This window comes from Brevibacterium sp. UCMA 11752 (assembly GCF_021532235.1).
GTDB classification, from domain to species: domain Bacteria; phylum Actinomycetota; class Actinomycetes; order Actinomycetales; family Brevibacteriaceae; genus Brevibacterium; species Brevibacterium antiquum.
In genome coordinates, this window is record NZ_JACBOS010000003.1 from 1381049 (window position 1) to 1438351 (window position 57303).

The following is a 57303-nucleotide window of genomic DNA, read 5'->3' on the forward strand; positions in this document are numbered from 1 at the left end:
TCCGACACCGCCGATACCGTCGACGGACTCCGCGACTTCATCGCCGAGGACTCTCAGGCCGGTGACCTCACGGACTCCGGAATGTCCCTTCTGGTCACCGGTGGTCCGGCGATCGGGGCCGACATCGCTTCGGCATTCGGGGGCGCGGACTTCACACTCCTCATCGTCACCATCGTCATCGTCGCACTCCTGCTCATCATCACCTACCGCTCGCCGATCCTGTGGCTGCTGCCGCTGATCGTCATCGGCACCGCCGACGGACTCGCCTCCACCGTGACCGCAGCAATCGGTGACGCACTCGATCTGCAGTTCGACACGGGCATCATCAGCGTCCTCGTCTTCGGCGCCGGTGCCAACTATGCGCTCCTATTCATCTCCCGGTACAGGGAAGAACTGAGCCGCGAAAGCGACCACCGTCTGGCACTCGGCTCCGCCTGGACCCACACCGCTTCGACGATCCTCGCCTCGAACCTGACCGTGGTCCTGTCACTGCTCAGCCTCGTCTTCGCCGTTATCCCGGGAACCCGCGGACTGGGCATCACCGCCGCAGTCGGACTCATCATCGCTGCTGCCGCCGTGCTCTTCGCCCTGCCACCGGTTCTCGCGATCTGCGGCAAAGGCGTCTTCTGGCCCTTCGTCCCCAAAGTGCAGGACGCCACCGACGCCAACCCCGTTGCCGACACGAAGCCTTCCATCTGGAGGACCATCGCGACTCGCGTGGTGAAGAAGCCGGGCATCCACCTCGGCGCCGGAATCATCATTCTCGGTGTCATGGCCACTGGCCTCATCGGTACCTCGGTGGGACTGGATCAGTCTGAGAAATTCCGCGTGCAGTCCGAATCAGCGCAGGGCCTCGACGTCCTGTCCGAGCACTTCCCTCCCGGCGAATCGCAGCCGATCTGGGTCGTGACCGACTCAGCCCACGCCGATCAGGTAGCGGACTCCGTGGCCGACATCGACGGCGTCGTGCGTGCCAACGTCACCGACGAAACGAGCACCGGCGCAGACTCGATCTCGAAGGTCATGGTCACCGGCGAATACGAACCCGACAGCCCTGCGGGCCTCGACCTGATCACTGACATCCGGTCAGACGTCGACGCGATCAACGGTGCGAACGCATACGTCGGCGGCGCGGCGGCAACCGAACTCGATGCCCGCGACGGCAACGCTCAGGACTTCCTGACCATTGCACCGCTGATCCTGGCCATCAGCTTCATCATTCTGCTCGGCATACTCCGTGCACCTCTCGTGGCGGGAACCCTGCTCGTGGTCAACGTCGCGTCCTCGGCCGCGGCGATCGGCCTCGGCGCATTCCTCAGCCGGACGATGTTCGGTCAGGGAGCACTCGATGCTCAGGTTCCGATCCTCGCGTTCCTGTTCCTCGTGGCATTGGGCATCGACTACTCGATCTTCCTGTCCCACCGGGCGAAGAAGGAATCGGTCGTCCACGGTGCCCGCCAGGGCATGATCGAAGCCGTCAGCCACACCGGCGGCGTGATCACCAGCGCCGGCATCGTCCTGGCCGGAGTGTTCGCAGCCCTGGGCATGCTGCCCCTGATGGTCCTGGGCCAACTGGGTCTCATCGTCGGGGTCGGCGTCCTCGTCGACACCGTGCTCGTGCGCACGGTCATCGTTCCAGCCATCTTCGGCTTGGCCGGCAACCGGATGTGGTGGCCGAACAAGGCGATCACGCACTCGGAGTACAAGTACGCCGATGCTGACGCCGCCGCGGCCGGTGACGAGGAGACTCGAAACCCCCAGCCAGCAGGCTCAGCCCAGTCCTCGCCGGGCAGTGGCATGGAGTCCGACGGCATGGAGTCCGGCGGGTCGGCGGAGGGGACCCGCCTCCTCGTCGAATCCGATCGGCACGAGGCCAGCGCCTCGGGAGGTCACAGCGGGCACTGACCCAAAGGTGCCGAGAGCTGGCACAGGCGACTCACGCAGCCAGCTCACGGGCGGGGCCCGGCCATCGAGACAACTCGGTGGCCGGGCCCCGTCGTCGCCTCAAGCGTCGACTGCCGAAAAACGCACGCACTCGCCGCAGATGTGATTGAGTTGGCAGGAATGACGACAAGCACGAAGAACGACTTGCAGGAAGGTGAAACCGTGGACACACGCGGGTGGACAGAGAGAACCATGGAGATCGGCCAGCACGCAATGGCCCTGGCTCTCACCGTGATCTCGTGCTTCCGCGCCATCGATGCCGGAGCGACACCCCTGGCCGCGATCGCCGTGAGCATCGTGTTCCTCGCCTGGTACGCCCTCGGCGCCGTCCGGGCCGCTCGCAGCGGTGCGATCGTACTGGCCAAATGGTGGCTGCTTGTCCTCGCCGGTGCATGGCTGTGCACCCTGCTGGTCTCCGCCGAGTTCATCTGGATCGCCTTCGTCCTCTGGCTGCTCGCCGGTCACCTGTTCTCGTTGCGCATCGCCGTCGTCTTCACCGCGCTGACCTACATCGCGACGGTCGTGGCACCCCTGGCCCATTACGGTGCGGTCGGCACCGCGAGCATCATCGGATCGCTCATCGGCGCGGTATTCGCACTCGGCCTCTCCCGCGGCTACATCGAACTCCTGCGGGAAGGGCGCAGGCGCGAAGAGCTGCTGCAGTCCCTGGAGCTGGCTCACCAGAATCTGCTGGACCTGCAGGACGAACTGGCCCTGACTCAGCGCCATGCCGGTGAGATCCAGGAACGCACCCGCGTCTCCCGCGACATCCACGACACGATCGCGCAGGAGATCTCCTCGATCCGTCTCATCGCCCACGCCGAGGTGGACAGGACCACCGATGAGCACGCGCAGCAGGTTCTGCGCCAAGTCGAGGAGCTCGCCGCGCAGAGTTCGCGCGACGTGCGCCGGATCATCGCAGCCCTCGCCCCGGCCGAACTCGAGGACGGGGCGCTGACCGCGGCCCTCCGACGCCTGCTCACCCGCCTGGAGGAGGACACCTCCATCCGCGGTCGCGTCGAGGTCGACGAGACCGTGCCCTCTCTGCCCGCCGAGGTGGAGGTGGCGCTGCTGCGGACCGCGCAGTCCGCGCTCGCCAACGTCAGACAGCACTCTCAAGCCTCGAGGGTCATGGTCAGCCTCATGGACCTCGACGGGTCGATCCGCATGGACATCGTCGATGACGGTGTCGGCATGGCCGACCCGGAGGCGCGAAAGCGCGAATCGGAATCCGGTTTCGGACTCGACTTCATCGGCTCACGGATGCGCGAGCTGGGAGGCGAACTCGTCATCGAGACGACGCCCGGTTCGGGTTTCGCAATCTCGGCCACGCTGCCTAACAATCCGACCCTGATCTCAGGGACCGCGGTCGACGGCAGACCTCAGGACCACCTCGGCGAGGCCGAGGACGCCGATGGACAACGCACGCAAGGAGACAGCGCATGAGCATTCGAGTGATTCTCGTCGACGACCATCCCGTGGTGCGGGCCGGCCTGCGGTCCGTCATCGACGCCCCCGACCATATCGCTGTCGTCGGTGAGGCCGGCAGCGGCGAGGAAGCACTGGAAGCAGTCGCTGAGCTCGCGCCCGACGTGGTGATGTGCGATCTGCGACTGGGCGAGGGCATCGACGGCATCGAGGTGACGAAGCGGCTCAACGCCTTGCCGCAGAAGCCTGCGGTCCTCATCCTCACGACCTTCGACAACGATTCGGAGATCGTCGCCGCACTCAACGCCGGAGCGTCCGGGTATCTGCTCAAAGACATCAACCCCGAGGACATTTCGACTGCGATCGAGAAGGCCTCCCGCGGGGAGACCTATCTGCCGCCCGAGATCTCATCGAAGGTCATCGCCGCGATGCGAAATCCCGGGCCGAAGCTGACCCGGCGGGAACGCGACGTGGTGAAGCTGCTGGCCACCGGTGCCTCGAACGCGCAGATCGCACAGGAGCTCTTCGTCACCGAGGCGACCGTGAAGAGTCACCTGGTCAACGTGTTCACGAAGCTGGGCGTGGACTCTCGTTCCCGCGCCATCCGTGTCGCGGAGGACCAGGGGCTGGTGTAGCAGCGGCCGTCGCGGAATCGGACTCCAGGAGGCTGGGCCCAAAAATTGTCCTGAAGTTCATCGATCTTCACCGGCGGATTGTTGTTGCGCATGAGGCGCCGAGGCCAGAATAGTGAGAATGGGCGAATCGACGACAGGCGTGCGGCAGGAACGCAGGCATCCCGGCACGATCGGGGAAGTGTTCTGGGCATTTCTGCGCCTCGGCGTGACCTCGTTCGGCGGGCCAGTCGCACACCTGGGATTCTTCCGGGCGACGTTTGTGGAGCGCCGGAAATGGCTCTCCGACGGCACCTACGCGGACCTTGTGGCGCTGTGTCAGTTCCTTCCCGGTCCCGCCTCGAGCCAGGTGGGCATGGCGATCGGACTGCAGCGAGCAGGCATCGGCGGTCTGCTCGCTGCCTGGTTCGCCTTCACCATGCCCTCGGCCATTGTGCTGGTCGCCTTCGCCTTCGGCATCGCCTCACTGGGTGATGACGCGAACATGGGATGGCTGTACGGGCTGAAGGCGGCAGCGGTCGCCGTAGTGGCTCAGGCGGTGCTGGGAATGGCGAAGAACCTCACCCCAGATGCCAAACGCGCCACCATCGCCGGCGCCGCAATGATCATCATCCTGCTGGTCCCGAACCCCTTCGTTCAGGTTGCGGCAATCGTGGTGGGCGCCGTCATCGGACTCGTCTGGCTGCGTGGAGAAGCCGCTGCGGTCACCGGCAGTCAGAGTCCGGATGCGGGTGCGCGGCCCGGTGGAGATGCAGTGCGACAGGAATTCGGGGCGCGACACGACTTCGGCGTGCGCATCTCCCGCAGGGTCGGTGCCGTCGCTCTGACTGCCTTCATGGTGCTGCTGGCGGCACTGCCGATCCTGACCGCAGTGACCGGAGACTCAAGTCTGCGCTTGGTCGACGTCTTCTACCGTGCCGGTGCTCTCGTCTTCGGCGGCGGTCACGTCGTGCTGCCTCTGCTCGAGACAGAGACTGTCTCGACGGGTCTGGTGGGACACGATTCATTTCTCGCCGGATACGGTGCCGCACAGGCGGTACCGGGTCCGCTGTTCACATTCGCAGCGTTCCTCGGGGCCTCTACGACGGCGGGGCCGACGGGACTGATCGGTGCCGGCATCGCCTTGGTGGCGATCTTCCTGCCGGCAGCGCTCCTGGTCATCGCCGCCCTGCCCTTCTGGGAGCGCCTGCGTCGTGCACCTACTGTGCGACGGGCACTGCTGGGAGTCAACGCAGCCGTGGTAGGCATCCTCGCAGCCGCCCTCTACGACCCGGTGTTCACCCAGGGCATCACCTCACCTGCCACTCTGGCACTGGCGGTCGCCGTCTTCATCGCCCAGGTGAAGTGGAAGCTGCCAGCATGGGCCGCCGTCATCGCTGCCGGCCTGATCGGGTTCGCGTTCCTCTGACTCCCATCCTCGGTGCTGACGTCCAGTTGGCATTCGCCGGGGGCTCGTGCGGAATCTCGACGTGTGTCCGAGTGCACACGAGTTTTGCAGCAGGAACTGCACGCCGAGACATATGATCAGTCCATGACCTGGAAAAACGACTGATGAAGTGGAAATCGGCACTTGCATTGATGACGACGCTGTTGCTGGCTCTCAGCGGGTGTAACGCTAAGCCGCCGCAGGAGAACGAGACACCGTCACCGAAGGCTACTCCGACACTTGCCGACCCGATCGAACTCGACTACCACGCAACCCTGGTCGTCGACGATGGAGCAGGTCATGCACTTGTCACCGACTGGTCGGCGGAGAAACTGCGCGCGATCGACCCTTCCGGAGACGAATTGTGGAGTATCGACGCACCGAATCTCAGTGATGAACCGGGAGGTGGAGTAGAGGCCTATTCGGTGGGCGATACCGTCGTCATCCACGATCAGTCGGGTAAGACCACGGCCCAGACCTGGGACGACGGCAGCGAAGCCTGGTCATTCCAGATCCCCGATGCACCGAACTCCTGTCACCCAGCCCAAGGCTTTTTCTCCCAGACGACGGGAACCACCCCCATCCTCGGCGAGGATGACCTGATCATCCTTTCGTACCAAGGAGTGCTCGAAGACGATGGCTGCGAGCCGAGTTCGGAGAACGGGAACACTTTTGTCCTCGCCCTCGATCCTGCAACTGGCGAAGAAGTATGGCCCTCTGTGTCGATGGGACCTGAAGCTAAGACCTTTGGCGGCACCCCGATCCATGTGTCACCGGATCGGCAATACGGGATTGTGTCTTGGCAGGACGGAGACGAATCGATGATCACTCGGATTGCGCTGGACACCGGACGGCACACGAGTGTTCCTATCACCTCGGCGCGCTCCATCGACGACACCGGAGTCGACTACTACGACGTGCTACCCACAACCGACCCGACCTCGCTGGTCTACGTCTACGGTTCGGAAGATCCGGATGATCCGTACAGCTCATCGGTGACCAGAGCGGCGAAGCTGACCCTTCCCGGCGGACTCCCCGAATCCGATGCGGCGACCTTCGACGGGATCGACGAACCAGAGGGCCTCAAAATGGAGGACACCTTCGACGCTGTCTGTGCAACCGACCTGGTCTTCAGCCCGAACGGCGAGCCCGCATGCATCCAACCCCAACTGTTCGCCTCGGCGGTCAAATACCAAGGCTCGGACGGATCTCCACAGGCATGGTACGCGGATGCCCCCGAAACGGCGCTGGAATCGATCGGTGCCTACGGGACTCCGCAGCATGTCCCGGTCGACTCCGAAAATGGAACCCTGCTGGTTGTGCCGGGGAGCGAATCGGGCATCGCGGCGTTGGACGCTCAGACCGGAGAGACCGTCTGGGAAGCGGGGGACTCTGCCGGCGATATGCCATGGGGAGGCCAAGGGGTACTTGCGGAGCTCGGGCTTGTCGTCGTCGCAGACAACAAGAAGACGAGTTTCTACGAATCAGCAACGGGCAAGTTCGTCGACGAGCACCCTGCGGGCGAATATGCGCGGCTGAGCTCTGGGAAGCGTGTTGCACTTGTGGCGGACGAAGCGTCGACAACGATGTGGTCTGTGGTCGAGGCCTGAAGGCCAATCGAGTACGTCTGTCCGCACCTGAGTCAGGCGGCGCCCTCTGGCCAGGGGACACACAGCTGTTCGAACGTGGCGCAGAGAGGCCAGAACTGCTCGGGTGGAAGCGGTGTTTCCGATAGTGAGGCTTCGAAGTAAGTGAGGTGGGTCAGCCATCCGCTCAGATATGAGTCGATGAGCGTTCCGAGGCCAGAGTGCTGGATGACCAGCGCCGATGGTGTGTTGTCACCGGTGTTGCTGGTGTCGTTATCGGGGTAGTCGGGATCGAAAGTACGTAGGCACAGCCGGCTTTGGGGCTCATCGGGAAACTCCCACGACACCTCCGCACTGCTGCCGTGAGACTGGCCGCCATCGTGAGTCAGGGACAGAACCTCGGAACGGCAGAGATATCCATCGCCATGATCGACGATGATCTCACCGCCGACCCGAGCATCGAACGTCGTGGGCTGACCCAGCCACTCGTGCAGCATCGCAGCCGCCGTGAGGTGCTCCCACACCGAGGGCTGATCGTGAGGGAGCGACCACTCGATGGTCAGGACGTCACCCGGGCGATCCACATGACAGCTCGTCAGCATTGTCGAATTCTCCTCGCTGAGAATGTTTGCGTGTTCCCAGAATAGAGGTGAGATCGTCAGACTGTAAGTTGAATAACTGATAAGTAACCGTTTGCGATGTCGCACCTGGTAGCAGGCCTGTCATTTCACGCGTTGAAGTTCGAAATGCGGCCTGGAGCCCGGACTCAACTGTGATGGTTCTTCCCCTCCAGGTAGGCTCTTCCATGCAGATCGGCAGTCCATGCCGGTCGAGACCGGTGGAGGCGAGCGATGGCAGATGGGGACAAGACACTGCCCGGTTCCCTCGACGAACCTGGCGTACGCCGCTTCGGAGCACTTTCGGGAAACACCAAAGGCATCAGTCCGCAGACGGAGCAGACCGGCGACAGCGCCGCCTCGACCGAACCTCCGTCAGAGCTTCCAGCCGAGCCGCCGCTGCCGCGCGCCGGCGAACTCACATCGGCGAGCGAAGACGCCATCGTCGATCCTTCCGAGGCGATCCTCGAACGCATCGATCTCGACTCCTGGAAGTGGCCCAAGTACTTCGCCTTTGCTCTGACGCGTATGGAGGAGATCTTCCCAACTGGGGGCATTCCGCGCGGGATCGGCCCGGTCCGCGAGCTTGTGACCGAAGAGAACGATTTCCGTCCCCTGCCCATCGACCGCGAGAAGTGGTCAGGTGCTGACGAGAGTTGGTCGACCGTCGGCGACGTTCTGGCCAACACATTCACCGACGCCTGGATGGTTTCCCGTGACGGCATCGCGCTGGAAGAGGAATACGCCTGGCCGATGAAGCCTGCGCGCCAGCACATGCTGTTCTCGATCAGCAAGTCCATCGTTTCCGCGGTCGTCGGCGCACTCACCGACGCGGGCCTCCTCTCCCCAGGCGACCTGGTCACCACCCGCGTGCCCGCACTGTCCGAGAGTGGATATGCCGGGGCGACCATCCGCGACCTCCTCGACATGCGATCGGGCATCAAGTTCTCCGAGGAATACCTCAAGGAAGGATCCGAGATCCGGGACCTGTTCGAGGCGGTCGACTTCGCGCCGCGGACAGCCACCTCGGCGAACGGAATCAAGGACTTCCTCAAGGGCCTGACCAGCGACCGCGAGCACGGCGGTGCCTACGTCTACCGCAGCTGCGAGACCGACGTCCTGGCCTGGATCTGCGAAGCCGTCGTCGGGCAGCCCTTCTCCGTCATCGCCAGCGAATACGTATGGTCGAAGATCGGTGCGGCCCACGCGGCTCAGGTCTGCCAGGACCGGTGGGGCGGGTCCATCGCCGACGGCGCCATCAGCACCACCCTGCGCGACCTGACAAGGTTTGGTGAGATGATTGCCCGCGGTGGAACCACGGCCGAGGGAGAACGTGTCCTCTCAGGCCAGTGGATCGACGACATCTTCACCGGAGCGGCCGATTCCGCCCAGGTATTCGCCGACTCCCCGTCGGGTCAGTCCTACCCTGGCGGAATGTACCGCAGCCAGTTCTGGGTGCCCTCGGCCAGCCGCGACGTGGTCATCGGCATCGGCATCCACGGCCAGATGCTCTACATCGACCGCGCCACCCAGACCGTGGGCGTCAAGCTCTCCAGCGACCCCCAACCGGTGAGCCTGGCCCACCAGCACGGCACCCTGGCCATGTTCGAGGCCATCGCCGAGGCGGTTCCCCCGAAGGCTGGATCCGCGACTGTATCGCCGGTGGCGTCCGCAGTCGACCCCTCGAGTGATCTCGGCAGTGCGGCTCCCGAAGCCCCAGCTCCGGACACTTCGGCCCCAGCACCGAACACTGCCGTGGCAGGTGCGCCCGCACCAGTTGCCCCAGCTCCGAACGCTGCAGCTGCGCCCGCCGCGGTTCCCCGCGCTGCAGCAGGCACCCTGATTCCGAACGTGGCCGCACCCGCCGCTGCCGCAAGCATCGCACCACAGCCGTTCGTGGCTCAGCCCGGCATCGTCTGACTCGCGTTCAAACGCTGCTGCCCGCCCGTGTATGACGAAAACGGATGCATCCGACTGCCGCTGGCTGTAGCGTGATGGATTGGAACGATTTCGATCCCAGGAGGTAGCGCACCATGACTGATTTCTTCGATCGCGAAGGCGACGGAAAGTACGACAAGGCCTACAAGGAGACCACCCCGGACATCCTCAAGGCCTTCGGTGATTTCAACAATGCCGTCTTCGCTGAGGACGGGCGTGAGATTCCGCTGAAGTACCGTGAGCTCATCGCCTATGCCGTCGGACTGACAACTCAGTGCGCTTACTGCATCGATGCGCACTCGAACGCCGCGGTCAAGGCCGGTGCTTCGGAGACTGAGCTGGCAGAGACAGCATGGACTGCCTCGGCGATTCGGGCCGGCGGCGCATTCGCCCACGGGCGCCTCGGCTTCAAGCTCACCGGAGCCCACGACCACTGAGTCCGACCGCTGGTCTGTTCCATGGCTGGTCTGAGCGGTCTGATTGCCTAGACTGAAGAGCAATCATGACTGAAGACTCCCGAACACCACTGCGCAGAACACCCCGTTCGCAGCCGCATCGAATTCTCGTGCTGGCTCTGAGCGGGGTGTCTGCCATTGACCTCGGCGTTCCTGTCCAGGTCTTCGGCCGCGGCTCCAATGCGGTCAGCCCCACCGCATCGGTCCACCCTAGCGGCATCCTTCCCGGCGGAACTTGGCCGTATTCGGTCGAAGTCTGTGGGGCCGCTCCCAGTCCGGTCGCCGGCGCAGACGGTTTGACCTACAGCGTCGACATCGGCCTCGATGCACTGGAAACGGCAGACACGATCATCATCCCCGGAGCCACCTCGGTGATCGACGATGAGCCATCGGCGGCCGTTGTCGGCGCTCTGCTCTCCGCGTTCGAACGCGGCGCTCGGATCGCCGCGATCTCAACCGGCACCTTCGTCCTCGCTCGCACCGGTCTGCTCGCCGGGCGGCGGGCAACGACCCACTGGTCGACTGCGAAGGAGCTGGCCCGACGCTATCCCTCGATCGAGGTCGACGAGAACGTCCTGTTCATCGATGAAGGACCGTTGCTGACCTCGGCAGGAGCAGCCTCGGCGATCGATCTCTGCCTCCACCTCATCCGCCGCGACCACGGTGTGGGGCTGTCGAACCAGGTCGCTCGCCGGTTGGTTGCGGCCGCCTACCGCAGTGCCGGGCAGGCCCAATATGTGCCGCGCAGCGTGCCGGACCCCCTTGGCGAGGTCTTCGCCGACACCAGGGAATGGGCCCTGCAGCACCTCGGCGAATCACTGACGCTCACTGACCTCGCGGCAAATGCGGGAGTCTCCGTACGCACCTTCTCGCGGCGCTTCGTCGACGATACCGGATACACGCCGATGCAGTGGGTGCTCAGAGCCCGCGTCGATCTGGCCAGGGAACTCCTCGAGAACAGCGACTTGGGGATCGAACAGATCGCTGACCAGGTGGGGCTCGGCACCGGAGCGAATCTGCGCATGCACTTCCAGCGCATCCTCTCGACCTCTCCCAACGAATACCGACACACGTTCTCCGGGTGATTCTGGGGAAGATTCGGCCGGCGGTCTCGCCCGTGAACCGGTGATGTCTCAGATGCATAGATGACTCACACACGTAGAGGTCTCACACGGTGGTGGGGAGAACGCCGCCTTCGGCACGAAGAGCGGCGCCATTGGTTGCCGACGACTTCGTGCTGGCCAGATAGGTCACCAGATTCGCTATCTCCTCGGGTTCGATGAAGCGTTGGATGAGCGAGGACTCGCGTACGAGTGTGGACTTCAACGCCTCAGGAGACAGCGACTGTGCGGAAGCGATCTGTTCGACCGTGTCTGCTACGCCGGTGGAATAGGTCGGACCGCCCAGTACGGTGTTGACCGTGACACCGGTGCCCCGGGTGAGTTTCGCGAGACCGTTGCTCAGCGCGAGCGCAGCAGCCTTGGTCGCCCCGTAGTGGATCATGTCACCGGGCACATCCACGGCGGACTCGGTGCCGACGAAGATGATTCGGCCCCACCCCTGCTTCAGCATCGGCTTGAGAAGATGACGCGAGAGGCGGACCCCACTCATCACATTGATCTCGAATAGCCGGGACCACTCCGCGTCCGAGATCTCCTCAAACGCAGACACCTCGAAGTGTCCCACATTGTTGACCAGCACATCCACGGGTTCGAGCGATTCGAGGAGTGCACTGACTTCCCCTGAGTCAGCCAAATCGGAGGCTATTCCCGAGGCATCGCAGCCGGGTACCAAGGAGCGAAGACTCTCAAGAGCTTCGGTCACTCGGTGCCCATCTCGACCGTTGATCACTACGGTGGCACCTTCTGCGGCCAGGCTCGCGGCCACCGCGAATCCGATGCCCTGGGTGGAGCCGCTGACGAACACCCTTTTGCCTGAGATCTCTGTGTCCATGGTGTACCTGTCCTTTCGCGCCGCTGTCCACGGCAGCGGTTACTTTCCTGGGTAAGTGAATCGTAGGTGCTTTAACTTTCCCAGGCAAGTAAAATGCTAGGCTGGTGCTCATGATCGATGACCAATCCGCTGATGCATTCAACCCCGATGAGCTTGAAGCATGGTCGGCAGTGGCGACGCTTCTTGAGTGGCTTCCCGCGGCGCTCGACGCGCAGATGCAAGGTGATTCGGGGATCAGTCACTTCGAGTTCGGTATCCTCTTCGCACTCTCGGAGGCTGAGGGGCAATCGCTTCGAATGAGTGAGCTTGCCGGCTACGCCAACAGCACCCTGTCCCGCCTGTCACGCGCAGTTGCACGACTGGAGCGGAAGCTGTGGGTTCGCCGGGCTCCAGATCCGAGCGACGGTCGCATCACGGTCGCGACGCTGACCGACGATGGGCAGGGGGCTGTGCGTGCGGCGGCGCCAGGGCATGTTGCTCTTGTGCGCAGGCTCGTCTTCGATTCGCTGACCCGCACTCAGGCTCGCCAGCTGCGCGACAGCAGTCGACGAATCACCACCGCCATTCGTGCAGACGGTGAATGGCATTCCGGTGAATCGACTTCTGGTGGGCGTGACTGATCGGCGCCTGGGCGGGTCAAATCAATGGTGGCCAGATACTTACGGCATCTGGCAATAGGTCTGGCTATAACCTTGCGCAGAATGTCTGGCTGGCCACTGTTGCCTTCTTCGGGAACACGAGACCATGGAGATGTACCCACAAGCAGTACCTCTGATAAGGAGTGACATTGACTCGCATCGCCATCAACGGTTTCGGTCGTATCGGACGCAGCACACTGCGCGCGCTGATTGAACGCGGCAGTGACCTGGAGGTCGTCGCCATCAATGACCTCGGCCCCGTCGAAGATTTGGCCAGGCTGCTCAAATTCGACACCACGCTGGGCCGTTTCGGATACCCGGTCGAAGTTTCCGGTGATGAGATCATCATCGACGGAAAGCCGATCACGATACTGGCCGAGAAGAACCCGGAGAACCTGCCCTGGTCTGAACTCGGCGTCGACGTCGTCCTCGAATCCACGGGACGCTTCACCAAGGCCGACAAGGCACGGGCGCATATCACCGCCGGTGCGAAGAAGGTCCTCGTCAGCGCCCCGTCCAAAGGAGCTGACGTGACGCTGGCCTATGGCGTGAACACCGAGGCCTACAAGCCCGAACACACGATCATCTCCAACGCCTCCTGCACGACGAACGCTCTGGCTCCACTGGCCAAGGTCCTCGACGACCTGGCTGGCATCGAACAGGGTTTTATGACCACGGTCCACGCCTACACCGGCGACCAGATGGTCCAGGACGGTCCGCACAAGGATCCCCGTCGTGCCCGGGCCGCGGCGGAGAACATCATCCCGACCTCGACAGGGGCCGCCAAAGCCATCGGCCTGGTGCTTCCGCAGCTCGACGGCAAGCTCAGCGGCGACGCCATGCGCGTGCCCGTGCCGGTCGGCTCCATCGTCGAGATCAACGCCATCGTGTCCCGTGACGTCACCCGCGACGAGGTGCTCGAGGCCTACCGCACGGCGGCCGACGTGGAGCTCAATGGCATCCTCGAGTACGAGACCGAGCCGGTCGTCTCCAGTGACATCGTCGGGCAGGCTGCATCCTCGATCTTCGACTCCGCCCTGACTCGCGTCGAGGGCAAGATGGTCAAGGTCGTCGCCTGGTACGACAACGAATGGGGCTTCTCGAACCGCGTCGTCGACAACCTGGAGCTCATCGCCGAAGGCTGAGAGTCCAGCGAGGCAAGCTGACCCTCCAGGTGGCTCCCCTGCTGACCCTCGAGCAAGACGAAAGCTGCCCCGATCGTGCACATCGCACGGTCGGGGCAGCTTCTTGTCTTACTCGGGTGGTCTCAGACGTCGTCTTCGGCGGGTGTTCCGCCCTCGTCTTCCCAGCGCTCGATGGCGCGAACCTTGGCACGGTTGAACTTCAGACGCACTCCGTAGCCGCCCTGGGCGTCATCGCGAACGAACCGGGCGCCGAACTCTTCGAGGGCCTCGAGGACGCGATGCTCCTGCAGTTCGGTGAGATCGTCGCGTCCCTTCTCGAAGTCCTTGAGTTCGGACTTCTTCACATCGGCTTTGGACGCCACGTCCTTGGCAGAGACGCGAATCAGGGCACGGGCTGCGCGAGCCAGCGGCCCATCAAAAATCTGTTCATTGCTCATGGTCTTACCCTGCCAGAAGAACCTGGAACCTGCCAGAAGACCTCACGTAAGGTGGTCGGCCGGCTACCCTGGCTACACAGACACCTGCGCGTTCTTCCGATGCTGTGTAGCCAGCCGAACGGGAGCATCGGGTGCACCGAATCCGAGGTAGTCGCCTCGGCGCTCGATCATCTCGAAGAAGACGGATCCGATCGTCGAGGTGTAGAAGTGCAGGAACTCACCGTGCTCGTCCCGATCGTAGAGAACATGATGGGCCTGCAGCCGCTGCAGGAACTCCGGGTCGAGATCGAAGCGGGAGTCGAGGTCTTCGTAGTAGTTCTGGGGTACGGGAAGGAAGTCCAATCCGCGTGAGAGCGCGGTGGCAGCGGCATCGAAGATGTCCTCGCAGGCCACGGCCACGTGCTCCGGGTAGGACTCGGCCACTGAGCCGATTCCACGGCCCGCGACGGCTTCGGCATTCGGCTGCGGCGAGACGTTGAGCGGCATTCGAACCGATCCGTCGGTGCTTGACATGACCTGCGACCTGACCAGCCCTGATGGGCTCGGCACGTCCTGTGAGGACTGGGCGTGCAGCGCCAGCAGTGAGGTGTAGAACAGGACAGCCTCGTCGTAGTGGTTCGACGGTTGGGCCAGGTTCACATGGTCGATATGCGAGGTCTGCTCGTCGTGATCGTGTCCGAATTCCTTGATCCACGCCGGTGTCGTCTCGTTGAATTGGTGGAAGAAGACCTCGGAGCCGTCGGGGGCGAAGACTCCGCGCAGCACCTCGTCGTCGTGCGTCTGATCGCGTGGCACTTCGTCGGCATGCAGCAGCGCGGCGCGTTCCATGGCCGACTTCGAATCGGTCACTTCGAATCCGATTCCGCGCAGGAACGTACCGTTCACCGGCGCCGAGGTGGTGCCCGCTTCCTCGGTCACCTCGCTGACGATGATGCGGGCCTTCCCCCGCAGCCACAGCTGCACGTGGGGTTTGCTGCGGTGATAGCCGATGAACTGGAACCCGAGTTGGTGCATCTGGCGAGTCAGAGCACCGAGGTCGTCGGTGCTCAGCTCGACATAGTTGATTCCGCGCGGTTCCTCTACCTCGGGCAGAGGCTGCAGATCAAGGCCTGGGCCCGGGGCCGCAGATGCATCGGCAATGCTGGCCTCGAGCCAGCGCAGCGAGCGCAGGCCGTCGACGGCGGTCCGGTTGGTATCGCCCTGCCGGAACGAGTCGTTGAAGACCTCAAGCGATACCGGCCCGGCGTAGCCTGTGGCGGCGACCCTGGTCAGGAAGTCGCTGAGATCCCAGGCGCCCTCACCGGGGAAGACACGGTGATGGCGGGACCAGCTGAGGACGTCCATGGTCAGTGCGGGCGCGTCGGCCAGTTGGAGGAAGAAGATCTTGTCTCCGGGAATCTCCGCAATGCGACTCAGATCCGTGCTGCGCGAGAGGATGTGGAAGCTGTCGAGGCAGGTCCCGATCCGAGGGTGGTCGGCGGCCTTCACGAGGTCCCAGGCGTGGTCGTATTCGGAGACGAACCGGCCCCAGGCCAAAGCTTCGTAGGCGATATTCACGCGATGGCTCTCGGCCAGATCGCCGAGGCGACGCAGCTGTTCCACGACCACGCCGTCATCGGCGATGGTGGCAGTCCCGACGTTCGAGCACAGCAGCATGGTGTCGATCCCGAGCCGGGCCATGAGCTGGAATTTCGTCTCCGCCCGCTTCAGGTTCTTCTGAAACTGCGCCTCGTCGACGCCTTCGAGATCCCGGAAGGGCTGGTACAGGTCGAGGCTGAGGCCAAGCTCGGCAGCCAACTTCGCGATGGCCTCGGGGGAGTCGGGGGAGACGACGAGGTCCTGTTCGAAGATCTCGACTCCGTCGAAGCCGGCCCGTGCCGCGGCCCGCAGCTTCTCTTCCAGCGTTCCTGACAGACAGACTGTTGCTATCGACGTTCGCATGGACGTCCTTCCTTGCTTCTCATCACCGGCAGTACTTCAACACCAGCACGCTTCTCAGTGTGAGCGTGCAGCGTGGACTGTGTCGATCTCTTCGAGGCTCAGTCCCTTGGTCTCCTTTGCCGTCATCGCGGCCAATGCCGTGAATACGCAGACTCCCGCGGTGAATCCGGCGACGGAGATCCAATTCTCTCCCGAGGCGCCGGCGACGGCCGAGGCCAGCACCGGGGCGAGTCCACCGGAGACGGCGAAGCCGATCTGCGTGCCCAGAGCCAGCCCGGTGACGCGAACGGTGGTGGGGAACATCTCCGCGTAGAACGAGGGCCAGATCGAGTTGGCCATCGAGTAGGCGCAGCCGGACATGATCGCACCGCAGATGAAGATGAGGGTCCAGTTTCCGCTCGCGACCGCAGCCAGGTAGGGGAACATCATCAGCCCGGCGCCCAGGGCTCCGGTGATGAAGACGGGTTTGCGGCCGATGCGGTCAGAGAGGATCGCGGCGGCTGGGATGGCGAGCAGCGCCACGGCATTGGCGATGACCGAGACCAGCAGCATGGTCGACCGCTCGAGGCCGACGATCGAGGTGGCGAACGACAGCGACCAGACGGTGAAGACCATGTTCACGGTGTTGACCATGGCGCAGGCCGCCACCCGCAGGACCGCGGCCTTGTGCCAGCGGAAGACCGCCGTCAGCGGAGGATGCTCATTGCGTGCTTCCTTGAAGGCAGGCGGCTCGTCCAGGCCGCGGCGGATCAGCCAGGCGGTCAACACCACGAGTGCCGAGAGCCAGAAGGGTACGCGCCAGCCCCAGCTGAACAGCGCCTCCTCGGGGAGAAAGGCGGTGAAGGGGATGAAGACGGCGGTGGCCAGGAGGGTACCGGCCTGGGTGCCGTGCAGCGTCCAGCTCGTCGTCCAGGCGCGCTTGGTCTCCTCCGAGTGCTCGAGGGAGACGCTGATCGCGCTCGCTTGCTCGCCGGCAGCGGAGAGCCCCTGGATCACTCGGCACAGCACCAGCAGTGCCGGCGCGAGATATCCGACCTGGTGAAAGGTGGGCAGGCAGCCGACGACGAAGGTCGAGAACCCCATGAGGAACAAGGTGAGCATGAGGACGAACTTCCGTCCGAACCGGTCTCCCAAAGGCCCCATGATCAGGGCGCCCAGCGGGCGAACCACATATGCGACGCCGACGGTGCCCATCGCCAGAAGGATGGCCATGCCCGGAGCGGTCGTGTCCGGGAAGAACAGAACGTTGAGCACCAGGGCCGCGGCGGTTCCGTAGACCGCGAAGTCGTAGTACTCGAGAGCCGAACCCGTCCAACTCGACAGTGCCGCCCTCAGCGGGGTCTTGGCGGGACGAGCGTCATCGGTCGCGTTGATCATGCTTCCTCGCATCTCTCTATTGCCATAATGTGGAAGTCGTTGTTACAGTGTGGTTTACAGTGTGATCGAGATGACATAGTCTGTCAACGTTCAGTCCACGTCGATGAGCCACGTTCAGTTCACCCAGTCGAACCACTCAGTCGAGCCGAGGAGGCGAAGAATGCCGGCAAAGGGATCCAACTCCGTGACCAAGGCCTTCGACATGCTCGAACTCCTCGGTGACCATGCAGAGGGCATCAGCGCAGCCAGAGCCGCAGAACTCACCGGACATCCCTTCAGCACCGCCTACAGGCTGCTCGGCGGCCTCGTCGAGACCGGATACGCGGACTACGAGCCCACCACCAAGGCCTACACCTTAGGGTTGGAGGTCTTCCGCCTCGGGCAGAAGGTCGCTCATCGTCGCGGCTTCGCCGGATCGTCCAAAGACCTGCTGCAGGCGCTGACGGCGTCCACAGGGGAGTCGAGCATCCTCTCCGTGCGCCGCGGCAATGCCGCACTCACGGTGATCACCGTCGACGGCCCTCAGTACCGGACCACGACGGACCCAGGCGACGATTCTCCGCTGCACACCTCGGCGTTGGGGCAGGCGCTCCTCGCCCACGATCCGAACAGCGATGACACGATCAGTGCGCTCGAACTGGAGCCGCGGACTCCGAACTCCATCACCGACCCCGCACAGCTGCGAACCAAGCTCGAACAGATCCGCGCCACCGGCTGGGCGGGGCAGTCCGAGGAGAATGACATCGGCATGAACGCCCTGGCCGTACCCGTCTTCGACCTCGACGGTCGCCTGCTGGCGGCCCTTGCACTGGCCGCACCGGTGTTCCGCCGAACCTTGGACGAGCTCATCGAATTCGTCCCCCAACTGACCGAGACGGCGGCCGCGATCGCCGCCAGATTGCCCAGGTGACCATGCAGACCGTCCTCGTCCTCAACGGACCCAACCTCAACCTCCTCGGCGTGCGCGAACCCGAGATCTACGGCCACACCACACTGGCCGACATCGAGGACATGTGCACCGCAAGTGCCGCCGAGGCTGGCCTGAGCGTCCGTTGCATCCAGAGCAACCACGAGGGCGAGCTCATCGATGCCGTGCACGACGCCCGAGAGACCACCGTGGGTGCCATCATCAACGCCGGCGCCTATACGCACACGTCTCTGGCACTCCACGATGCCCTCAAATCCTATGACCATCCGATCATCGAAGTGCACCTGAGCAACCCGCATGCCCGCGAATCATTCCGTCACCACTCCTACCTCTCACCCGTTGCCGCAGCGGTGATCGCCGGTGCCGGAGCCAAGGGGTATGTGCACGCGATGGAAATCCTGGCCGACAAGCTCGGCACCACGGCTCACTGAACCACGACCCACTGAACCGCGGCGACCACGTCAGACACGAACACCACAGGCACCACACGAAAGTGAGACTATGACCCGGTCACTGCTCCTGGGACTCATCGGCGAAGGCATCTCCGCCTCCCGCACCCCGCGCATGCACGAGAATGAAGGAGCTGCGCACGATCTGACCACGATCTACCGCACGATCGACATCGCCGAGGAGCGACTGGCCACAGTGCCGCTGACTGAGCTGCTGACATCGGCGGTGAACCTCGGCTTCGACGGGCTCAACATCACCCACCCCTTCAAACAGCAGGTCATCGACCACCTCGACGAGGTTGCCCCCGGCGCTCGCCGGATCGGCTCGGTCAACACGGTCGTCATCGACGAAGCTGGACGGACGATCGGTCACAACACCGACGTCACCGGGTTCGCACGAGGATTCGAAGCCGGACTCGACGGTGCCACACGGAATCGCGTCGTGCAGATCGGTGCAGGCGGAGCAGGGCGCGCCGTCGCGTTCGCGCTGTCAGAGCTGGGGGTCAAGGACCTCGTCATCGCCGACATCAGTGCACAGCGAGCTCAGGATCTGGCCGCCGAGATCGGGGACCACGTCCGCGCGATCTCAACACAAGAGCTGGAGCCGGCCATCACCTCGGCGGACGGGATCGTCAACGCCACCCCGGTCGGCATGGCGGCCTTTCCGGGGACGCCCTTCGACACCGGGCTGCTGGATCCGCAGACGTGGGTCGCCGATGTCGTGTACTTCCCACTCGAGACCCAACTGCTCCGGGAGGCCAAGGACAAGGGCTGCAGGACCCTCGACGGTTCGGGTATGGCCGTCAACCAGGCGATCGACGCCTTCGAACTCTTCAGCGGATGCAAGGCCGATCCGACGCGAATGCGCGAGACCTTCCTGTCCTTCGGCGCCTGAGCTCGACTCCCACTGAGTTCGACCTCCACTGAGTCCGCGATCACCGACGGGTGAAGTGGCGGCTCACTGTGCGTTCTTCTGCTTGCGATATTCCCGGATATAGGTGATGACGAAGATGCCGACGATGATCGCCAAGGTCAGCCACAGCGCGTACTTGTCGACGACCTTGAGCACATCGACGGCGGCCTCACCGAGCTGATAGCCCAAGGTCGTCCAGATGATGGTGAAGAGCAGGCAACCCAGGAGGTCGGCGATGAGGAACAGTGACAGTCGCATCCGCGTCCAACCGGCAACGAGGTAGACAAGGGTTCCCGGTACTCCTGGGCACCGCGAGACGATGGTCATGAGGAACAGGGCCCAGTTGGGGATCCGCTTGAGGGATTCGATTCGCTTGAGCTGTCGTTCGTTCTGGGCGAAGAGCCGCAGGATTCCGTCGCCCCAGCGTCGGCCGGCCAGCCAGAACGCCCAGTCGAGTTTCGCCATTCCGATGAATCCCGCAACGACGACGAGCCACAGCGGAATCTCGCCGATCCGTGCGTAGGCTCCGGCCGCGACGACCGCGGTCTTCGCGCCGTTGATGAATTCCTGCAGGACCGGTGCGTTGACCAGCATCCAAGGGCGCAGCGGCATGAGTCCCAGGTAGACGAGGGGGACGCCGATGATGAGGAAGAGCAGCACCTTGTCCAGGCGCGAGGCCTTGCCCTGCCATGGTTTGAGCGCGGCCCAGGGGTTCTTATCGGAGGAGTCAGCGCTTTCGGATTCCTCGAACCGGGCCTCGTCATCGGGCAGACGGTTCTCACTCATCAATGGCTCCTGCATGGGGCTGTGCGGTCGGCGCTCACGGTATCACAGCGACTCAGGTGAACCCTGGCAGTGCGCGGCTGATCTGTCTAAGAAGACTCTCATCGCTGATCGCTCGACAAACCCTCTGGCCTTGGGCAGTGTTGAGAGCGTGGAAGGAAGATCGAAGATTCTGGGCTCGGTAGTGGCCGCTCTGGTGATCGTGCTCGCAGTTCTCACGGTCATCATCGTCAGGAGCTCCGCTTCGCCGGAGCCGCCGGATCTCACCCCGGTCGAAGTCACCCCCGAGACTTCGGCTCCCTCGAACGCCGATGGATCTGCCGATCAACCCACCGAGTCGACTGAGTCCTCCGAATCTTCCGGCGAGTCGACTGTGCCCGACGAACTCGAACATTCCTATGAGCCGGTGCCCAACCCGCCGCGCGAAGTGCCCGCCGATTCCGACGACGACGGTGACGACGACGGTGACGATGGCGACGACGACGGCGACGACGATGGCGATGATGGCGACGACGATGGCGATGACGACGGTGACGATGACGACTGAACGTCGCATCCGGATGACCGTTCAGAATCGACTGACGATCACGGTCGCCATTCTCTCCGTACTCGCTCTCACCGTCGTCGGACTCGTCCTCTACACCGTTGAAGCGAACAACGTCGAGGGTCGGAATACGGCCTCCATGGCGCAGGAGATCGCCGAGATGCGCTCCTTCGCCCAGAACGGTGTCGACCCCGAGACCGGGGAACGCTTCACCTCAGTCGACCAGATCCTCAGCCAGTTCCTCGCCCAGAATCGGCCAGACGAGGATGAGACCCTGTTCGCCTTCCTCGCCGATGGTCGTGTCCTGTACCAAGGGGAGCCGAATTCCGCGGTGAATGGTTCCGCAGAGTTCGAGAAGGCCGTGGCCGGAATGTCGGCTGACGGCGGCGAGATCAACCTGACGATCGACGGCGACGAATACGACGGCTACGTACTGCCGATCACCTCCGGCCCCGGAGAGGGCACGCCCGGAGTAGACCCGCCCAGCGGAAACACAGCCGGTGGAGCCACAGCCGGCGGATCCAAGTCAGGTGCGGACAACGGCCCGGGGTCGTTCGTCGTCGTGCACAACGTCACCGCCAGCCACGCCGATCTCTCGCAGGTCATGCAGATCTACATCGTCGTCGCACTGGCCGCCGCGCTGCTCATCTCGGGGATCTCTTCGGTGCTGGCCAGGCGGCTTCTGGCTCCGGTCACCGAGTTGCGACAGACCGCACAGTCGATCTCCGGCGGCGATCTCAGCAGCCGGCTCGCCACACGAGGCAATGACGACATCGCCGAGCTCGGACGCACATTCAACGATATGCTCGACCGCCTCGAAGCCTCTTTCGAGACGCAGAAGCGCTTCCTCGACGACGTCGGCCATGAGCTCCGCACACCCCTGACTATCCTCAGCGGCCATCTTGAGACCATGGACTCCAGCGACGTCGATGATGTCGATGAGACCCGGACGATGCTGCTCGATGAAACCGACAGGATGGCCCGCCTCGTCGAGGAGCTGCTCATTCTGGCGCGATCTCGTCGCCCCGACTTCGTTCGGCCGGGCCAGGTCGACGTACCTTCACTGCTCAATGAGACCCTGGCCAAGGCCAAAGGGCTGGGACAGCGTGATTGGAAGGTCGAGACTCCACCAGGCGTCGTCCTCACCGCTGATCGACAGCGGCTGACGCAGGCTCTGCTGCAGTTGGCCGCCAACGCTTTCGAACACACCGAGGTGGACCAGCCGATCACCTTCGGAGCCGGTGTCGTCGATGACAGCGTCCATCTCTGGGTTCGCGACGAAGGCAGCGGAGTTCCGGATGAGATCGCCGCCGAGATCTTCGAACGGTTCAGCCGGGGGTCGACCGAGGGGCACGGCTTCGGTCTCGGACTGTCCATCATCATGGCCATCGCCGAGGCGCACGGAGGGACCGTTGTCCTCGACCACGTGTCCAGAGGCGCCCAGTTCCGAATGATTCTGCCGAAAGGACCGCAGTGAACAGAATTCTCGTAGTCGAAGATGAGGAGCGGATCTCCGCCTTCATCGCCAAGGGACTCAAAGCCGCAGGCTTCAGCACGGAGATCGCCGCCGATGGGATCTCGGGTCGAGACCTGGCGCTGACAGGAGACTTCGACCTGCTCGTCCTCGACATCGGGCTGCCGGGCCTCGACGGATTCAGCGTTCTCGGCCAGCTGCGCACACAGCGCCCCGACCTTCCGGTCCTCGTGCTCACCGCACGTGACAACGCAGACGACACGATCTTCGCATTGGAGTCCGGCGCTGCCGATTACATGATCAAACCCTTCCGCTTCGGCGAGCTGCTGGCCCGCATCAGACTGCGGCTCAAGGAGACGATCATCGAAGCTCCGAAGACAGCGCTCGTTCGCGGAGATGTGCACATCGACCTCCTCAGACGGCAGGTGTGGGTGGCTGGGCAGATCGTCGATCTCTCCGCCCGTGAGCTGTCATTGGCAGAGATCCTGCTGCAGAACCGCGGCAATGTGCTCTCGCGGGAACAGCTGCTCTCACATGTGTGGGGCTTCGACTTCGATCCCGGTTCCAATGTCGTCGACGTCTACGTCGGCTATCTGCGCAAGAAGCTCGGCAGCGACTTCGTCACGACCGTGCGCGGGTTCGGCTACCGCGTGGACTGAATGCGAGCCTAAGAGTCTTCTCATCTGCGTCTTAATTCCACCTTAATCAGGCAGACCAGGATGAAGAGTATGAATTCCACTCTGAGAATCGCCTTGTTCTCCCACGACTCCCTGGGTCTGGGGCACATCCGACGGAACCGTGCCTTGGCCTTCGCCCTGGCCAAGGACCTTCCCACACTGACCGGACGCAGAGTGAGCGGGCTGCTCATCGCAGGCAACCCCGAGGCCACTCGCTTCGATCTCCCTGCTGGATGGGACTGGGTGATTCTGCCAGGTGTGACCCCATCTGCCGGAGGGTACGAGCCCCGGGCATTGGCCTCGTCGATGGAAGGGCTCAGCGCCCTGCGGGCCGCCGCGATCACCGCGATCCTTGACCAGCAGGACCCTGAACTCTTCATCGTCGATCGCCACCCCTTCGGCATCGACGGCGAACTTCACGAAGCGCTCGACCACGTCAGGGCCCGCGGGTGCCGCACGGTCCTCGGCCTGCGCGAGGTCCTCGACACCCCCGCGGTGATCGAACGCGAATGGGATCGTGTCGGCGGAGCCGGCGTCGTCGCCGATGCCTTCGACGAGGTCTGGATCTACGGTGACCCGGACGTCTACGACCCAAGGGTGACCGGGGAAGTGCCTGAGGAGCTTGCGCGCATCGCGGAATGCACCGGATACCTGGCGATGGAACGCCCCGTGGAGCACTCCGTGGAACGTGTGGCGACAATACGTGGACGATTCGTCCTCACCTGCCTGGGAGGAGGCTCAGACGGGGCCGACCTCGCGTCGATCGCGGTACGTGCGCGTCCACCGGCAGGCCACACCCACCTGGTCGTGACGGGTCCCCAGATGGACTTCGCCGAGTTCGAAGCTCTCAAACGATCCGCCTCGGAGTCGACCATCGTCATCCGACACAGCGACGACGTTCCCGGCCTCATCGACAGGGCATCCGCACTCGTCTGCATGGGGGGATACAACACCATCAGCGAGGTGATCGCAACGACGACTCCGGCCCTCGTCGTCCCCCGGAACGGGCATCGTGCTGAGCAGCCTCGGCGGGCATCTGCGCTTGCCGCGGTCGGCGCGATCGACACGCTGTCCATTGATCGGATGAGCGCAACGGCACTCAGCGATTGGTTCAGCCGGCAGGTCGATCACTCCATCGACCGTTCGCACATCGACCTGGCAGGGTTGGCCGCGGTCGCGCACCTCGCTGCCGAACTCATTGGCCCGCACGTCACTGCCATCGTCCCTGACCACAGTTCCTCGGCCCTCGGTGCCGTCGCTTCAATCGAGGAGGCCAGCTATGCAGGCTGAACACGCACTCACACACGCACGCACATCTGCACCCACGCCCACACACCTGAGCACCAAACGCGCCTACGTCCTGAAGATGTACCCGCGCTTCTCCGAGACCTTCATCGTCTCCGAGATCCTCGCCAGGGAAGCCGCGGGGGAGGAGCTCCTCATCTTCTCCCTGCGGCCGAGCACCGATACCCGCTTCCACCCGGAGCTGGCCAGGGTCAAGGCCCCTGTCATCCACGTCGAACGGCCTTCGAGTGCCCGCAGCTTCTGGCAGACCTGGCAGGAGAGCATGCAGGATCCGAGGATCGCCGCTGGTCTCAAGGCCCACCTCGGCGACATCACCGAGCTGAGCCACGACGATGCCGTCCAGGCCGCTGCCGTGGCTCGCTTGGCACTCGAACACGAGGTCACCCACCTCCACGCCCACTTCGCGTCGGTGGCGACGACGGTGGCTCGAGCCGCCTCGGCGTTGACGGGGATCGCGTATTCGTTCACCACGCATGCGAAGGACATCTTCCATGAGAGCGTCGAACTTAACGATCTGAGCGCCAAGGTCGCCGACGCCGACCACGTCATCGCCATCAGCGACTACAACCACAGCTATCTGCGCCGCACCCTCGGCCCTGAGCTCAGCGAGCGGATTGTCGTCGTGCGCAACGGTCTCGAACTCGACCGTTTCCCCTATCGTCCCGACATCGATGAGCGACCAATCGGTTCGGCGCAGTCGATTCCCTCGCTTTTGGCCGTCGGTCGCCTCGTTGAGAAGAAGGGTTTCGCGCATCTGCTCACCGCGCTCGCCCGACTGCGCGACGCCGGCCTGCCCTGTCACCTCGATCTCGTCGGTACGGGTCCGCTTGAGGACGAGCTGCGCGAGCTCATCGTCACGCTCCACCTCACCGAACTCGTCGACATGCACGGAGCGCTGACCCAGTCCGAGGTCCGCGAGATGTTCGTCAGCCACGACCTCCTCGTCGCCCCGTTCGTCATCGGCGCCGACGGCAATGCCGATGGCCTGCCGACCGTCCTGCTCGAAGGCATGGCCACCGGAATCCCATGCATCGCAGGCACAGTCACGGCCGTGCCCGAGGTCATCATCAACGATGAGACCGGGTGGCTGGTCGAAGGGGATGCCCCCGATCAGATCGCATCCACCATCGCCGAGGCGGTCCATCGTCTGCAGGAGAATCCAGCGTCCGTACGAGAGATCACCGATGCTGCTCGCCGCCTTGTGTGCCGAGAGCACGACTCGCGCTCCCAGGCCCGCGAACTTGCCGACCTGGTGACCGGCGCAGTCGCGACCGAGACCCCGGCGGCAGACGTGCTCGGTCAAGCCGAATCCAACACGGGTCACCCCGCGTCGAACACCGACCGAGCCGCATCGAACACCGACCGAGAACTGGAGCACGTGTCATGAGAATCGCCTACGTTCTGCTCGACCCGGGCATCGGAGTATTCGGCACCAAGGGCGCAAGCGTCCACGTGCAGGAAGTCATCCGCACCTTCAGACACCTCGGGCATGAGGTCAGCGTCTTCTGCACCCGCACCGATGACGAGGTCCCGAGCGACCTCGCCGATCTCGACGTCACTCGCCTCAAGGTGCCCGGCGGTCTTGATCGAAGCCAACGGGAGATGGCGCTCATGCGTCTGTCCGACATGCTCGCCGATATGGTCGTCGACACCGCGGGTGCCGGAGCTGACCAGGGCTTCGACCTCGTCTACGAACGGTATTCGCTGTTCTCCACCGCCGGGGCGCTGATCAGCAGCCGTCTCGGCGTGCCTCTGGTCCTCGAGGTCAACGCACCGCTGCTCGCCGAGCAGAAGCAGCATCGCGGACTCGTCCACGATGCGCATGCCGCCCGGACCACAGCCCACAGCTTCGTCGAAGCCGAACGGATCGTCTGTGTCAGTTCCGCTGTTGCCGCCTGTGTGGAGCGGGACTACCCAGGACTGCGCGATGTCTCGGTGGTCCCCAACGGTGTGAACACGGAGCGGATCACACCGGCACGTTCTTCTGAAGGAGTGGGCAGCCTCGGCGAGGAACCAGGTCACGGTGAGGCACCAGGTCACGATGGGCCGGTGACAAGTCACGATCGACCTGTGCGGATCGGATTTGTGGGAACCCTCAAACCCTGGCACGGCACCGACCGGCTCATCGAGGCCTGTGCCGATCTGCGTGGGAACTTCCATCTCGATATCCTCGGGCACGGACCGGAGGCGGAGGCTCTGCAGAAGCAGGCGAAGGCTCTTCGCCTCGGTGACCGTGTGACCTTCCACGGGGCGCTCGCCCCCGCAGAGATTCCTGCCCGACTGCGCACCTTCGATATTGCTGTGGCCCCGTACCCGGCGGGGGAGAACTACTTCTCACCTCTGAAGATCTACGAGTACCTGGCAGCGGGACTGCCCATCGTCGCCTCGGCGATCGGTTCGATTCCCGAGGTCCTCGACGGGACCGGTGCGGCGACGCTTGTGCCTGCCGGCGACTCCAGTGCGCTGGCAGGTGCCCTGCAGAACCTCATCGACGACGCCGAGGCGAGGCAGCGGATGGGTGCTGCCGCCCGTGCCGAAGCACTTACCCATCATTCGTGGACCAGTCGGTGCCAGGAGATACTGGCGCCGTTCGTGTTGGAGTCGGTATGAGTCAGACCTCGAAAGCGACGAAGTCCCAGACCAAGATCTCGCCCGGGGCGCTGAAGCGAACCCTGCGGATCCTCACCCCGCACCTGGGCCAGCATAAGTGGCTCATCGTCGGCGGGCTGGCCGCACTGTTCTGCGATGTCATCTTCCGCATCCTCGAACCATGGCCGCTCAAGATCGCCATCGATGCCGTGACCTCTGCCCTGGGCGCAGAGATCGGGCCGACCATCGGCGTCGGATCGAACGTCGGGATGACCTTGGCAGCGGCCGCGATCGGTCTGGCGGTCATCGTGGCGGGCAGAGCTGTGGCGAACTATGCCTCGACCATCTGCTTCGCGCTCGTCGGCGCCCGAGTCGCGACCCAGCTGCGCTCGCGGGTCTTCGAGCATGTGCAGGCTCTGTCGCTGAAATACCATTCGCGGGCCTCGATCGGAGACACCTCCCAGCGCCTCGTCGGCGATATCGGGCGCCTCCAGGAAGTGGCTGTGACTGCTGGTCTTCCGCTGGTGGGCAACGTCATCACCCTGGCTGTCCTCCTCGTCGTCATGGTCATCCTCGACCCGGTGCTCAGTGCCATTGTGCTCGTCACCGCAGCGATCTACGGGGTGCTGTCGAAGATTGCGACCCCGAAGATCACGACAGCCTCCCGCTCGACTCGCAAGGGCGAAGGCAGGCTCGTGGGCTCTGCCGCCGAAGCGCTGGGCGCCATCCGCGTCGTCCAGGCCTATGGCCTCGAAGGCACAGTGGCTCGCGAATTCTCCAATGGAAACGAACGTGCGCTCAAGGCCGGAGTGCGTGCCCGCCGTCTGGCCGCGGGGCTGGAACGATCAACCGACGTGCTCGTCGGCATCTCCCAGGCGCTGGTGCTCATCTTCGGCAGCTACCAGGTGCTGCGCGGGGCCATGTCCCCCGGGGACCTGGTGCTGTTCCTCATGTACCTCAAGATCGCGATGAAGCCGCTGCGCGATATGGCCAAATACACCGGCCGCATCGCCCGAGCCACCGCATCTGGGGAACGGATCGCCGATCTCCTCGACGAACCGATCGAGATTGCTGATGTCCCCGGAGCCCTGACCATGGGGCCCGTGTCCGGTGATGTCGTCTTCGACCGCATCACCTCGGCGGACGGTCATGGGAATCCGCTGTTCAACGACTTCAATCTGCTGATCCCCGCGGGTCAGAAGGTCGGGATCCTCGGCGCCTCCGGAGCCGGGAAGTCCACGTTGATGAGTTACCTGCTGCGCCTCTCGCAGCCGGAAGCGGGGTCGATATTCATCGACGGCTACGACACGCACAACGTCACCAGGTCCTCCCTGCGCTCGAACGTGTCGGTGCTCCTGCAGGAATCGGTTCTGTTCGCCGCGACCGTGCGGGAGAACATCCGCTACGGCCGCCTGGACGCCACCGACGCCGAGGTGGAGGATGCGGCTCGCGCGGCCCGGGCCGAGGAGTTCATCTTGGGATTGCCCGAGGGGTATGACACCGTGCTGGGCAACCGGGGTGACACGCTCTCCGGTGGGCAGCGACAGCGTCTGGCCATCGCCAGGGCATTGGTCCGTGACGCACCCGTCGTGGTCTTCGACGAGGCGACTTCCGGTCTTGACCCGCAGACCCGAGGGCAGGTCGCGGGCTCGGTGTCGAAGCTGACCGAAGGACGGACGAGCATCGTCATCACCCACGACCTGGCGATGATCCGCGACCTCGACCGGGTGCTGTGGCTCGAGGACGGGCAGATCGTCGAAGACGGATCGCTGAGCGAACTGGCCGGTGATCCGGACACCAGAATCGCTCGCTGGATGCGCACGCAGGCCGAGGATTCCCAGATGGGGACCACTCTCAAGGAGGTGGCGGGATGACGAATCTCCAGGGTATGGATGAGGCAACCGCAGAATTCGCGGGCCTGCCGTATGTCACCGAGCTCAGGTCAGCCGAAGCACTGTCTCAACGTGTGGGATCTGCCGTCGTCCCGACCCGGATTCGGGTCAAACCCGGCCGCAGCGCCATCGTCTCCTGGCAGCGTGAGGGCGAGAGCCGCCTCGGCGGGCTCCAAGACTGGGGGTGGAGCGCGGTTGTGACCAGCGCGGACAAACTCGCCAACATCCGCAGGCGGGCCGACCGCGCAGGTGAGCCGGTGGTCGTGCACGAATACAGCGAGCCGCGGTCCGCCGGTGCCACGGGCAGTGTGCTGCTCAGCGGATCGGTGCCGGCCGATTCGAAGCTGGGCAAGGAGATCGCCCGCGCGATGCGCACCTTGTCCGGCGCAGACACTCTTGAGGTGGTCGGCTACAACCCGGGCCGGCGCATCCTGTTCAAACACACCGGGCAGACCTCGGACGAACCCGAGTTCATCCGCATCGCCACGCGGTCCCAGCAGCACCTGGTCGGGACCGCCGCGCAGTGGGCCAGGTGGGGTCTGCCGACTCTTCCCGTCGAGCCCATCGGCAGCAGGGGCACGGCTGTGGCCTCCCCATGGTGGGGGACCGGTGACCTCGAGACCCACCCGGATCTGGCAGTGGCAGAGGAGGCCGGAGTGATCATCGCAGAACTCCACCGCCACACCCCAGCCGAGGGTGTCCCCGGCTCCTCGACATCACCGATCGATCAAGCCGATGCGGCCGCAGACGTTTTGTCATGGCTGCTGCCCGAGGTCGGCGGCACGACGGACGACATCGTCCGGCGACTTCACCATCGGATCGGGAACGAGGGCGGAACGGGGGTCGGCGCTGGAGCCGGCCTGGGTGCTCGCGCGATTCACGGCGACCTCAGCCCCGACCAGGTGCTCGTCGGCCATTCGGAATGCCGCATCATCGACCTCGATCGGGCCGGCGTCGGGCACGTCGGAATGGATCTGGGCAGGTGGGTGGCCGCCTGCCGGCGACGCACCGATGTGGGGGCCGAATCCTTGGAGACCGGTTTCCTCAACGGCTACCGAGGACCAGGTGCGGCCGAGGTCGACGTGGAGGCCTGGGCGGCTTGGGCCATGCTCGTCACGGCCCTCGAACCGTGGCGGGCGTGCCGATCGGACTGGCAGCAGGCCACAGTGCAGGCCATCGGCGCTGCGCAGCAGGCGCTGACCGCAAGCGAGAGCCGGGTCTCGTGATGGCATCACGCGTCATTCCCGACGTCGTCACGGTCGACGCAGAGACATGGGCAGTGCGCCGCGCCTGGCCGGCCAGCCGCAACCGGATCGCCATCGAGTCCCAGAACAACTCGGCGATCAGAGCCGGATTCCTCAGTGCCGGGCAGGTGGACATGCTCGACGCGGGCAGAGATCCGAAGCTTCCGGGACTCGAGCGGCTCCTCGCCTCCACCGGTAACCAGCTGATATCGCACCGGCCCGGCAAGAGAGCCGTCATCCGACTGGCCGATAGAGGCTTCGCCAAATGTGTGCGCTCCTCACGGGCGGCAGACATCATCGCCGGCCAGGACCGGGCCGAATCCTTCCGGAACGGCTTCGCACTGCCGCACGTCCTTGCAGCGGATGACTCAACAGTCGTGCTCAGCGCTCTGCCGGGCGTTGAACTCCACGATCCGCAGCGCCTTGGCGTTGATTGGTCCCGCGCCTGGACCGATGCCCTCGACGCGTGGGAGCTCGCCGCCGGAGAGACTGTGACCCCGATGCCGGTTCATTCGGCAGCATCGGAAGTGCAGGTGCTCGAAGAATGGCGAGATCGCGCCCACGAGCTCCTCGGACCACAGCTTGCTGAGGTGGACTCCTTGAGCACCGACGTGTGCGCCGATCTCCTCAATGCCGGTGCCGCCTCGGCGGGCGAAGGGAACTGGGGGCCGATCCATCGGGACCTCCACGACAAGCAGATCATGTGGGACCCGGTAGCAGGGCCAGGACTGCTCGACGTCGACACCGCCTGCCTGGGCGAACGAGAACTCGACCTCGGCAATCTGCGTGCCCACGCACGGTGGCGCACGCAGCAGGGGATCTGGACGCCAGACGACGCCGAGGTGGTGATCCGGGAGATCTCCCGCGTCACCTCGGCGAGCGGACTCGATCCACGGCGGGTGCGCACCTATGAGCGCTCAGCACTCGTGCGGCTGGCCTGCGTCTACGCGTTCCGGCCACGGTGGAGCTCGCTGACAGGCGTTCTGCTTGACGCCGCGCACGAGTAACTCATCAGCACGAGGTTGCCGGGGTTCTCAGTCCGTCGTGCTGCGGCGGGCGTCTCCCCAGATGTCGACGCCGGAATCGATCGCGAACTCATCGATGGCGGTCAGTTCCTCGGCGCTGAGCGGATCCGCGTCGAGTGCGGCGACATTGTGCTCGAGCTGCGAGACACGGCTGGACCCGATGACCAGCGAGGTCACACGATCATCGCGCAGGGCCCAGCTCAGGGCCATCTGTGCCAGCGACTGACCGCGCGCTGCCGCGATCTCGTTCAGTCCGCGGATGCGCTCGAGATTGTCCTCGGAGAGGAACCCGTCCTTGAACGACGGAGTGGCTTTGCCTGCGCGCGAATCTTCGGGGACGCCGCCGAGGTACTTGTCGGTGAGCAGCCCCTGTGCGAGAGGAGAGAACGCGATGACGCCCAACCCCTGGGCCCCTGTGGTGTCGAGCAGATCATCGGATTCGATCCAGCGGTTGACCATCGAATAGGAGGGCTGGTGGATGAGCAGCGGTGTGCCCAGATCCTTCGCCAGCGCCGAGGCCTTGGCGGTGTCGGCCGCCGAGTACGAGGAGATGCCCGCGTAGAGGGCACGTCCCGAGCGCACAGCGGTGTCGAGCGCACCGATGGTCTCCTCCAGTGGAGTCGAGGCATCGGGGCGGTGGGAGTAGAAGATGTCGACATAGTCCAAGCCCAATCGCTTCAGCGAGGCATTGAGACTGGCGAGCAGGTACTTCCGGCTCCCGCCCGGACCACCGTAGGGCCCGGGATGCATCCCCCAGCCGGCCTTGGTCGAGATGATGAGCTCGTCGCGATACGGGTGGAGGTCCTCGCGCAGCAGTCGACCGAAATTCGTCTCGGCCGAGCCGGGAGGCGGTCCGTAATTGTTCGCCAGGTCGAAATGGGTGATCCCCAGATCGAAGGCCCGACGCACGATGTCGCGCTGATTCTGGAAGGCCACATCATCGCCGAAGTTGTGCCACAGCCCCAACGACAGAGCGGGAAGAACCAAGCCGGAACGGCCGACCCGGCGATAGGTCATCGATTCATAGCGGTCATCGGCTGCTTGGTACACGGTGCCTCCTGCGGCGTGAAAAGACTCGAGATGCTGAGCTCAGCTTATGCGAGAACGAGGAACGATTCGCTGGAAGGCAGAGTGCGCGGAGGCAGTTCCCGGGACACGCCACGGACAAAGTCAGACCAGTGGTCTTGATTTTCTGGTGTGTCCTATGCCTCAATAGTCACGTGACTAAATTCCACTCGATTCGGGATCAGCTCCTCGACCGCCTTGAGTCAATGGCGGCCGGCGAGCAGTTCCCACCTGAACGCCAGCTCGCCGAGGCGCTGGGCATCTCACGGATGACTCTGCGCCGAGCCATCGACGAACTGGTCGCCAAGGGCGTGGTGCGACGCCGCCACGGTGCCGGTGTCTTCGCCCTCGGCCCCAAACTCGATCAGCCCCTGGCCGCGAGCTCCTTCACCGAGGACATGCTCGCTCGCGGCATGCGCCCCGGATCTCGTGTGCTCTCCTTCGACGTGACGGAGGCCGGAGCCCACATCGGGCGCAGGCTGCACATCGTCGAAAGCGCCGAGGTCATCACGATCCTGCGTCTGCGTCTGGCCGACGAAGAGCCGCTCGCGCTCGAAGAGCTGCACATCCCCTCTGCCCTCGTTCCCGGACTGTGCGCTGAAGACCTGGAGAACAGCTCGTTCTACGAACTGCTGCGCTCGCGCTTCGACATCGCTCTCAACCACAGCGTGCAGACCATCGAACCGACCCTCCTCGATGCCGATGAGGCGAAGGTTCTCGGTGTCCCCGAACAGTCCCCGGCGCTGCTCTTCGAGCGCACCTCACGCGGGGCCGAGGGCGTTCCCTTCGAGTTCGTCCGCTCGGTCTACCGCGGCGACCGCTACAAGATCCGCACCGAACTCACCCTGCCCGGGCAGCCCCATGAGCCCGGCCGGTCTCTCGAGTCCGATCCGCGTCTCGAACCCGACCAGACGGAAGGTGCCAGCCGATGATCATCGCCGGCCTCATGACAGGAACCTCCGCCGACGCCCTCGACGTCGTCCTCGCCGAATTCGTCCACGACGACACCGTCCTGGCCGACGAGAACAGCACCCTCCTGGACGACGAGAACACGGCCCTGGGCGTGCGCATCCTGGCGAACCGCGAGGTCGAGTTCGACGATCAGCTTCGCCGCGACATCCTGCGCCTGCTCGAACCCGCCGATGTGCCGTTGTCCCTTCTCAGCAGCGTCGATGCTCGCCTGGGACGGTTCAGTGCCGGGGCCCTGCAGCAGGTGTGCGCCGAGGCCGGAGTCGACTGCGATCTCGTGGTCTCCCACGGGCAGACAGTGCGCCATGACATCACCGACGGGGTCGTCACCTCGACCCTGCAGATCGGCCAGCCCGCTTGGATCGCCGAGGCGACCGGTGTTCCCGTGCTCTCCGACGTCCGCGCCCGCGACGTCGCCGCCGGCGGTCAGGGTGCTCCACTGGTCGGGATCCTCGACAGCCTCCTTCTCGGAGACGTCGAGGCATCGACTGCGATGCTCAACCTCGGCGGAATCGCGAACATCACCGTTCTGGCACCCGAGCGCGCTCCGCTCGCTTTCGACACTGGCCCTGCCAACGCCCTCATCGACGTCCTCGCGCGCAGGATCACCAAGGGGGAAGAGGACTTCGACCGTGACGGGGAGCTGGCCGCACGGGGTCGGGTCGACGAGGAGCTGCTCGGGCAGCTGCTCGCCGATCCGTACTACAGGCTCCCGGCGCCGAAGTCGACGGGCAAAGAGCTCTTCCACGCGGACTACCTCGACCGTTTCCTCTCAGCCCGGTCCAGCCTCGGCGAGTTCGACGCCATTGCGACGGTCACGGCACTGACCGCGCGCACAGTCTCCGATGCCTGCCACGCTCACGGGGTCACCACGATCATCGCCTCCGGCGGGGGAACCAGGAACCCGACGCTGCTGGGGCGATTGGCCTCGGAGCTCGGACCCGGCGTGACCCTGGCCAGCACGGATCAGGCCTTCGGTCTGCCGGAGGGAGCCAAAGAGGCCCTTCTGATGGCGCTGCTGGGGTGGCTGAGTTGGAACGGACTGGCAGGAACCGAGCCGAACCTCACCGGCGCCGCGCATCCGAGCATCGCCGGGCGACTGAGTCCGGGGCGCGGTCCGCTCGCACTTCCCGAGCCGCTGGCAGCCAAACCCACACGCCTGAGGATCCTGGACCGATGAGACCACTGAACAGATGAGTTTCCTGCGACGACGCAGGTCATCCGAAGAAACGCACACCCCTTGTATGAAGGAGACACACCATGCAGATCATCGACCTTCTGGTGATCATCGCCTACCTCGTCGCCACGGCGTGGTTGGGGCTGAAGCTCAGCGGAAAGCAGAAGGACCTCCAGGGCTACTTCCTGGGTGGCCGGAACATCCCTTGGTGGGCGGTGTGTCTGTCCGTGGTCGCCACGGAGACCAGCGCGCTGACGGTGATCGGCATCCCGGTCATGAGCTACCTCGGCGATATCAACTACCTGCAGCTGGGCCTGGGCTACATCCTCGGTCGAGTCGTCGTCGCATTCTTCATGCTCCCGAGATACTACGACGGTGAGATGCTCACCGCGTACGCCTACCTGGGCAAACGCTTCGGCACCTCGACCCAGACGACCGCGGGTGTGACCTTCCTGTTCACCCGTCTCCTGGCCGACGGCATCAGGGTCCTCGCCGCAGCCATTCCCGTCAAGGTGATCCTCGACGGTTTGGGCATCCACACGAACTACTTCGTCATCATCGTCGTTCTCTCGCTGGTGACGATCGCCTACACCTTCATCGGCGGGATCAAGGCCGTGGTCTGGGTCGATGTGGCCCAGATGTGCCTCTACGTCGTCGGCGGCATATTGTCGATCATCGTCATCACCGCTGCCATGGGCAGCGGCTGGCTGGGCGAGGCCGCAGCGGCCGGCAAGCTCAACATGTTCATCTTCGAGGGCAATCCGATCTCGGCAGATGCCTCGTTCATTCCCTCGCTGCTCGGCGGTGCGGTCTTCGCCATGGCCTCGCACGGCTCGGACCAGCTCATCGTGCAGCGCCTCCTGTCCTGCCGGTCCAAGATCGAAGCACAGAAGGCACTCATCGTCTCCGGCGTCGTCGTCTTCGTCCAGTTCGCGATCTTCCTCGCCGTCGGGCTGGCACTGTGGGCCTACTACGACCACGCCCTGCCTGCTGACCTGGGGCTCAGCCGTGATGACGAGATCTTCCCGCTCTTCATCATCGAAGGACTGCCCCCCGGCGTTTCGGGGCTGCTGCTGGCCGGCATCCTCGCCGCGGCCATGTCGACCCTGTCCTCGTCGCTGTCGGCACTGTCCTCCTCGACGGTCAATGATGTCTACGCACGGCTGAAGAGGACGCCGATGACCGACGCGGAGGGCTTCAAGGTCGGGCGCTGGGCGACCATCGGCTGGGGGATCGCCTTCATCCTCCCGGCCACGATCTTCCAATCCGATGAGGGCAACATCGTCATCCTCGCGTTGGGCGTCGCGGGCATCACCTACGGCGGGCTGCTCGGAGCCTTCGTCTTCGGCATCGTCAACAAGCGCGCCACAGCGGTCGATGCGAACATCACGTTCGCGCTGGCGATCGCTGTCAACGCCTTCTTCTTCGTCATGGAGAAGTACGTCACCGGCGAGGTCTGGGTCGCCTGGCAGTGGTACCCGGCCCTCGGCGTCATCGTCATGGTCTCACTCGGCGGGCTCCTGTCCCTGCGCCACCCGAAGGCACAGAACCGGAACACCGTCGCCGAGGTGGAAGGCAGCAACCGCTGATGACGCAGCCCCAGCAGCCGCCGTCCCCACGCCCGCTGTCGCCGACAGAGCAGCGCAATCCCCGCAGCGAGGGACTCGACGAGCTCGACACTCTCGGCGTCCTGAAGGTGATGAACGGCGAGGACCAGGCCGTCCTCACCGCGGTCGCGAACGCCCTGCCGCAGTTGGCGGAACTTGTCGACATCGCGGCCGAGCGGATGCGCCGAGGCGGTGCTGTCCACTACTTCGGAGCCGGCACCTCCGGTCGCTTGGGAGTCCTCGATGCCAGCGAACTCCTGCCGACGTTCAACCTCGAACCAGGTCGCGTGGTCGGACACATCGCCGGCGGCCAGGCAGCGCTGGTCAACGCGGTGGAGAACGCCGAGGACTCCGTCGATGACGGACGCAGAGTCGGGGCAGAGCTGGGCCCGGACGACGTGGCGATCGGAATCGCGGCAAGCGGTTCGACGCCTTATGTCCGCGGTGCGCTGGAGGCTGCCGGTGAGGCGGGCGCGCACACCGTGCTCATCTCGAACAATCCCGAGGCCCCCGTCGCCGAGGCGGCTGCTGACCATATCGTGCTCGACACCGGGCCCGAGGTGGTGACAGGATCAACCCGCCTCAAGGCGGGCACAGCACAGAAGCTGACCCTCAACGGCTTCTCGACGGCATTGATGATCGCCCTCGGCCGCACCTGGCGCAACCTCATGGTCTCCGTCGTCGCCACCAACGACAAACTCCGGGAGCGGACCGTGCGCATCCTCTGCGAAGCCGCGGACCTCTCGGATGCAAAGGCACGAGACCTCTTGGAGCGCTGCGGCGGCGAACTCAAGACAGCACTGGTCGTCTCCTTCACCTCGGTGACCCCTGCGGCTGCGGCCAAGCACCTCGCGGACAATGACGGGTCAGTCAAAGCTGCGATCGCCGCAGGCACCGAGGGCGGAACTGCGTCGGAGCCCGAAGCCACATGAGCGCTTTCGTCCTCGGGATCGACATCGGCGGCACCGGCAGCCGGGCCGCACTGGCGGAGGTCGATGCCACCTGGGACCTGAGCGTCGTCGCCACCATGACCGGCCCTGGGGTGGAGATCAGTGCCGCGGGCAGCAATGTTCTCGACATTGCTTCTGGCCTCATCTCCTCGGCGCAGAAGACCTGGGGCGGACGTCTCGACCAGATTGCCGGTGTGGGAATCGGCGCTACGGGAATTGCCTCGTTGTCCGAAGACCCCACGTCCGTGATCGCCGAGATCTCGGGCAGAGCAGGGGCACCCGCTGCCGCGGCGATCGACGCGGTGACTGCCCACCTCGGGGCACTCTCAGGAAGGGGAGGCGCGGTCACGGTCTTGGGCACCGGGGCGATCTCGATTGCACATCCGGGGCCGGACGAGCACGGAATCATGGCCCCGAACTGGACTCGAACCGATGGTTGGGGGCACCTGTTCGGAGATCGAGGGGGAGGAGCCTGGCTGGGGAGACGGTCTCTTGAGCTCGCGCTGCGCGCCCACGACGGGGTTGACCCGAGTGGGCGCTCGCTGCTCGAGTCCGCGACCCGACTCTTCGGCTCACCGGCCACCTGGCCGTCTCAGTTCTACACTCGCGACAATCGAGCAGGGTTGCTTGCAGACTTCGCGGTCGAGGTCGCCGCACTCTCAGACTCCGGCGACACAGTTGCCACGGGCCTGCTTCGTGAGGCTGGTATCGAAGCCGCTCGCAGTGCTCTCGCGGCAGCGAACAGCCTCGACAGTCCACTGCGCATCGCTCTCACCGGGGGACTGGTCCGGGCAGGTCAAGCACTCGTCTCCGGGTTCGGAGACGAGGCCGCTCGTCTCCATACCGGCGTCATCATCGAGGAGCCGGCCGGTGATCCGTTGGCCGGATCTGTGAGGCTTGGCGTTCTGGCTGCTGAAGGGAAGCTTCGCGCCCAGAACTCGGTGCTGTGGATGTGAAATCCTGCAGCCGTGTAAGTCAGAGAGCCTCTGCCGGTTCTCTGACCATCCGAAGTTCACGGACTCCGTCGTATTCGTCTGTTTCCACGGCACCGTCGAAGTCGAAGCCGTTTCTTCGGTAGAAAGCCTGAGCACGCGGATTCGGGTCGGCCACCCACAGAGAAGTCCGCTCGCTGCGACTGACGACAGCGTCAAGAAGCTGTTGTCCGATGCCCCAGCCGTGGACTGCAGCATATGCGTAGAGGACGAACAGCTGCCGGTCGCCTGGACGGTCCTCAGCTTCGGACGGGCCTGACAAAGCGATTCCGACGATGGCGCCGTCCTGGTCGGCGATCGCCGAGACATGGTCCGGATGATTCTCAGGCGTGATGAGTGAACTCCACATCCTCCTGCGCTTGCCCATCATGTCAGGGGAATCGAGCAGCTCATCGGGCATGAGCCCGCGATAGGTCTCGCGCCAGGTCTCAACATGGACCTGTGCCACCGCCTCGACGTCGGCGATGACGGGAGGCCGAATCACAACAGACATATGCAGAGGCTACCGCAGGCGTGCGGGAGCTCGTGTTGCGCACCGAATGTTCATCTGGCTGGCATCCCTGGACCAACCGCTGGTCAGGATCCTCAACCAGGATCGACTCTGTGAGATTGAATCGCGAATCGTCCCCGGCAGCCGTCTCTTCCGCTGTGGCTCCAGCACTATCGGCAACCGCCTCACATACGGCAGAACTCGGACTTCCCACCGGGCCGCGCACGCGGGCCTATCGGTTCTTCGAAGCGCTGCCGGCGATCGTCAGCTTCTCCGCCATCGGACTGGTGTTCATCCTGCCGTTCATCAACGCGATGGCTGGGGCGGTCTATGTGCTCATCGTCGTCGGTCTGACGCTGATACGGGCGATGCGCGGTGCGGTCGACGTCTCACGCGGCTTCGTGCGTTACCGTCGCAGCTCTCGGGTCGATTGGGGTGCCAGACTGCTCGACATCGAACGGGCGATGGATGGTCTCCCGCCGCGACCGTATCCCTGGACGGGGTTTCATGCCAAGGAGCATGCCGCGTCCATTGCCCGTGCACGCGATTTCCCGGGCACGGTGGCACGCCCATCGACACTGCTCCATGCTGTCGTCGTCGCGGCCTACAACGAACCCTATGAGGTGGTCGCCGACGGAATCCGGTCGCTCCTGCACACCTCGACCTCACCATCGAAGATCGTCGTGTTCTTCGCCTATGAGGAACGAGGCGGCCCACAGATGGCTGCGACAGCACGACGTTTGGCGACCGAATACGGTGACGGATTCGCAGCGTTCGTCCTGGTCGAACATCCTGCCGGGATACCGGGAGAGATCGCAGGAAAAGGAGCGAACATCACCTATGCGGGGCACAGACTGGCTCACTGGGTGCAGGCGAACGACATCGATCCGGAGTCGGTCCTCGTCACCAGTCTCGATTGCGACAACACACCCCATGAGGCGTACTTCGACTCCGTCGCATACGAATACGCGCTCGCTCCCGATCGCGCCCGACTCTCGTTCCAACCCATCAGCCTGTACATCACGAACATCTGGGAGGCGCCCGCGCCGTCTCGTGTCGTCGCGAGCGCGAACTGCTTCTGGAATCTCACCACAACGGTGCGTCCTCTCGCGCTGCGCAATTTCGCCTCTCACACGCAGCCGCTGACCGCTCTCATCGACATGGGATTCTGGTCGACACGGACCATCGTCGAGGACGGCCATCAGTATTGGCGCAGCTGGTTCCATTTCGATGGTGACTATCGTGTCGTTCCCATCCATGTTCCGATCTATCAGGACGCGGTGCTGGCAGGCGGATTCAGGGACACGATGGTCGCACAGTTCAAGCAGCTCAGTCGGTGGTCCTACGGCGCCAGCGATGTGCCCTATGTGGGGGTGAGGGTGTTCGCCGGTGATGCTCGAACGCCTTTCTGGCCCGGAGTCCTGCGCTTCTTCTCCCTCCTCGAGGGGCACGTCAGTCTGGCCTCGATCTCCGTCATCATCGCCGTCGGTGGGTGGATCCCATTTGTCGTTGCGTCACAGACCGGCCAGGTCACCGGCCTCATCGAGCGGATGCCGATGACGGTTGGTCTGGTACAGCAGGTCAGCATGATCGCCCTCATCGCATCCATCCTCGTCTTCAAGTCGCTGTTGCCGCCTCGCCCGGTTCATGTTCCGCAGGTACGGCGTCTGACCATCTGGCTGCAGTGGCTGCTCTATCCGCTGACTCTGCTCGTCTTCAACTCATCGACGGCGCTGCACTCACAATGGCGTCTGCTCACCGGTCGCTACCGTGAACGGTTCGATGTCACTGAAAAGGTCTCCGGCACTTCCCGCAGAACGGGCACCGGTGCTGAGTCTCGCCGCATCATGTCTTTCGACTCGCCCGTGGACTAGCAACGATTCTGTGCCCGCAATGCTGAGGAACACAATGCTGAGGAGGGTGTCATGACAGACGCCGCGCACGACCAGTTCGATGTCGAATACGACTGCATCATCTCCGGAGGTGGGCCCGCCGGCATCGTCGCCGGGCTGCTCCTGGCGCGCGGAGGTGTCAGAGTTGTGGTGGTGGAGAAGCACACTGACTTCTTCAGAGATTTCCGCGGTGACACCATCCACCCCTCAACACTGCGGCTCCTCGACGAGCTCGGACTCTACAACGAGTTCGCGCGGATCACGCACCGCAGGGTGACCAATATCAGTCTTGTCGGAGACGACGGTCGGGACTACATCCTCGGCGACCTGTCCAGACTGAACATAGCGCATCCGTTCATGACGATCGCACCTCAGTGGGACTTCCTCAATCTGCTGGCAAAGGCGGGGGAGGCTGAACCTGGATTCGATCTGCGGATGGGAGTCGAGATGACCTCATTGATCTGGGACGACGACAGGGTCGTCGGCGTCCGGGCACAGACTCCCGAAGGTGAGACCGAGTTGCGTGCGCCACTCGTCGTCGCTGCCGACGGACGCTGGTCGAAGGCTCGGGACGAGGCGCAGCTGTCGATGCGGGAACTGCGGTCCACGATCGACGTGTGGTGGTTCCGGATCGACACCCAGGCGCAGCTGGCCGAATCTGTTGCTCCCCGAGCCAAGGGCGGCAATGTGTTCGTCGCGATACCGCGCGACGGGCATGTCCAGATGGCTCGTCTCATCCCGAAGGGCGAGGACGTACGGTTCCGTGAGCAGGGGATCGAGTCTCTTCGTCGTGCGGTCGCAGAGACATTCCCCGCTCTGGCAGACGATGTCGAAGCACTCCAGCTTGATGACGTGAAGCTCCTCGATGTGCGCCGCAACGAAGCCAAACGCTGGTTCATCGACGGGCTGCTGTGCATCGGCGACTCCGTCCATGCCATGAGTCCGCTGGGTGGAGTCGGCGTCAACCTGGCGGTCCAGGATGGTGTGGCCACGGCCCGTCTTCTGGCCGAGGCCCTGCGTGCAAGGACCGTGTCCACCCGCGATCTCAAGCGAGTCCAGCGCCGACGATTGCTGACGACGAAAGCCGTCGAGCTGCTGCAGGGCGGCATTCACCGAATGATCGAGCCGGTCGTCCACAACGGCGGAGTCATCCGCCCGCCGGCGCCGATCCTGTGGCTGCTGACGACGTTCCCCGCGCTGACCGTGATTCCGGCGCACATCCTCGGCCTGGGTGTCACCCCCGAACACGCTCCGGACTTCGCCCGCCGTACAGCCGACGGTATCGACCGGAGGGCAGAGGATCGGAGGGCGGAGGGCCAAAGCCGGACCGCGCAGGAAGCCTAGTCCCGGTATCGACGCTGCCGCGCCAGCAGCGTGGTCAGTTGGTGACATTCTGCTTCGGTCATCGAATCCAGACCGAAGCGGGCATCGGCGACGATCTGACTGGCGCGATCGGTCAGGGCCCGACCTCGCGGCGTGATCTCGGCGAAGACCTCACCGTCGTCACCGGGCTCCAGAACTCTTTCGATCAGCCCATTGTCTTCGAGCCACCTGACCGAGGAGAAGGACGAGCTGGCTTCAACTTGCAGTTGGTCCGTGAGCTCGACCAGAGGGAGCGCGCCCTGCTGGTCGAAGAACAGGAGGAGCAGCACCTCGTATCGCGCATAGGTCAGCCCCAATGGACGAAGCTTCTCGTCGAGGTCGGAGATGAGGCGGCGGTGAGCACGCATCAGCTCCGTCGCCGTCTGCATGCGGTCCCGTTCAGGCCACCGCAGCTCCCATGAGCTTGCAGCCCTGGCAACAGGGTCGTTCAACGCAGGCAGTGCGCTGCCGATTCTGAATTCCTCGGACTTGCTGAAGCCGTGGCCGGTATCGAGCTCCATGGTCGACCACTCTCCGGTGTCCACGTCAGGGCCCGGCCCCGTGCGCACGGTCGAGTGACCAACGGTTGTCTCTCCTGCATTGAAACGACGTTCACCATCGACCACGGTCGGCTCACTGTGTGGTTCGACGTCGTCTTCGCGGTCGTAGTCGTATTCGTAGCCGTAAGCATCCTCGGAATCGGAGTCGCCCTCGACATCGGCCTGGAGGTCCGCGTCGATCTCCAGGTTCGTATCCGGTTGCTCAGCGTCATCCTCTTTGTTCTTGTCATTGAAGGATTTGATGGCAGAACGCAGTCCGGAGCGCTGAATCACCGTCTGGATGGTGAGGTCCCTTTCGTCCGGTCGTCCGACAAAACGGATATCGCGCAGGCCTTGGTCCTGGGCAGCAGACTCGAAGACGAAATGCCCGTATCTGAAGATCCGACCCATGAGCGGTTTGTGCACCGAGATGTCGAGAATACGCGACATCGGCATCGTCGCCTTGTGCTGGGTGAAGAGCCCGTGGATTCTGAACACTCGCATGTTCGTGATGACGAACCGGTCCATATGCACGAACAGTGCACGGTAGACGCCGAACAGGGCAATGGCGGCGCCGATGCCAAGCGGGATCGGGGCGAAGTCAACTGGGACCGCGAAGCTGATGGCTGCGACGGCCAATCCAAGCGCAATGATGAGCGAGGGGGCGACAAAGGCGAGGAAATGGCGACGTACTTCGTCGACAATGAGCTCACCCTCTTCGGCGATGAGGTGATTTTCGACCCTCGGATCGATCAGTCCCCTGAACACGTCAGGCTGCTTCCGGCGCGATTACGAGGACAGAGTAGTGAAGAAAGTGACCAATGAGCCGACACCGGTTCCCACTGCCTCGAACGCGTTCCGCACTGCATCGGCTGAATCTTCTGGCCGACTGAACAGATAGAACGCCACAAATATGACGACGAGCGTGAGGACGGCCTTTTTTACCCACTTCACAATGGACTCCTCTTTGCCGCGTCGCTGGGAAGGCGGATGCGGACAATTGGTTGCACAACCCGTTAATCGTAACCGCCCTTGCTGGGTGCCTCGGAGTAGGCGCGCCCAAAACCTGTGATCGTCATCTCATATACCGAGAATTGCAATCACATCGCCGCCGAGGCGACCGTTCCCCTGCCAGCGCCCCCTCGGATGCCATTCCGGTTTCCCTCAGTCCGGTTAGACGGTCAGCACCCCTGTGCAGGCAGCGAAAACTGCGTACTGTTGAGGGTATGAGAAAACTATTTGATTCCATTCGCAAAGTTGGTTTCCGTCGCGGTCCTGACCGGATTCTCGGCGGTATTGCCGCCGGTCTCGCCGAGGCCACAGGGATGAACGTGTGGCTGATGCGCCTGCTGGTCCTCATCTCGTTCCTGCTTCCGGTCCTGGGGATCGGCGCCTATCTCGTCGCCTGGGTCCTCACCCCATGGCAGGACGGAAGTATTCCAGTTGAGCAGGTGTTCGGCGGCCGCCTTGAACGGTAAGTGAACATTTGGTGTCGACAGCTTCACGTCCGATTCGCTGACACGATGGTATGATTCCGGGCTGATCCATGCGAAAGTCCCGCAATCCCTGATGTCTACTGGGATTGCGGGACTTTTCTGTGGGTGGGCCCCGTGGGGATCGAACCCACGACCCACGGATTAAAAGTCCGTTGCTCTACCAACTGAGCTAGAGGCCCCGCCCCAACACAGCCGCGTGGACAAGCGTCACACCGGAGTTGTTGGAGACTCAATAATATTAGAGGTAAGGAGCCCGAATACTCAAACTGGTTCGCGGTGCCTACCAGCAGGCTTCACCCGCTGATCACTTTCCGAGTTCAGGGTGCTCGTCACCGGTGTAGGTGCGGGGGAGAGCATCAGGTGCGGTGGGATCCTCTTCGACCGCCTCGTCGATGACATCGGACTCAATGGCCTTGTTCTTCTTGATCCTGCCGCGCAGCGCCGCGATGTTCTTCAGCCCTGCCAGCAGCTTGCGATCCTTCTTCGGAGCGACATACTCAGGATCGGTCTCCAGCGGGAAGATCGTAGGCGCGGCACCGAAGGCCTCGGTCGACTCACTGGCGACCTTGCGGGCCATCTGAGCGTTGACCACACCGCCGATGATCGCGCCGATGCCGAAGGGCAGCAGACGACCGACCAGCGAGCCACCGGCACGAGCGGCGAACTTGCGGATGAAGGTCTTGCGCAGCTTCCGCACCAGCAGGTCGACGACCGGGGCAGGGAGCTGCTTCGTCACGGTAGAGCCCCAGTTGCCGAACATCGACTCCGAGCCGCCGGACTGCTTGCTGAACTTCTGGACGAGGTTCTTTCCGTCCTTGCCGAGCATGAGCCCCAGCACCAGCGCATTCGCGCGTTTGGAGTCCTGAACCGGAAGGCCGTGGATCTCCGAGATCGCCTGTGCGAAAAGTGCCGTGCCTTCGAGGAATCCGGCGGTCTCAGCGGTGGCCACACCGAGTGCAGCTGTCGTGCCGAGTCCGGGGACTGCAGCGGTGGCACCGACTGCCGCGCCACCCGAAGTGGTCAGCGCTAGGTAGTGCCGACGAATGATCTTGATGAGCTGTTCCGGAGTCGCATCCGGATTCCGGCGACGCAGACTGCGCACATAGGCAAGGGCGACTGGGCGCTGGACCGACAGAAGCTTCGACAGCATCGACTGGGCGCGGGGGTTGAGGGATCCGTCCTCGTTGACAGCGAATTTCGCTGCCTTGTCCAGGCCCTTCTTCGCCACTGATGATTTTGCCACGGGAGTTCCTCCTCGTTGTCTGCACTCGTGACCTGCTGGTCGCAGACCCGAATTTGTCCCCAGTTTAGTAGTTGCCACTGTGAGCCTGACGAATGAACCCTGACCGGGAGACGAAAGCCTGATCTCACCGGCGGGAGGCGAATGCCTGCTCAGGGTGGAGCGCCGGTCAGTGTAGGGGACTAGAATGCTCTGACGATGACACAGCCACGCTTTCACCGCCCGATACCTCTGGCCGATCTCGATTCAGTCAGTGCCTCGAATGACCCAGTGACCAGATCAGAGACCTCTCACGCTACCGCCGCTCTGCTGCTCGGAGACTCGCGCGGACGGCGCGATGAGGCCGCTACGAAGCGGTTCGTGGAGTTGGCCGACGACATCGGTCTCGAGGTCATCGCCGAAATGTGGTCTGCTGCTCCTGCCGTCTCAGCACCGGGAGCGCTATGGCGCCTGTATGCACTGCGCGAATGGATCCTCACCGCTCCGCGTGAGCTCGCCGACATGTTCTCCGCCGGGCAGCGCAGGATGACCGACGGCCTCGGCCTCGAGGAGATCCTCGCCGGAGTCGAGCTTCCCGCAGGCCCCGACGAGGTTGCCCGTGCCATCGATGAGATCCTCGCTGGAGCCTTCCGCGGGGACGTCGTCATCGCCCTCCTCCGAGCGGCAGCGTTCGTCGGCATGTGTGCCGAAGGCACAGACAGCTCCGAGACCGCCACGCGTCTGCGCCAGTTCGCGAAGGACCTCAAAGATGCCGCCATCTCCCACCGTCACGGCGGACTGGACTGACGGTCTCACCGCCGGACTGACCGACTTGCGGCCAGTCCGGCACGAGAGCTCAACCTCCGAGATGGAAGGTGGCCGCGTACGCAGGCCACGTACGCAGACTGTGAGATTTTCAACTCTCGTTCACCCGCCTCGGCGGTGGACTCATGAGCGTGAGCGAGTATCGTAGTGGGTGGCCCTCGTGGCCACCGGACGCTGGATCTGAAGCCCCGGGCTCCAAATTCAGCCGCTTCGAGCGGCCTACCGCCGAGAGGCGCTCTCGGTTCAGCGTCCGGCACATACAATTGAAGCAACATGCACATTCGTCCGGCTCGACCGGGCCCCGGGCAGGAGGAGCGCATGCGGCTCAAGCGAGTACCGCAGGACACTGTCTTCTACGAACGCCTGTCCGATCTGGTCGGGCAGATGCGGCAATGCAACCTGGTGCTTGCCGAACTTTCCGGAATCGAAGTCAGCGAACGTCGGCAGGTCGCAGACCGCCTCCGTGAGATCGGCGATCAAGCCGATGAAGACATGGGTGCCGTGCTTCGCGCACTGCGCGAGAACTACATCACCCCGTTCGACCGCAATGACCTCTATCTGCTCGGCCATCACATGCGCGACATCTGCCACCTTCTCCACGGTGCCGGATTCGTCCTCGCCTCGGAAGCCTTCGACGAACTGCCCTCCGGTGTCCTCGAAACCCTCGCGGTCCTTTCCAATCAGACCGACCACACCTCGCGGATGGTCACTCGTCTGCCGGGCAAACTCGATCAGTGGGACTATGTCGACTCCATCAACCGCCTCACCTACCAAGTCGAGGCCCTGCAATGGCGGATGTCTGACGCCGTGCCGAACTCGAGGCGCGGCCTGACCTACATGACCGCGGTCTCCCAGTTGGGGCAGGCCTTCGTGCGTGCCGCATACGGCTTCACCGAGCTGGGCAAGGTCGTCGCCGCCATCGCGATCAAGGAGTCGTAGTCCGTGGAGCTGCTCTTGGCGGGAGTCATCGTAACCGCGGTGATCTTCGCCGGCTCGAACGGTTTCCATGATGCTGCGCTGACGATCGGCAATGCCGTCGTCGGACGCTCCATCAACGCACGGTGGGCCCTGGGCCTGGCCGTCGTCTTCAACTTCATCGGCGCGCTCTTAGGTGAGGGAATCGCCTCAGTCGTGGCCAACCAGATCGTCCACTTCGACGGCGACCCCGAGGTCATCCTCACCTCCCTGATCATCGCCTTCGTCGCCGCAACGGCGTGGAGTCTGTTCACCTACTACCTCGCGTTGCCTGTGTCCTCCACGCACTGCCTCATCGGCGGTCTCTTGGGCGCTGGCATCGTGCTGGGGTTCTCGGTCAACTCCGCCGAGGCGGTCAACTCGGTGATCCTGCCCCTCGTGATCTCGCCGATCCTCGGATTCGTGCTCTCTTGGGGCCTGACGGCTCTGCTGTCGAAGACCTTTGCCGCCTCACCGCCCAAACCGCTCTTCCGCGGTGCGCGCATGGTCGACTCGGTGCTCACCGCCTCACTGTCGCTGGTCCACGGCGTTCAGGACGCACAGAAGATCGCGGCCCTGGTCATGGTCGGGCTCCTCGCCGTGGACGCCAATCCGTACACCGAGCTCTCCGTCGTCGAGATCTCCTGGCCGGTGCGGCTGATCATCGCCGGAGCGCTGGCGATCGGCACCGGCCTGAGCGGGTGGCGAGTCGTCCGCACACTGTCGGTACGCATGGCCGGTCTCGACCCGCTGAAGTCCGCGACAGCAGATGCCACCGCCACGGTGCTCATGTACACGGCGGCGCTCATCATGCGGGTGCCGGTGTCGCTGACCTTCATCCTCGGATCTGCCATCCTCGGAACCCAGTTCGCCGGACGCCGGGGCCGCGCCCGCGCCCGCTTCATCGTTCCCATCGCCGGGGTCTGGGTGCTGACGATTCCGGCGGCCGCGGTGTTGGCGATCTGCATCGGCCTGGTGGTCAGGGTATTCACCGGCTGAGATCTCACCGCTGTGCCGCAGGGTGAGCCTTCCGACCGAAGACGATCCCTGTCGTGATCATGGCAGCTGCGAGGACGAAGTGCAGCCAGTTGTCAGCGGTGTTGAGCGGAACGAAGTTGCCCATCGACTCCATCGGAACGACGAGGCCGTAGATCCACAGCACGGCGTAGATGATGCCTCCGACGATGAGGTAGGTCTTGGCCAGTCGGCGTGACTTGAGCCCGAGCAGGCCGACGACGCCGAAGAGCAGATGGACGATGTTGTGCAGCACCGAGACCTGGAATATCCCCAGCAGCGCGGCTTGCGAATGATGCCCGGCGAACATCATCGTGTCCAGGTTCTGGGTGATGCCCGGGACGAAGCCCAAGATGCCCACCAGGAGGAACACGGCCCCGAAGATGCCTGAGACGATCTGGACGCTGGTGCGGGCGGTGTGAGCTGATGATGAAACGGTGTGAGTGCTCATGACGATCCTTTCGAAGACTCTCGTCGTACATCAGCTGATTCGGAGCGGGTTGTGTCGTGGATGGGTTCGGTCAGAGCTTTTCTGTCGTGGCTATCGATCGCACCCGGTATTCCGGGCTGATCTGGTGCCACGACGGTAGTCTGGTGACGGTGAGGGCTCGCGTGGCAAAGTTGTGGCGCAGGCTGCTGGTCCTGCTGATCGGCGGCGTCATCGCCGTGCCCTACGCGGCGGTCGTGATCTGGGCCGTCACTGCCTCGGACCGGGTCGGCAACCGCGCCGATTCGCTGACCATCATCGTCGTCGGAATCATCGCTTTCGCGCTGCTGTGCGTTCCAGCATTCCTCGCCGTCATCCGCGCCCTCGAACGCACACTGGCCGAGCAGCTGCTCGAACTGAGCATCCCCACCCCGCCGAGGCGGCCCCGAACGGCCGATCGACTGCGCGGTGCCCTGTTCTACTTCGGTCACACCTTCGCCGGCGCACTGCTCCTGCTCACGATCGTCGTCCTCGTCCCCGCCGCCGTCGTTCTCGTCGGTGACCCCGGGCAGGCTCATGAACTCTCCGACGGTCTGATCGGAACCGACACGAGCCTGGCGGCCACCGTGCTGCCCGCAGGGCTGATCCAGACCCTCGCCGTGGGAATCCTGCTGATGTGCATCGCCATCATCGTCGTGGAGGGGTACTTCCTGCCGAACTATGCACTCATCCTCCTCGGCCCCTCGGCGGCCGACCGAGCGGAGCTCGCTGGTCGCGAGCGGGCCCGCCGTTTCCGCCGCACGGTGCTTGCCCGCGAGGTCCACGACTCGATCGGCCACGCACTGACCGTGACGACGATGCAGGCGGCAGTCGCCAAGCGCGCACTGCAGAGGGACCCCACCATCGCCGAGGCGGCCGTTGACGAAATCGCCCGCACCGGTCGTGAGGCGGTGGCCGAGTTGGACCACGTTCTCGCGCTGCTCCGTACGGAGGCCGATCTGGAAGCAGATGATGACGCCGTCATCGGTGCGGAAACGGCACAACAACCTCGGCGAACGAGGGAGGATATCGAGGTCCTGGCCGAAGAAGCGAGATCAGTGGGGCACTCGACCCAGCTGAGAATCAGCGGCGACATTGGCTCACTGCCTGCAGCCGTGGCGCACGAGCTGCATCGGATCGTGCGGGAGGCTCTGACGAACTCGCTTCGCCACGCCTCAGAGCCGGGGGCCTCAGTGTCGATCAGCGTCGATGCGAGAGTCGTGACGTTGACGGTGATCAACGCCTGCGCGGTGAACACCGGTGGTGCGAGGAGCAATGCGGGTGCAGGCCGGGGTCTGCAGGGGATCAAAGAGCGTGTTGAGCTCTTCGGCGGGGACGTTCGGTGGACTGCAGATGGTGGCTCATGGACGCTTGAGGCCGTGCTGCCGACAGCCAGAGGCACTGCGGCACACACTGGCACAGCGACAACCGGCGGCACTGTACGAGTGACGAACGAGGAGAGGCAGACATGAGCATCAGGGTGGTCCTCATCGATGATGAGCCGTTGGTCCGCGCCGGGCTCGCGGCGATCATCGACTCGGACACGGGACTCGACGTGGTCGGTGAGGCCGGCGACGGTGCCGACGCCATCGATCTCATCCAACGCACGCAGCCCGATATCGTCATTATGGACGTGCGCATGCCGCAGCTCAACGGACTCGAGGCGACTCGATTGCTCGTGGCACGGCAGGACCCTCCACGTGTGCTCATCCTGACCACCTTCGACAGCGACGACTACGTCTTCGAAGCGCTGCGTGTCGGTGCCGACGGCTTCGTGCTCAAGCGGGCCGAGCCGGAGGAACTCATCCGCGCCGTGTACGTCGTGGCCGGTGGGGAAGTGCTCCTGTATCCGCAGAAGGTGCGTGAGATGGCAGCTCAGGCGGGGCGGCGCGAGGATCTGGCCAGTGTTGCCCAGCTGAGCAGTCGTGAGCAGGAGGTGCTCTCACTCATGGCGCGAGGCCTGAGCAATGTGGAGATCGCCGGTGAACTGTTCCTCGGCAGTGAGACGGTCAAAACCTATGTCAGCTCGCTGCTCGGCAAGCTCGGCGCCAGGGACAGGACCCAAGCCGTCATCAGAGCCTTCGAATCGGGATTCATCACCCTCTGAGGGGCATGCTTCACCCTCTGAGGGATGCCGTTCACCCGTTCGGGGGAGCCTGCCGAGACGGCTTCGGCGCGAGTGTTGAAGCATGAAGACAACACAGAGCTGTACACAGTCAGAACATCCATCTCAATCGACGCACGCACTCGATCTGGGTGTCACTATGCTCGGCCTGAGCGCGGTCTGGTCACTGACCATGCTGGTCGTCTCCGTGCTGTGGGGGAGCGGACTGCTCGTCTCTCCGTTCGGTCATGCGGAACCGGGTGAGTACAGCACACTGCTGGACTATCTCTCCATCCCTGCTGGAGCAGCACTGGTCGGGTCCTGTGCGCTGCTGAGCCTGACCCTCGCATCGACCCTCCTGACCCTGCCACGACTGCGCGGCAGAGCCGTCGCAGCAGTTGGAGGCTTCGCGGTCTTCCTCGCCCTCGTCACCACCCTGGTCTTCACCGACACCTTGGTGTTGGCATACCTCGGCTACACATTGAGCCTGCAGTTCCCGCCGATTCCCATCGCCGTGCTCTGGCAGGGATTCATGCTGCTCGGCCCGGGGCTGTGGGCGGCGGTGTGGGCATCGCTGGAGGGCCGCCGGCGACGCAGCCGGGCAGACGCCGATGGTGCGGCCATGGACGCTTCTGTCGGCGATGCCTGTGTCGGCGATGCCTCCGCCGCGGGGGCGACCTCTGCGAAGGCTGCCGAAGATCACCGGCCCGTCCAGGTCAGTGCCAAGATCGCCGTCGGCGTGGCCGTGGCGGTTCCCGTCATTTATGCATCCACTCGTATTCTGTGGGCACTGGGTATCCCGTTCGGGCTCAGCTCCGAGTTCTATTCCGCAGGCCTCCAGGTCGGGATGTGGCATTCAGGTCTCGCCTTGGCGATCGCCGGACTGGCCGGAGCACTGCTGACCCTGGGGCTGGTGCAGAAATGGGGAGAGAGGTTTCCGCGCTGGACAGGGCCGCTGGCAGGACGACGTGTGCCCATCCTCCTCGCCACGATTCCCGCCGGCATCGTCACATTGGCGATGTTCACCGGAGGCATGGGCATGATCCATTCGGTCCTGCTCAACGGTGTCAGCATCAATGGCAACTGGGTGACGATCGGCCCGACTCTCCTGTTCCCGCTGTGGGCTCTGGCACTCGGCTGGGCCACCTATGCTTACCGTGCCAGACGACTTGATGCCCGCGCTTCCAGGCGGCAGTGACAGGTCGTTTCAGCATGCGCTGCTGGTGGGATCGGATGACCGTGTGCTCTCACATGCGGCGGTGTCGGCGGCTGAGCGTCCTGTGTCGAAGCAGAGTGACCAGGCTGTGGATGAGCGCCGGCGCTGAGGCGATGAGCAGCAGGATGCCACCCAGTGTGGTCATGGACAGCAGCACTGCACCGCCGATGACGAAACCGGTGAACAGCACGGCCGAGATCACCCCGCGGGCCAGAAGTTCGAGGCCCGCGACCCGGCGGTCCAGTTTGGGCGTAGCCACCGAGAGCTCACCGTTCTCGAGCCTCTGGACCAGGCTGTCGAGGCGTCCCGGCAGGCCGAGCGTCAGGCGCACAAGGTTGATTGCCTCCTTCGCCACAGTGCCGGCGGCGCCGCCCTTCTCCTCTTCGATCAGCTCGCTCGCATAGGGTTCGACGACCTCCCAGATGTTGAACGAGGGATTGAGCGAACTGCACAGACCCGAGACCATGGACAGCGAGCGAATGATGAGGAAGAGGTTCTCCGGCAGCTGCACGGGCAGATCCCGCACCACCGATTCGAAATCCGTGGAGAAGGCTCGCAGCTCCTTCTCATCGACGTCGCGCAGCTGGGCGAACCCCATGCCTCCGAACCGTGCGAAGAGTCCCGTGAGAGAGCGTTCGAGCTCTTCCGTGTCCGCGCCCTCGAGCAGAACTCCGATGAGTCCGACGCTGGCGACGAGGCGGCGGGAGTCCCGCATCGCCACGGCGATGATGAGCTCCCGCAGACCCGCGCGCAGATTCTCCGGCACGTGCCCCATCATCCCGAAGTCGATGAAGGTCAGATGCCAGTCGACCCCCGCCGAGGTGGGCGCGGAGCCCGACCCCATCGCCGCCGGACTGACCGCCGAGGCTGTCCCCGGGTTTGCAGGTGTCACGAAGATGTTGCCCGGGTGGGGGTCGGCGTGGAAGAAGCCGGTCCGGAAGAGCTGATCGAACATTGTGTGCGCGAAGGTCGTTGCAACCTCGTGGGGGTCGATCCCGACTCGACGCAGCGCAGCGACGTCGTTGGCCTTGATCGCTGTGACGTCTTCCAAGGTCAGCACCTGTGGTGTGGTCTGTTCCCAGACGATCTGCGGAGCATTCACCCTGGCCGACTCAGCCGCATCCACGGCGAAGGCCTCCGCATTCGCCGCTTCATGGAGATAGTCGATCTCTTCGAGGCTGACATGGGCGAACTCTTCGACCAGCGCCGGCATGTCGACGCGACGGGAGACGAACTGGACGCGGGAGAGCCATCCGGCGATCCGGCGCAGTGCACGCAGATCGACCTCGACGATATCGGCGATGCTCGGACGCTGGACCTTGACGACCACCTCGGCGAAACCGATCTCTGCGGCGATCTCCGGGGTCAGGATCGCTGAGTGCGCCTGACCCAGGGATGCCGCGGCCAATGGGCGGGGTTCGAAGGAGGAGAAGGCATCGGTGAGTGCCGTCCCCAGCTGTGCTTCGGCAAGGTCGCGGATCTGGTCGAAGGGGACCGGGGCGACTTCGTCCTGCAGGCCCTCGAGTTCTTTGGTGATCTCGGGCGGGAGAACATCCATGCGCGAGGAGAGGAACTGACCGACCTTGATCATCAGACCGCCGAGTTCCACGGCCAGAGTGCGAAATCGCCTGGCCGTGGAACGCCAGCGCGCCACCCGACCTCTTGCCGCGAGACGACCCAGGCCGATTCGCGGCAGCGTCATCTCGAACCACCAGGCCATGACCATCTGGGCCGCGGCGAAGCGGAGGATCCGACCGTAACGAGCCCGAAGGGTTCGCGCCGTCACTGTTCAGTCCTCGGCGAGGATCGAATACAGTCTGCGCTTGGTGTCCTCGAGCGCGGTGACCGCCTCGGCGACCTGCTCCTTGCTGCCGGACCGGCCGACCTGAGCTGCTGCCTGCGCCAGCTCGACGCCGGCCTTGGCCAGATTTGCGGCCCTGGGCGCTTCGGGCTTCTTCGCCGATTCCCATGGAGCATTGGACTCCGGCTCGGATGCGACTTGCTCGCGTCCGGCCTCGGTGAGTGAATAGGTCTTGCGTCCGCTGGAGGACTCGGAGCTGATGAGGCCCTCATCCGTGAGCAGCTGCAGCGTCGGATAGACCGATCCCGGGCTGGGCTTCCAGCTGCCGCCGCTGCGTTCTTCGATCTCTTGAATGATCTGGTAGCCGTGCATCGGGGCTTCGGCCAGCAGCGTGAGGATTCCGGCGCGGACATCCCCGCGGTTCATGCGGAACGGCTGTTTGGGGTTGAAGGATGAGCGCAGCTGCTCCACTGCTTCCCAGATATTCGCCCCGCCCCAATCGCCGTTCCGACGAGAGAAACCTCCGTGATTGAATGGCTCGTTCATGATGACCTCCAGGTCTGATCGAATCGCCTTGACGATATATAACGATATATCGGCGATGGGTTGCTGGGAAGGTCGTTCTGTCGATTGCGGAGGCAACTCCCAGACCATGTTCAGGCCGGGGCGTGATGGCGAGGTCTCTTGGGGTGGAGACCTCGCCCCTTAACCACTATGAGCCGTGAAAACAGGTAACGGTTGGTAACTTCGCCGCGATCCGAGCTCTTGGGTCGCGACGAAGTTACCAACCGTTGGACATTCTCGCTGAGGACTGCGGTTGCCGCCCACGCAGCCGCAGGCCAGGCTTCAGGTCATCCGAAGCGACCGGAGATGTAGTTCTCGGTCTCTTCCTTCTCGGGGTTGGAGAAGATCGTCGAGGTCTCGTTGAACTCGATGAGCTTGCCCGGCTTGCCGGTGCCCGCGATGTTGAAGAACGCGGTCTTGTCGGACACACGAGCGGCCTGCTGCATGTTGTGAGTGACGATGACGACCGTGTACTGGTCCTTGAGGTCGTTGATGAGATCCTCGATGGCCAGTGTGGAGATCGGATCCAAAGCGGAGCACGGTTCGTCCATGAGCAGGACCTCGGGCTCAACGGCGATCGCGCGGGCGATGCACAGGCGCTGCTGCTGACCGCCGGAGAGTCCCGAGCCGGGCAGGCTGAGGCGGTCCTTGACCTCGTTCCAGAGATTGGCGCCACGCAGTGCGCGCTCGGTGAGGTCATCGGCCTCTGACTTGGACATGCGGCGGCTGTTGAGACGCACGCCGGCCAGCACGTTCTCCTTGATGCTCATGGTGGGGAACGGGTTCGCACGCTGGAAGACCATGCCGACCTCTCGGCGCACGTTGACCGGGTCGACGCCTGCTCCGTAGATGTCGTTGCCGTCCATGAGGACCTGACCGGAGACGCTGGCACCCGGAATCACTTCGTGCATCCGGTTGAGTGTGCGCAGCACTGTGGACTTACCGCAGCCCGAGGGGCCGATGAGAGCCGTGACCGAGCGGGGCTTGATCTGCATCTGGACACCATCGACGGCGCGGAAATCGCCGTAGAAGATGTCGAGATCCTTGATGTCGATCTGCTTGGACAATGTGTTTCCCTATCTGTGGAATGTCTGGAACAAGTATGACGTGCGGCGGAGTCTCAGCGCTTCATCAGCGTCCTGCCTTCGGAGCCAGCACCTTCGCGATGAGGCGGGCCAAGAGGTTGAGGAGCATGACCAGGGCGACGAGGACGAGGGCTGCTGCCCAGGCTCGCTCGGAGCTGGCCATGGCGGCATCGCCAGGTGAGACCGGTCGCAGCTGCGAATCGTAGATGAAGGTCGGCAGTGTCGACATCCAACCGGAGAACAGGTTCCAGTTGAGAGCCTTGGCGAATCCGGCGGTGACCATGATCGGTGCGGTTTCGCCGATGACGCGGGCGATCGCGATGGTGATGCCGGAGAGGATGCCCGACACCGAGGTGGGCAGAACGATTTTGACGATCGTCTTCCACTTCGGCACGCCCAGTGCGTAGGACGCCTCTCGCAGATCCATCGGGACCAGGCGCAGGATCTCCTCCGTATTGCGCACGACGATCGGAATCATGAGCACCGACAGTGCTACGGCGGCGGTGAAGCCTGTCTTCGCGATGCCTGCCGCGTCCGGCATGATGAACCCGGCGATGGTGGAGAACAGTGCGAAGGCGAAGAGTCCGGCGACGATCGAGGGGATGCCGGTCATCACGTCGACGAGGAAGGTGATGGCCTTGCCGAGCCTGTTCTTCTCGGCGTACTCGACGAGGTAGATCGCGGTCAGCACACCGATGGGGATCGAGATGATGCAGGCCATGGCCGTGATCAGCACGGTGCCGACGATCGCGTGGTAGAAGCCACCGGCAATCGTTGCCTCACCCGCGACGTACTGCTGGTCGAGGACGCCCTTCATGCCGAGCATCGTGCGGGAGAGGAGGTCGAAGCTGATAGCGGCTCCGCCCTTGGAGATGGTCATCCAGAGCAGTGATATGAGGGGAACACAGGCGAGGATAAACGAGGATGTGACGACAGTGGTGGCCACCCTGTCGGTGGCCTTGCGGCGGCCCTCGTAGGACGCAGAGATCGCGAACACGCCCACCACGTTGATGAGCCCGGCGAGGACCGCGACGACTGGGATGTTGAACCCGCCGAAGGCGATGAAGCTGATGATGATCGCGACGATGATCGAGGCGACTGCAACCACCCATGGTGTGGCCTTGGGCAGCTGCTTCGAGGTCAGAGTGCGGGACGTGGTCGTCGAATTGTTCGTAGTAGTCAACATTCTCAACTGCCCTTCACCGAGGTCTTGGCAACAATTGCACGTGCGCCCATATTCACCAGCAGGGTGATGACGAAGAGGACGAGGCCGACTGTGATCAGCTCGGACAGTCGCAGGCCGGCGGCTTCGGGGAAGTTCTGCGCGATTTCAGACGCGATGGTCTGGTTGCCGCTGACCACCAGGGATGCGGTGAGGAGGCCGGGGGAGAGGATCATGGCCACGGCCATGGTTTCGCCGAGTGCACGGCCGAGGCCGAGCATGGTTGCCGAGGCGATGCCGGACTTTCCGAACGGCAGCACCGACATGCGGATCATCTCCCAGCGCGTTGCGCCGAGAGCCAGGGCAGCTTCTTCCTGCAGACGGGGAGTCTGCAGGAAGATCTCCCGAGTCAGGGAGGTGATGATCGGCAGGATCATGATGGAGAGCACGAGAGAGGCCGTCAGCAGTGTGCGGCCGGTGTTCGACACATCGCCGTTCGCATCGGGGGCGAAGATCGGAATCCACCCGAACCACTTCGACAGCCACAGGTAGAAATCTGTGAGGCTGCCGGCGAGGGCGATTCCCCAGAGGCCGTAGACGACCGAGGGGATCGCAGCGAGCAGGTCGATGACGTAGCCGAGGGTTGGCGCCAGCTTCCGTGGTGCCATGTGCGTGGTGAACAGTGCGATGCCCAGTGCGAACGGTGTGGCCACGATCAGGGCGATGGCGGAGGAGATCAGTGTGCCGATGACAAGCGGCCAGACGTAGGAGAAGAATCCGTTGCCGCCGGTGATCGAGCTCGGATCGTTGACCTGAGCTTCGATGGTGTCCTTGGACTGTGCCAGAAGGAACAGGGCGACTCCTGCCAGGATGAGCAGGATCAGGATGCCGGCGATGAGCGTCGCTGCCGAGAAGATTCGGTCACCGGGACGAACGACGGCTTTGGGTCTCTGGCCTGTGCCGGACTCGGGTTGTGAGTCCGGCTCAGGTGCTCCGGCAGGGCCGGACACTGTG

General features: G+C 64.0%; 52 protein-coding genes and 1 tRNA gene (1 of these 53 running past the window's edge). 36 read left to right on the forward strand and 17 right to left on the reverse strand.

Annotated features, from left to right (window positions below; genetic code table 11):
• From HU144_RS06125 to HU144_RS06145, 5 genes are all read left to right on the forward strand, one after another.
• Nucleotides 1-1905, forward strand: the 3' portion of a protein-coding gene (locus tag HU144_RS06125) for an MMPL family transporter (RefSeq protein ID WP_235350573.1). It extends 444 nt beyond the left edge of the window; only the last 1905 of its 2349 coding nucleotides appear in the window; its start codon lies off the left edge, out of view; the stop codon is at nucleotides 1903-1905.
• Nucleotides 1906-2064: 159 nt separating this feature from the next.
• Entirely contained in the window at nucleotides 2065-3390 is a 1326-nt protein-coding gene (locus HU144_RS06130) for a sensor histidine kinase (protein WP_235350574.1), read from the forward strand.
• Complete coding sequence (locus HU144_RS06135) at nucleotides 3387-4007, forward strand: response regulator (RefSeq protein WP_235350575.1); 621 nt, start codon at nucleotides 3387-3389, stop codon at nucleotides 4005-4007. Before HU144_RS06130 ends, HU144_RS06135 begins: the two co-directional genes overlap by 4 nt.
• 118 nt (nucleotides 4008-4125) lie before the next feature.
• The gene (gene chrA, locus HU144_RS06140) at nucleotides 4126-5412 is read left to right on the forward strand and encodes a chromate efflux transporter (protein WP_235350576.1); all 1287 of its coding nucleotides are present in this window, start codon (nucleotides 4126-4128) and stop codon (nucleotides 5410-5412) included.
• 143 nt (nucleotides 5413-5555) lie between these two features.
• Nucleotides 5556-7040 carry an outer membrane protein assembly factor BamB family protein gene (locus HU144_RS06145; RefSeq protein WP_235350577.1) on the forward strand — a complete coding sequence of 495 codons (1485 nt, stop codon included), beginning with the start codon at nucleotides 5556-5558 and terminating at the stop codon, nucleotides 7038-7040.
• A gap of 32 nt (nucleotides 7041-7072) precedes the next feature.
• Here HU144_RS06145 and HU144_RS06150 read toward each other — a convergent pair whose 3' ends face one another.
• Nucleotides 7073-7618, reverse strand: coding sequence for a hypothetical protein (locus HU144_RS06150; RefSeq protein ID WP_235350578.1), 546 nt, complete (start codon nucleotides 7616-7618; stop codon nucleotides 7073-7075).
• A 249-nt stretch (nucleotides 7619-7867) separates the two neighbouring features.
• Between HU144_RS06150 and HU144_RS06155 the strand changes: the two genes are divergently transcribed.
• The 3 genes from HU144_RS06155 to HU144_RS06165 all read left to right on the forward strand — a co-directional run bounded on the left by HU144_RS06155 (nucleotide 7868) and on the right by HU144_RS06165 (nucleotide 11111).
• Nucleotides 7868-9553 carry a serine hydrolase domain-containing protein gene (locus HU144_RS06155; RefSeq protein WP_235350579.1) on the forward strand — a complete coding sequence of 562 codons (1686 nt, stop codon included), beginning with the start codon at nucleotides 7868-7870 and terminating at the stop codon, nucleotides 9551-9553.
• 113 nt (nucleotides 9554-9666) lie between these two features.
• Nucleotides 9667-10008 (forward strand): carboxymuconolactone decarboxylase family protein, encoded by a 342-nt coding sequence (locus HU144_RS06160; RefSeq protein ID WP_092105978.1) that lies wholly within the window; start codon nucleotides 9667-9669, stop codon nucleotides 10006-10008.
• A 65-nt stretch (nucleotides 10009-10073) separates the two neighbouring features.
• Nucleotides 10074-11111, forward strand: coding sequence for a GlxA family transcriptional regulator (locus tag HU144_RS06165; protein ID WP_235350580.1), 1038 nt, complete (start codon nucleotides 10074-10076; stop codon nucleotides 11109-11111).
• 82 nt (nucleotides 11112-11193) lie between these two features.
• On the opposite strand, the gene HU144_RS06170 is transcribed toward HU144_RS06165, so the two are convergent.
• Nucleotides 11194-11979, reverse strand: a complete 786-nt coding sequence (locus tag HU144_RS06170) for an SDR family NAD(P)-dependent oxidoreductase (protein WP_235350581.1) — start codon at nucleotides 11977-11979, stop codon at nucleotides 11194-11196.
• A 110-nt stretch (nucleotides 11980-12089) separates the two neighbouring features.
• Between HU144_RS06170 and HU144_RS06175 the strand changes: the two genes are divergently transcribed.
• Together HU144_RS06175 and gap are read left to right on the forward strand one after the other, a co-directional pair.
• Complete coding sequence (locus HU144_RS06175; protein ID WP_235350582.1) at nucleotides 12090-12599, forward strand: MarR family winged helix-turn-helix transcriptional regulator; 510 nt, start codon at nucleotides 12090-12092, stop codon at nucleotides 12597-12599.
• A gap of 167 nt (nucleotides 12600-12766) precedes the next feature.
• Nucleotides 12767-13762: a type I glyceraldehyde-3-phosphate dehydrogenase gene (gene gap, locus HU144_RS06180; protein WP_235350583.1), complete on the forward strand. Its 996-nt coding sequence runs from the start codon at nucleotides 12767-12769 to the stop codon at nucleotides 13760-13762.
• Nucleotides 13763-13884: 122 nt separating this feature from the next.
• Here gap and HU144_RS06185 read toward each other — a convergent pair whose 3' ends face one another.
• The 3 genes from HU144_RS06185 to HU144_RS06195 form a co-directional block, all read right to left on the reverse strand.
• On the reverse strand, nucleotides 13885-14199 hold the full coding sequence (locus HU144_RS06185; RefSeq protein ID WP_235350584.1) for an XRE family transcriptional regulator: 315 nt from the start codon (nucleotides 14197-14199) through the stop codon (nucleotides 13885-13887).
• Nucleotides 14200-14271: 72 nt separating this feature from the next.
• A complete protein-coding gene (locus tag HU144_RS06190) occupies nucleotides 14272-16140 on the reverse strand; it encodes a bifunctional sugar phosphate isomerase/epimerase/4-hydroxyphenylpyruvate dioxygenase family protein (protein WP_235350585.1) in 1869 nt (622 codons plus the stop codon).
• 54 nt (nucleotides 16141-16194) lie between these two features.
• On the reverse strand, nucleotides 16195-17517 hold the full coding sequence (locus tag HU144_RS06195) for an MFS transporter (RefSeq protein WP_235350586.1): 1323 nt from the start codon (nucleotides 17515-17517) through the stop codon (nucleotides 16195-16197).
• Nucleotides 17518-17677: 160 nt separating this feature from the next.
• On the opposite strand from HU144_RS06195, the gene HU144_RS06200 reads away from it, so the two are divergent.
• The 3 genes from HU144_RS06200 (at nucleotide 17678) to HU144_RS06210 (ending at nucleotide 19789) form a co-directional block, all read left to right on the forward strand.
• The gene (locus tag HU144_RS06200) at nucleotides 17678-18427 is read left to right on the forward strand and encodes an IclR family transcriptional regulator (RefSeq protein WP_235350587.1); all 750 of its coding nucleotides are present in this window, start codon (nucleotides 17678-17680) and stop codon (nucleotides 18425-18427) included.
• Nucleotides 18428-18429: 2 nt separating this feature from the next.
• Complete coding sequence (aroQ, locus tag HU144_RS06205) at nucleotides 18430-18876, forward strand: type II 3-dehydroquinate dehydratase (protein WP_235352665.1); 447 nt, start codon at nucleotides 18430-18432, stop codon at nucleotides 18874-18876.
• A gap of 70 nt (nucleotides 18877-18946) precedes the next feature.
• Nucleotides 18947-19789 (forward strand): shikimate dehydrogenase, encoded by an 843-nt coding sequence (locus HU144_RS06210; protein WP_235350588.1) that lies wholly within the window; start codon nucleotides 18947-18949, stop codon nucleotides 19787-19789.
• Between the two features lie 63 nt (nucleotides 19790-19852).
• Here HU144_RS06210 and HU144_RS06215 read toward each other — a convergent pair whose 3' ends face one another.
• Nucleotides 19853-20593, reverse strand: a complete 741-nt coding sequence (locus HU144_RS06215; RefSeq protein WP_235350589.1) for a DedA family protein — start codon at nucleotides 20591-20593, stop codon at nucleotides 19853-19855.
• 148 nt (nucleotides 20594-20741) lie between these two features.
• Here HU144_RS06215 and HU144_RS06220 point away from each other — a divergent pair, with 148 nt between their 5' ends.
• The 9 genes from HU144_RS06220 to HU144_RS06260 all read left to right on the forward strand — a co-directional run bounded on the left by HU144_RS06220 (nucleotide 20742) and on the right by HU144_RS06260 (nucleotide 31322).
• On the forward strand, nucleotides 20742-21137 hold the full coding sequence (locus HU144_RS06220) for a hypothetical protein (RefSeq protein ID WP_235350590.1): 396 nt from the start codon (nucleotides 20742-20744) through the stop codon (nucleotides 21135-21137).
• Nucleotides 21061-22611: a sensor histidine kinase gene (locus HU144_RS06225; RefSeq protein WP_235350591.1), complete on the forward strand. Its 1551-nt coding sequence runs from the start codon at nucleotides 21061-21063 to the stop codon at nucleotides 22609-22611. Before HU144_RS06220 ends, HU144_RS06225 begins: the two co-directional genes overlap by 77 nt.
• Nucleotides 22608-23267: a response regulator transcription factor gene (locus tag HU144_RS06230; RefSeq protein WP_235350592.1), complete on the forward strand. Its 660-nt coding sequence runs from the start codon at nucleotides 22608-22610 to the stop codon at nucleotides 23265-23267. The genes HU144_RS06225 and HU144_RS06230 overlap by 4 nt, the downstream gene beginning before the upstream one ends.
• A 69-nt stretch (nucleotides 23268-23336) precedes the next feature.
• The gene (locus HU144_RS06235) at nucleotides 23337-24575 is read left to right on the forward strand and encodes a glycosyltransferase family protein (protein ID WP_235350593.1); all 1239 of its coding nucleotides are present in this window, start codon (nucleotides 23337-23339) and stop codon (nucleotides 24573-24575) included.
• Nucleotides 24565-25977: a glycosyltransferase family 4 protein gene (locus HU144_RS06240; RefSeq protein WP_235350594.1), complete on the forward strand. Its 1413-nt coding sequence runs from the start codon at nucleotides 24565-24567 to the stop codon at nucleotides 25975-25977. Before HU144_RS06235 ends, HU144_RS06240 begins: the two co-directional genes overlap by 11 nt.
• Nucleotides 25974-27200 carry a glycosyltransferase family 4 protein gene (locus tag HU144_RS06245; RefSeq protein WP_235350595.1) on the forward strand — a complete coding sequence of 409 codons (1227 nt, stop codon included), beginning with the start codon at nucleotides 25974-25976 and terminating at the stop codon, nucleotides 27198-27200. The genes HU144_RS06240 and HU144_RS06245 overlap by 4 nt, the downstream gene beginning before the upstream one ends.
• Complete coding sequence (locus HU144_RS06250; protein ID WP_235350596.1) at nucleotides 27197-29053, forward strand: ABC transporter ATP-binding protein; 1857 nt, start codon at nucleotides 27197-27199, stop codon at nucleotides 29051-29053. The genes HU144_RS06245 and HU144_RS06250 overlap by 4 nt, the downstream gene beginning before the upstream one ends.
• On the forward strand, nucleotides 29050-30297 hold the full coding sequence (locus tag HU144_RS06255; protein ID WP_235350597.1) for a phosphotransferase: 1248 nt from the start codon (nucleotides 29050-29052) through the stop codon (nucleotides 30295-30297). Before HU144_RS06250 ends, HU144_RS06255 begins: the two co-directional genes overlap by 4 nt.
• On the forward strand, nucleotides 30297-31322 hold the full coding sequence (locus tag HU144_RS06260) for a phosphotransferase (protein WP_235350598.1): 1026 nt from the start codon (nucleotides 30297-30299) through the stop codon (nucleotides 31320-31322). The genes HU144_RS06255 and HU144_RS06260 overlap by 1 nt, the downstream gene beginning before the upstream one ends.
• Before the next feature lie 27 nt (nucleotides 31323-31349).
• Here HU144_RS06260 and mgrA read toward each other — a convergent pair whose 3' ends face one another.
• Nucleotides 31350-32390 carry an L-glyceraldehyde 3-phosphate reductase gene (mgrA, locus tag HU144_RS06265; RefSeq protein ID WP_328284277.1) on the reverse strand — a complete coding sequence of 347 codons (1041 nt, stop codon included), beginning with the start codon at nucleotides 32388-32390 and terminating at the stop codon, nucleotides 31350-31352.
• 170 nt (nucleotides 32391-32560) lie between these two features.
• Here mgrA and HU144_RS06270 point away from each other — a divergent pair, with 170 nt between their 5' ends.
• The 5 genes from HU144_RS06270 (at nucleotide 32561) to HU144_RS06290 (ending at nucleotide 38064) form a co-directional block, all read left to right on the forward strand.
• Nucleotides 32561-33337, forward strand: a complete 777-nt coding sequence (locus HU144_RS06270; protein WP_235350599.1) for a GntR family transcriptional regulator — start codon at nucleotides 32561-32563, stop codon at nucleotides 33335-33337.
• On the forward strand, nucleotides 33334-34554 hold the full coding sequence (locus HU144_RS06275; RefSeq protein WP_235350600.1) for an anhydro-N-acetylmuramic acid kinase: 1221 nt from the start codon (nucleotides 33334-33336) through the stop codon (nucleotides 34552-34554). Before HU144_RS06270 ends, HU144_RS06275 begins: the two co-directional genes overlap by 4 nt.
• An 80-nt stretch (nucleotides 34555-34634) precedes the next feature.
• The gene (locus HU144_RS06280) at nucleotides 34635-36140 is read left to right on the forward strand and encodes a sodium:solute symporter (protein WP_235350601.1); all 1506 of its coding nucleotides are present in this window, start codon (nucleotides 34635-34637) and stop codon (nucleotides 36138-36140) included.
• Nucleotides 36140-37090: an N-acetylmuramic acid 6-phosphate etherase gene (murQ, locus tag HU144_RS06285; protein WP_235350602.1), complete on the forward strand. Its 951-nt coding sequence runs from the start codon at nucleotides 36140-36142 to the stop codon at nucleotides 37088-37090. The genes HU144_RS06280 and murQ overlap by 1 nt, the downstream gene beginning before the upstream one ends.
• Nucleotides 37087-38064, forward strand: coding sequence for an N-acetylglucosamine kinase (locus HU144_RS06290; protein WP_235350603.1), 978 nt, complete (start codon nucleotides 37087-37089; stop codon nucleotides 38062-38064). Before murQ ends, HU144_RS06290 begins: the two co-directional genes overlap by 4 nt.
• Nucleotides 38065-38083: 19 nt before the next feature.
• Here HU144_RS06290 and HU144_RS06295 read toward each other — a convergent pair whose 3' ends face one another.
• A complete protein-coding gene (locus HU144_RS06295; RefSeq protein WP_235350604.1) occupies nucleotides 38084-38593 on the reverse strand; it encodes a GNAT family N-acetyltransferase in 510 nt (169 codons plus the stop codon).
• Nucleotides 38594-38703: 110 nt separating this feature from the next.
• On the opposite strand from HU144_RS06295, the gene HU144_RS06300 reads away from it, so the two are divergent.
• Nucleotides 38704-40464 (forward strand): hypothetical protein, encoded by a 1761-nt coding sequence (locus HU144_RS06300; protein WP_235350605.1) that lies wholly within the window; start codon nucleotides 38704-38706, stop codon nucleotides 40462-40464.
• A gap of 51 nt (nucleotides 40465-40515) precedes the next feature.
• On the forward strand, nucleotides 40516-41826 hold the full coding sequence (locus tag HU144_RS06305) for an FAD-dependent oxidoreductase (protein ID WP_235350606.1): 1311 nt from the start codon (nucleotides 40516-40518) through the stop codon (nucleotides 41824-41826).
• Here HU144_RS06305 and HU144_RS06310 read toward each other — a convergent pair.
• On the reverse strand, nucleotides 41823-43151 hold the full coding sequence (locus HU144_RS06310) for a PH domain-containing protein (protein WP_235350607.1): 1329 nt from the start codon (nucleotides 43149-43151) through the stop codon (nucleotides 41823-41825). The genes HU144_RS06305 and HU144_RS06310 overlap by 4 nt on opposite strands.
• A gap of 458 nt (nucleotides 43152-43609) precedes the next feature.
• Here HU144_RS06310 and HU144_RS06315 point away from each other — a divergent pair, with 458 nt between their 5' ends.
• Nucleotides 43610-43861 (forward strand): PspC domain-containing protein, encoded by a 252-nt coding sequence (locus HU144_RS06315; protein ID WP_235350608.1) that lies wholly within the window; start codon nucleotides 43610-43612, stop codon nucleotides 43859-43861.
• Nucleotides 43862-43985: 124 nt separating this feature from the next.
• Here the strand turns inward: HU144_RS06315 and HU144_RS06320 are convergent.
• Both HU144_RS06320 and HU144_RS06325 read right to left on the reverse strand, forming a co-directional pair.
• Nucleotides 43986-44058, reverse strand: a tRNA-Lys gene (locus tag HU144_RS06320).
• Between the two features lie 125 nt (nucleotides 44059-44183).
• On the reverse strand, nucleotides 44184-45122 hold the full coding sequence (locus HU144_RS06325) for a hypothetical protein (RefSeq protein ID WP_235350609.1): 939 nt from the start codon (nucleotides 45120-45122) through the stop codon (nucleotides 44184-44186).
• A 267-nt stretch (nucleotides 45123-45389) separates the two neighbouring features.
• On the opposite strand from HU144_RS06325, the gene HU144_RS06330 reads away from it, so the two are divergent.
• The 3 genes from HU144_RS06330 to HU144_RS06340 all read left to right on the forward strand — a co-directional run bounded on the left by HU144_RS06330 (nucleotide 45390) and on the right by HU144_RS06340 (nucleotide 47876).
• Nucleotides 45390-45905: a hypothetical protein gene (locus HU144_RS06330; protein ID WP_235350610.1), complete on the forward strand. Its 516-nt coding sequence runs from the start codon at nucleotides 45390-45392 to the stop codon at nucleotides 45903-45905.
• Between the two features lie 291 nt (nucleotides 45906-46196).
• Complete coding sequence (locus HU144_RS06335; protein WP_235350611.1) at nucleotides 46197-46862, forward strand: DUF47 domain-containing protein; 666 nt, start codon at nucleotides 46197-46199, stop codon at nucleotides 46860-46862.
• A gap of 3 nt (nucleotides 46863-46865) precedes the next feature.
• The gene (locus HU144_RS06340; protein WP_235350612.1) at nucleotides 46866-47876 is read left to right on the forward strand and encodes an inorganic phosphate transporter; all 1011 of its coding nucleotides are present in this window, start codon (nucleotides 46866-46868) and stop codon (nucleotides 47874-47876) included.
• 4 nt (nucleotides 47877-47880) lie between these two features.
• Here HU144_RS06340 and HU144_RS06345 read toward each other — a convergent pair whose 3' ends face one another.
• Nucleotides 47881-48342 (reverse strand): DUF4383 domain-containing protein, encoded by a 462-nt coding sequence (locus HU144_RS06345; RefSeq protein WP_198396009.1) that lies wholly within the window; start codon nucleotides 48340-48342, stop codon nucleotides 47881-47883.
• Nucleotides 48343-48503: 161 nt separating this feature from the next.
• Between HU144_RS06345 and HU144_RS06350 the strand changes: the two genes are divergently transcribed.
• From HU144_RS06350 to HU144_RS06360, 3 genes are all read left to right on the forward strand, one after another.
• On the forward strand, nucleotides 48504-49829 hold the full coding sequence (locus HU144_RS06350) for a sensor histidine kinase (protein WP_235350613.1): 1326 nt from the start codon (nucleotides 48504-48506) through the stop codon (nucleotides 49827-49829).
• The gene (locus HU144_RS06355; protein WP_235350614.1) at nucleotides 49826-50464 is read left to right on the forward strand and encodes a response regulator; all 639 of its coding nucleotides are present in this window, start codon (nucleotides 49826-49828) and stop codon (nucleotides 50462-50464) included. The genes HU144_RS06350 and HU144_RS06355 overlap by 4 nt, the downstream gene beginning before the upstream one ends.
• A gap of 82 nt (nucleotides 50465-50546) precedes the next feature.
• Nucleotides 50547-51659, forward strand: a complete 1113-nt coding sequence (locus HU144_RS06360; protein ID WP_235350615.1) for a hypothetical protein — start codon at nucleotides 50547-50549, stop codon at nucleotides 51657-51659.
• A gap of 49 nt (nucleotides 51660-51708) precedes the next feature.
• Here HU144_RS06360 and HU144_RS06365 read toward each other — a convergent pair whose 3' ends face one another.
• The 5 genes from HU144_RS06365 to pstC form a co-directional block, all read right to left on the reverse strand.
• A complete protein-coding gene (locus HU144_RS06365) occupies nucleotides 51709-53403 on the reverse strand; it encodes an ABC1 kinase family protein (RefSeq protein ID WP_235352667.1) in 1695 nt (564 codons plus the stop codon).
• A 63-nt stretch (nucleotides 53404-53466) separates the two neighbouring features.
• Nucleotides 53467-54024: a PadR family transcriptional regulator gene (locus HU144_RS06370; RefSeq protein WP_204233206.1), complete on the reverse strand. Its 558-nt coding sequence runs from the start codon at nucleotides 54022-54024 to the stop codon at nucleotides 53467-53469.
• A gap of 305 nt (nucleotides 54025-54329) precedes the next feature.
• The gene (gene pstB / locus HU144_RS06375) at nucleotides 54330-55109 is read right to left on the reverse strand and encodes a phosphate ABC transporter ATP-binding protein PstB (RefSeq protein ID WP_125188314.1); all 780 of its coding nucleotides are present in this window, start codon (nucleotides 55107-55109) and stop codon (nucleotides 54330-54332) included.
• Nucleotides 55110-55173: 64 nt separating this feature from the next.
• The gene (pstA, locus tag HU144_RS06380; protein ID WP_125188312.1) at nucleotides 55174-56313 is read right to left on the reverse strand and encodes a phosphate ABC transporter permease PstA; all 1140 of its coding nucleotides are present in this window, start codon (nucleotides 56311-56313) and stop codon (nucleotides 55174-55176) included.
• 2 nt (nucleotides 56314-56315) lie between these two features.
• Nucleotides 56316-57206 carry a phosphate ABC transporter permease subunit PstC gene (gene pstC / locus HU144_RS06385; RefSeq protein ID WP_125188734.1) on the reverse strand — a complete coding sequence of 297 codons (891 nt, stop codon included), beginning with the start codon at nucleotides 57204-57206 and terminating at the stop codon, nucleotides 56316-56318.
• Nucleotides 57207-57303 lie beyond the last annotated feature (97 nt).

Bases quoted from the DNA above. Each gene is read 5' to 3' on its own strand.
- HU144_RS06245 (WP_235350595.1), top strand. From the start codon at position 25,974: ATGAGAATCGCCTACGTTCTGCTCGACCCGGGCATCGGAGTATTCGGC.
- HU144_RS06275 (WP_235350600.1), top strand. From the start codon at position 33,334: ATGATCATCGCCGGCCTCATGACAGGAACCTCCGCCGACGCCCTCGAC.
- HU144_RS06290 (WP_235350603.1), top strand. From the start codon at position 37,087: ATGAGCGCTTTCGTCCTCGGGATCGACATCGGCGGCACCGGCAGCCGG.
- murQ (WP_235350602.1), top strand. From the start codon at position 36,140: ATGACGCAGCCCCAGCAGCCGCCGTCCCCACGCCCGCTGTCGCCGACA.
- HU144_RS06235 (WP_235350593.1), top strand. From the start codon at position 23,337: ATGAATTCCACTCTGAGAATCGCCTTGTTCTCCCACGACTCCCTGGGT.
- HU144_RS06255 (WP_235350597.1), top strand. From the start codon at position 29,050: ATGACGAATCTCCAGGGTATGGATGAGGCAACCGCAGAATTCGCGGGC.
- HU144_RS06365 (WP_235352667.1), bottom strand. From the start codon at position 53,403: ATGGTCATGGCCTGGTGGTTCGAGATGACGCTGCCGCGAATCGGCCTG.
- HU144_RS06215 (WP_235350589.1), bottom strand. From the start codon at position 20,593: ATGAGTGAGAACCGTCTGCCCGATGACGAGGCCCGGTTCGAGGAATCC.
- chrA (WP_235350576.1), top strand. From the start codon at position 4,126: ATGGGCGAATCGACGACAGGCGTGCGGCAGGAACGCAGGCATCCCGGC.
- HU144_RS06195 (WP_235350586.1), bottom strand. From the start codon at position 17,517: ATGATCAACGCGACCGATGACGCTCGTCCCGCCAAGACCCCGCTGAGG.
- aroQ (WP_235352665.1), top strand. From the start codon at position 18,430: ATGCAGACCGTCCTCGTCCTCAACGGACCCAACCTCAACCTCCTCGGC.
- HU144_RS06280 (WP_235350601.1), top strand. From the start codon at position 34,635: ATGCAGATCATCGACCTTCTGGTGATCATCGCCTACCTCGTCGCCACG.
- pstA (WP_125188312.1), bottom strand. From the start codon at position 56,313: ATGTTGACTACTACGAACAATTCGACGACCACGTCCCGCACTCTGACC.
- HU144_RS06335 (WP_235350611.1), top strand. From the start codon at position 46,197: ATGCACATTCGTCCGGCTCGACCGGGCCCCGGGCAGGAGGAGCGCATG.
- HU144_RS06345 (WP_198396009.1), bottom strand. From the start codon at position 48,342: ATGAGCACTCACACCGTTTCATCATCAGCTCACACCGCCCGCACCAGC.
- HU144_RS06305 (WP_235350606.1), top strand. From the start codon at position 40,516: ATGACAGACGCCGCGCACGACCAGTTCGATGTCGAATACGACTGCATC.
- HU144_RS06135 (WP_235350575.1), top strand. From the start codon at position 3,387: ATGAGCATTCGAGTGATTCTCGTCGACGACCATCCCGTGGTGCGGGCC.
- HU144_RS06260 (WP_235350598.1), top strand. From the start codon at position 30,297: ATGGCATCACGCGTCATTCCCGACGTCGTCACGGTCGACGCAGAGACA.
- HU144_RS06160 (WP_092105978.1), top strand. From the start codon at position 9,667: ATGACTGATTTCTTCGATCGCGAAGGCGACGGAAAGTACGACAAGGCC.
- HU144_RS06155 (WP_235350579.1), top strand. From the start codon at position 7,868: ATGGCAGATGGGGACAAGACACTGCCCGGTTCCCTCGACGAACCTGGC.
- HU144_RS06250 (WP_235350596.1), top strand. From the start codon at position 27,197: ATGAGTCAGACCTCGAAAGCGACGAAGTCCCAGACCAAGATCTCGCCC.
- HU144_RS06295 (WP_235350604.1), bottom strand. From the start codon at position 38,593: ATGTCTGTTGTGATTCGGCCTCCCGTCATCGCCGACGTCGAGGCGGTG.
- HU144_RS06185 (WP_235350584.1), bottom strand. From the start codon at position 14,199: ATGAGCAATGAACAGATTTTTGATGGGCCGCTGGCTCGCGCAGCCCGT.
- HU144_RS06150 (WP_235350578.1), bottom strand. From the start codon at position 7,618: ATGCTGACGAGCTGTCATGTGGATCGCCCGGGTGACGTCCTGACCATC.
- HU144_RS06225 (WP_235350591.1), top strand. From the start codon at position 21,061: ATGGCGACGACGACGGCGACGACGATGGCGATGATGGCGACGACGATG.
- HU144_RS06130 (WP_235350574.1), top strand. From the start codon at position 2,065: ATGACGACAAGCACGAAGAACGACTTGCAGGAAGGTGAAACCGTGGAC.
- HU144_RS06240 (WP_235350594.1), top strand. From the start codon at position 24,565: ATGCAGGCTGAACACGCACTCACACACGCACGCACATCTGCACCCACG.
- HU144_RS06210 (WP_235350588.1), top strand. From the start codon at position 18,947: ATGACCCGGTCACTGCTCCTGGGACTCATCGGCGAAGGCATCTCCGCC.
- HU144_RS06315 (WP_235350608.1), top strand. From the start codon at position 43,610: ATGAGAAAACTATTTGATTCCATTCGCAAAGTTGGTTTCCGTCGCGGT.
- HU144_RS06145 (WP_235350577.1), top strand. From the start codon at position 5,556: ATGAAGTGGAAATCGGCACTTGCATTGATGACGACGCTGTTGCTGGCT.
- HU144_RS06370 (WP_204233206.1), bottom strand. From the start codon at position 54,024: ATGAACGAGCCATTCAATCACGGAGGTTTCTCTCGTCGGAACGGCGAT.
- HU144_RS06165 (WP_235350580.1), top strand. From the start codon at position 10,074: ATGACTGAAGACTCCCGAACACCACTGCGCAGAACACCCCGTTCGCAG.
- HU144_RS06190 (WP_235350585.1), bottom strand. From the start codon at position 16,140: ATGCGAACGTCGATAGCAACAGTCTGTCTGTCAGGAACGCTGGAAGAG.
- HU144_RS06175 (WP_235350582.1), top strand. From the start codon at position 12,090: ATGATCGATGACCAATCCGCTGATGCATTCAACCCCGATGAGCTTGAA.
- HU144_RS06355 (WP_235350614.1), top strand. From the start codon at position 49,826: ATGAGCATCAGGGTGGTCCTCATCGATGATGAGCCGTTGGTCCGCGCC.
- HU144_RS06170 (WP_235350581.1), bottom strand. From the start codon at position 11,979: ATGGACACAGAGATCTCAGGCAAAAGGGTGTTCGTCAGCGGCTCCACC.
- HU144_RS06200 (WP_235350587.1), top strand. From the start codon at position 17,678: ATGCCGGCAAAGGGATCCAACTCCGTGACCAAGGCCTTCGACATGCTC.
- HU144_RS06360 (WP_235350615.1), top strand. From the start codon at position 50,547: ATGAAGACAACACAGAGCTGTACACAGTCAGAACATCCATCTCAATCG.